This is a genomic window from Dehalobacter sp. CP (genome assembly GCF_047652685.1).
Classification (GTDB): Bacteria; Bacillota; Desulfitobacteriia; order Desulfitobacteriales; family Syntrophobotulaceae; genus Dehalobacter.
The window spans coordinates 2,598,140-2,655,810 of sequence record NZ_CP157399.1 but is presented as its reverse complement, the minus strand read 5'-3'; the positions used below and the strand labels follow the sequence as shown (position 1 = coordinate 2,655,810).

Annotated in this window: 57 protein-coding genes (2 of these 57 running past the window's edge); 46 read left to right on the top strand and 11 right to left on the bottom strand. The window is 46.5% G+C overall.

The window, feature by feature from the left end:
• From AAH944_RS13210 to AAH944_RS13185, 6 genes are all read right to left on the bottom strand, one after another.
• A protein-coding gene (locus tag AAH944_RS13210) for a YhgE/Pip family protein (protein ID WP_415535257.1) crosses the window boundary here: on the bottom strand, window positions 1–2,141 show its 5' portion. It extends 67 nt beyond the left edge of the window; only the first 2,141 of its 2,208 coding nucleotides appear in the window; it begins with the start codon at window positions 2,139–2,141; its stop codon lies beyond the left edge, outside the window.
• A 58-nt stretch (window positions 2,142–2,199) separates the two neighbouring features.
• Entirely contained in the window at window positions 2,200–2,781 is a 582-nt protein-coding gene (locus AAH944_RS13205; RefSeq protein WP_415535256.1) for a TetR/AcrR family transcriptional regulator, read from the bottom strand.
• A 193-nt stretch (window positions 2,782–2,974) separates the two neighbouring features.
• A complete protein-coding gene (locus AAH944_RS13200; protein ID WP_415535255.1) occupies window positions 2,975–3,145 on the bottom strand; it encodes a CDIF630_02480 family spore surface protein in 171 nt (56 codons plus the stop codon).
• 15 nt (window positions 3,146–3,160) lie between these two features.
• Window positions 3,161–3,331, bottom strand: coding sequence for a hypothetical protein (locus tag AAH944_RS13195; protein ID WP_415535254.1), 171 nt, complete (start codon window positions 3,329–3,331; stop codon window positions 3,161–3,163).
• 115 nt (window positions 3,332–3,446) lie between these two features.
• Window positions 3,447–5,840, bottom strand: coding sequence for a vitamin B12-dependent ribonucleotide reductase (locus AAH944_RS13190; RefSeq protein WP_415535253.1), 2,394 nt, complete (start codon window positions 5,838–5,840; stop codon window positions 3,447–3,449).
• A 195-nt stretch (window positions 5,841–6,035) separates the two neighbouring features.
• Entirely contained in the window at window positions 6,036–6,335 is a 300-nt protein-coding gene (locus AAH944_RS13185; protein ID WP_021315824.1) for a zinc-ribbon domain containing protein, read from the bottom strand.
• A gap of 350 nt (window positions 6,336–6,685) precedes the next feature.
• Between AAH944_RS13185 and AAH944_RS13180 the strand changes: the two genes are divergently transcribed.
• The 4 genes from AAH944_RS13180 (at window position 6,686) to AAH944_RS13165 (ending at window position 10,200) form a co-directional block, all read left to right on the top strand.
• Entirely contained in the window at window positions 6,686–6,961 is a 276-nt protein-coding gene (locus tag AAH944_RS13180; RefSeq protein ID WP_415535252.1) for a DUF1294 domain-containing protein, read from the top strand.
• Between the two features lie 143 nt (window positions 6,962–7,104).
• Entirely contained in the window at window positions 7,105–8,163 is a 1,059-nt protein-coding gene (locus AAH944_RS13175) for an HD domain-containing phosphohydrolase (RefSeq protein WP_415535251.1), read from the top strand.
• Between the two features lie 49 nt (window positions 8,164–8,212).
• On the top strand, window positions 8,213–9,832 hold the full coding sequence (locus AAH944_RS13170) for an ATP-binding protein (RefSeq protein ID WP_415535250.1): 1,620 nt from the start codon (window positions 8,213–8,215) through the stop codon (window positions 9,830–9,832).
• Complete coding sequence (locus tag AAH944_RS13165; RefSeq protein WP_415535249.1) at window positions 9,817–10,200, top strand: PaaI family thioesterase; 384 nt, start codon at window positions 9,817–9,819, stop codon at window positions 10,198–10,200. Before AAH944_RS13170 ends, AAH944_RS13165 begins: the two co-directional genes overlap by 16 nt.
• A gap of 80 nt (window positions 10,201–10,280) precedes the next feature.
• Here AAH944_RS13165 and AAH944_RS13160 read toward each other — a convergent pair whose 3' ends face one another.
• A complete protein-coding gene (locus AAH944_RS13160; protein ID WP_415535248.1) occupies window positions 10,281–10,430 on the bottom strand; it encodes a DUF1540 domain-containing protein in 150 nt (49 codons plus the stop codon).
• Window positions 10,431–10,627: 197 nt separating this feature from the next.
• On the opposite strand from AAH944_RS13160, the gene AAH944_RS13155 reads away from it, so the two are divergent.
• A complete protein-coding gene (locus AAH944_RS13155; protein ID WP_415535247.1) occupies window positions 10,628–11,299 on the top strand; it encodes a hypothetical protein in 672 nt (223 codons plus the stop codon).
• A gap of 3 nt (window positions 11,300–11,302) precedes the next feature.
• On the opposite strand, the gene AAH944_RS13150 is transcribed toward AAH944_RS13155, so the two are convergent.
• Entirely contained in the window at window positions 11,303–11,659 is a 357-nt protein-coding gene (locus AAH944_RS13150) for a LysM peptidoglycan-binding domain-containing protein (RefSeq protein ID WP_415535246.1), read from the bottom strand.
• A 189-nt stretch (window positions 11,660–11,848) separates the two neighbouring features.
• Between AAH944_RS13150 and AAH944_RS13145 the strand changes: the two genes are divergently transcribed.
• From AAH944_RS13145 to AAH944_RS13080, 14 genes are all read left to right on the top strand, one after another.
• Window positions 11,849–12,376 (top strand): MarR family winged helix-turn-helix transcriptional regulator, encoded by a 528-nt coding sequence (locus tag AAH944_RS13145; protein WP_015044757.1) that lies wholly within the window; start codon window positions 11,849–11,851, stop codon window positions 12,374–12,376.
• A 100-nt stretch (window positions 12,377–12,476) separates the two neighbouring features.
• The gene (locus AAH944_RS13140) at window positions 12,477–13,460 is read left to right on the top strand and encodes a beta-ketoacyl-ACP synthase III (protein WP_415535245.1); all 984 of its coding nucleotides are present in this window, start codon (window positions 12,477–12,479) and stop codon (window positions 13,458–13,460) included.
• Window positions 13,460–13,690: an acyl carrier protein gene (locus AAH944_RS13135; RefSeq protein ID WP_415535244.1), complete on the top strand. Its 231-nt coding sequence runs from the start codon at window positions 13,460–13,462 to the stop codon at window positions 13,688–13,690. The genes AAH944_RS13140 and AAH944_RS13135 overlap by 1 nt, the downstream gene beginning before the upstream one ends.
• 13 nt (window positions 13,691–13,703) lie before the next feature.
• Window positions 13,704–14,654, top strand: a complete 951-nt coding sequence (gene fabK, locus AAH944_RS13130; protein WP_415535243.1) for an enoyl-[acyl-carrier-protein] reductase FabK — start codon at window positions 13,704–13,706, stop codon at window positions 14,652–14,654.
• 83 nt (window positions 14,655–14,737) lie between these two features.
• Window positions 14,738–15,676: an ACP S-malonyltransferase gene (fabD, locus tag AAH944_RS13125; RefSeq protein ID WP_415535242.1), complete on the top strand. Its 939-nt coding sequence runs from the start codon at window positions 14,738–14,740 to the stop codon at window positions 15,674–15,676.
• Between the two features lie 69 nt (window positions 15,677–15,745).
• Window positions 15,746–16,486, top strand: coding sequence for a 3-oxoacyl-[acyl-carrier-protein] reductase (gene fabG / locus AAH944_RS13120; protein WP_415535241.1), 741 nt, complete (start codon window positions 15,746–15,748; stop codon window positions 16,484–16,486).
• A gap of 15 nt (window positions 16,487–16,501) precedes the next feature.
• Window positions 16,502–17,743, top strand: coding sequence for a beta-ketoacyl-ACP synthase II (fabF, locus tag AAH944_RS13115; RefSeq protein WP_415535240.1), 1,242 nt, complete (start codon window positions 16,502–16,504; stop codon window positions 17,741–17,743).
• A gap of 4 nt (window positions 17,744–17,747) precedes the next feature.
• Window positions 17,748–18,206, top strand: coding sequence for an acetyl-CoA carboxylase biotin carboxyl carrier protein (accB, locus tag AAH944_RS13110; protein WP_415535239.1), 459 nt, complete (start codon window positions 17,748–17,750; stop codon window positions 18,204–18,206).
• A 38-nt stretch (window positions 18,207–18,244) separates the two neighbouring features.
• Window positions 18,245–18,667, top strand: a complete 423-nt coding sequence (gene fabZ / locus AAH944_RS13105) for a 3-hydroxyacyl-ACP dehydratase FabZ (RefSeq protein WP_015044749.1) — start codon at window positions 18,245–18,247, stop codon at window positions 18,665–18,667.
• A 20-nt stretch (window positions 18,668–18,687) separates the two neighbouring features.
• Window positions 18,688–20,037 carry an acetyl-CoA carboxylase biotin carboxylase subunit gene (locus AAH944_RS13100; RefSeq protein WP_415535238.1) on the top strand — a complete coding sequence of 450 codons (1,350 nt, stop codon included), beginning with the start codon at window positions 18,688–18,690 and terminating at the stop codon, window positions 20,035–20,037.
• 35 nt (window positions 20,038–20,072) lie between these two features.
• Window positions 20,073–20,969, top strand: coding sequence for an acetyl-CoA carboxylase, carboxyltransferase subunit beta (accD, locus tag AAH944_RS13095; RefSeq protein WP_415535237.1), 897 nt, complete (start codon window positions 20,073–20,075; stop codon window positions 20,967–20,969).
• A 21-nt stretch (window positions 20,970–20,990) separates the two neighbouring features.
• Window positions 20,991–21,935 carry an acetyl-CoA carboxylase carboxyltransferase subunit alpha gene (locus tag AAH944_RS13090; protein WP_415535236.1) on the top strand — a complete coding sequence of 315 codons (945 nt, stop codon included), beginning with the start codon at window positions 20,991–20,993 and terminating at the stop codon, window positions 21,933–21,935.
• Window positions 21,935–22,753 (top strand): biotin--[acetyl-CoA-carboxylase] ligase, encoded by an 819-nt coding sequence (locus tag AAH944_RS13085; protein ID WP_415535235.1) that lies wholly within the window; start codon window positions 21,935–21,937, stop codon window positions 22,751–22,753. Before AAH944_RS13090 ends, AAH944_RS13085 begins: the two co-directional genes overlap by 1 nt.
• A 134-nt stretch (window positions 22,754–22,887) precedes the next feature.
• On the top strand, window positions 22,888–23,511 hold the full coding sequence (locus AAH944_RS13080; protein ID WP_415535234.1) for a biotin transporter BioY: 624 nt from the start codon (window positions 22,888–22,890) through the stop codon (window positions 23,509–23,511).
• Between the two features lie 265 nt (window positions 23,512–23,776).
• Here the strand turns inward: AAH944_RS13080 and AAH944_RS13075 are convergent, their stop codons facing one another.
• Entirely contained in the window at window positions 23,777–25,033 is a 1,257-nt protein-coding gene (locus tag AAH944_RS13075; protein WP_415535233.1) for a CapA family protein, read from the bottom strand.
• A 233-nt stretch (window positions 25,034–25,266) separates the two neighbouring features.
• On the opposite strand from AAH944_RS13075, the gene AAH944_RS13070 reads away from it, so the two are divergent.
• The gene (locus AAH944_RS13070; protein WP_415535232.1) at window positions 25,267–26,646 is read left to right on the top strand and encodes a citrate/2-methylcitrate synthase; all 1,380 of its coding nucleotides are present in this window, start codon (window positions 25,267–25,269) and stop codon (window positions 26,644–26,646) included.
• 400 nt (window positions 26,647–27,046) lie between these two features.
• On the opposite strand, the gene AAH944_RS13065 is transcribed toward AAH944_RS13070, so the two are convergent.
• The gene (locus tag AAH944_RS13065) at window positions 27,047–28,183 is read right to left on the bottom strand and encodes an MGDG synthase family glycosyltransferase (RefSeq protein ID WP_415535231.1); all 1,137 of its coding nucleotides are present in this window, start codon (window positions 28,181–28,183) and stop codon (window positions 27,047–27,049) included.
• 193 nt (window positions 28,184–28,376) lie between these two features.
• Window positions 28,377–28,826, bottom strand: coding sequence for an Hsp20/alpha crystallin family protein (locus AAH944_RS13060; RefSeq protein WP_415535230.1), 450 nt, complete (start codon window positions 28,824–28,826; stop codon window positions 28,377–28,379).
• A 563-nt stretch (window positions 28,827–29,389) separates the two neighbouring features.
• Between AAH944_RS13060 and clpP the strand changes: the two genes are divergently transcribed.
• From clpP to tnpC, 26 genes are all read left to right on the top strand, one after another.
• Window positions 29,390–30,019 (top strand): ATP-dependent Clp endopeptidase proteolytic subunit ClpP, encoded by a 630-nt coding sequence (gene clpP, locus AAH944_RS13055; RefSeq protein WP_415535229.1) that lies wholly within the window; start codon window positions 29,390–29,392, stop codon window positions 30,017–30,019.
• Between the two features lie 244 nt (window positions 30,020–30,263).
• Window positions 30,264–31,220 carry a UTP--glucose-1-phosphate uridylyltransferase GalU gene (galU, locus tag AAH944_RS13050; protein ID WP_368293264.1) on the top strand — a complete coding sequence of 319 codons (957 nt, stop codon included), beginning with the start codon at window positions 30,264–30,266 and terminating at the stop codon, window positions 31,218–31,220.
• A gap of 153 nt (window positions 31,221–31,373) precedes the next feature.
• On the top strand, window positions 31,374–32,153 hold the full coding sequence (locus AAH944_RS13045) for a hypothetical protein (RefSeq protein WP_368293263.1): 780 nt from the start codon (window positions 31,374–31,376) through the stop codon (window positions 32,151–32,153).
• Between the two features lie 193 nt (window positions 32,154–32,346).
• Window positions 32,347–32,646 (top strand): autorepressor SdpR family transcription factor, encoded by a 300-nt coding sequence (locus tag AAH944_RS13040; protein ID WP_368293262.1) that lies wholly within the window; start codon window positions 32,347–32,349, stop codon window positions 32,644–32,646.
• 47 nt (window positions 32,647–32,693) lie between these two features.
• Window positions 32,694–33,362: an SdpI family protein gene (locus AAH944_RS13035; RefSeq protein WP_368293261.1), complete on the top strand. Its 669-nt coding sequence runs from the start codon at window positions 32,694–32,696 to the stop codon at window positions 33,360–33,362.
• Between the two features lie 118 nt (window positions 33,363–33,480).
• Window positions 33,481–34,155, top strand: a complete 675-nt coding sequence (locus tag AAH944_RS13030; protein ID WP_368293260.1) for a hypothetical protein — start codon at window positions 33,481–33,483, stop codon at window positions 34,153–34,155.
• Between the two features lie 94 nt (window positions 34,156–34,249).
• The gene (locus AAH944_RS13025) at window positions 34,250–35,878 is read left to right on the top strand and encodes a cell wall-binding repeat-containing protein (RefSeq protein ID WP_415535228.1); all 1,629 of its coding nucleotides are present in this window, start codon (window positions 34,250–34,252) and stop codon (window positions 35,876–35,878) included.
• 298 nt (window positions 35,879–36,176) lie between these two features.
• Complete coding sequence (locus AAH944_RS13020; protein WP_415535227.1) at window positions 36,177–36,311, top strand: hypothetical protein; 135 nt, start codon at window positions 36,177–36,179, stop codon at window positions 36,309–36,311.
• Between the two features lie 14 nt (window positions 36,312–36,325).
• Window positions 36,326–37,975, top strand: coding sequence for a cell wall-binding repeat-containing protein (locus tag AAH944_RS13015; RefSeq protein ID WP_415535226.1), 1,650 nt, complete (start codon window positions 36,326–36,328; stop codon window positions 37,973–37,975).
• A 120-nt stretch (window positions 37,976–38,095) separates the two neighbouring features.
• Entirely contained in the window at window positions 38,096–39,934 is a 1,839-nt protein-coding gene (locus tag AAH944_RS13010) for a polysaccharide biosynthesis protein (protein ID WP_415535225.1), read from the top strand.
• Window positions 39,935–39,991: 57 nt separating this feature from the next.
• Window positions 39,992–41,347: a nucleotide sugar dehydrogenase gene (locus tag AAH944_RS13005; protein WP_415535224.1), complete on the top strand. Its 1,356-nt coding sequence runs from the start codon at window positions 39,992–39,994 to the stop codon at window positions 41,345–41,347.
• A gap of 45 nt (window positions 41,348–41,392) precedes the next feature.
• On the top strand, window positions 41,393–42,436 hold the full coding sequence (locus AAH944_RS13000) for a Gfo/Idh/MocA family protein (protein WP_415535223.1): 1,044 nt from the start codon (window positions 41,393–41,395) through the stop codon (window positions 42,434–42,436).
• Between the two features lie 72 nt (window positions 42,437–42,508).
• A complete protein-coding gene (locus AAH944_RS12995; RefSeq protein ID WP_015044725.1) occupies window positions 42,509–42,751 on the top strand; it encodes a hypothetical protein in 243 nt (80 codons plus the stop codon).
• A gap of 197 nt (window positions 42,752–42,948) precedes the next feature.
• Window positions 42,949–43,809: a DapH/DapD/GlmU-related protein gene (locus AAH944_RS12990; RefSeq protein WP_415535222.1), complete on the top strand. Its 861-nt coding sequence runs from the start codon at window positions 42,949–42,951 to the stop codon at window positions 43,807–43,809.
• Between the two features lie 232 nt (window positions 43,810–44,041).
• Complete coding sequence (locus AAH944_RS12985) at window positions 44,042–45,160, top strand: DegT/DnrJ/EryC1/StrS family aminotransferase (RefSeq protein ID WP_415535221.1); 1,119 nt, start codon at window positions 44,042–44,044, stop codon at window positions 45,158–45,160.
• 204 nt (window positions 45,161–45,364) lie between these two features.
• Complete coding sequence (locus AAH944_RS12980) at window positions 45,365–46,741, top strand: O-antigen ligase family protein (RefSeq protein WP_415535220.1); 1,377 nt, start codon at window positions 45,365–45,367, stop codon at window positions 46,739–46,741.
• Between the two features lie 12 nt (window positions 46,742–46,753).
• Window positions 46,754–48,046, top strand: coding sequence for a glycosyltransferase family 4 protein (locus AAH944_RS12975; RefSeq protein WP_415535219.1), 1,293 nt, complete (start codon window positions 46,754–46,756; stop codon window positions 48,044–48,046).
• The gene (locus AAH944_RS12970) at window positions 48,043–49,185 is read left to right on the top strand and encodes a glycosyltransferase family 4 protein (protein WP_415535218.1); all 1,143 of its coding nucleotides are present in this window, start codon (window positions 48,043–48,045) and stop codon (window positions 49,183–49,185) included. Before AAH944_RS12975 ends, AAH944_RS12970 begins: the two co-directional genes overlap by 4 nt.
• 97 nt (window positions 49,186–49,282) lie before the next feature.
• Window positions 49,283–50,698 (top strand): flippase, encoded by a 1,416-nt coding sequence (locus tag AAH944_RS12965; protein WP_415535217.1) that lies wholly within the window; start codon window positions 49,283–49,285, stop codon window positions 50,696–50,698.
• Between the two features lie 19 nt (window positions 50,699–50,717).
• Window positions 50,718–52,052, top strand: coding sequence for an O-antigen ligase family protein (locus AAH944_RS12960; protein ID WP_287897009.1), 1,335 nt, complete (start codon window positions 50,718–50,720; stop codon window positions 52,050–52,052).
• Between the two features lie 715 nt (window positions 52,053–52,767).
• The gene (locus AAH944_RS12955) at window positions 52,768–53,988 is read left to right on the top strand and encodes a glycosyltransferase family 4 protein (protein WP_287897011.1); all 1,221 of its coding nucleotides are present in this window, start codon (window positions 52,768–52,770) and stop codon (window positions 53,986–53,988) included.
• 210 nt (window positions 53,989–54,198) lie between these two features.
• Window positions 54,199–55,368, top strand: a complete 1,170-nt coding sequence (locus AAH944_RS12950; protein ID WP_287897013.1) for a DegT/DnrJ/EryC1/StrS family aminotransferase — start codon at window positions 54,199–54,201, stop codon at window positions 55,366–55,368.
• Window positions 55,369–55,491: 123 nt separating this feature from the next.
• A complete protein-coding gene (locus tag AAH944_RS12945; RefSeq protein WP_287897015.1) occupies window positions 55,492–56,103 on the top strand; it encodes a sugar transferase in 612 nt (203 codons plus the stop codon).
• Between the two features lie 125 nt (window positions 56,104–56,228).
• Complete coding sequence (gene tnpA / locus AAH944_RS12940) at window positions 56,229–56,582, top strand: IS66 family insertion sequence element accessory protein TnpA (RefSeq protein ID WP_415535038.1); 354 nt, start codon at window positions 56,229–56,231, stop codon at window positions 56,580–56,582.
• Entirely contained in the window at window positions 56,582–56,932 is a 351-nt protein-coding gene (tnpB, locus tag AAH944_RS12935; protein WP_415535039.1) for an IS66 family insertion sequence element accessory protein TnpB, read from the top strand. The genes tnpA and tnpB overlap by 1 nt, the downstream gene beginning before the upstream one ends.
• Before the next feature lie 75 nt (window positions 56,933–57,007).
• Window positions 57,008–57,671 carry the 5' end (the start) of an IS66 family transposase gene (tnpC, locus tag AAH944_RS12930; RefSeq protein WP_353852839.1) on the top strand. Its footprint extends 938 nt past the window's final position, so the window shows 664 of its 1,602 coding nt (coding positions 1–664); the start codon lies at window positions 57,008–57,010; its stop codon lies beyond the right edge, outside the window.

The window sequence follows — 57,671 nt, the reverse complement described above, 5'->3', positions numbered from 1 at the left end:
AGTAGATTTACTGCAAAAATTACAACTGTGATGCCTCCCAATATAGACAGATTCTCATACAGGAAGCTGTAGTTGACACCGGATATTACTTCTTTAAGTGCATTGATTGCGTATGTCATTGGTAAATATGGATATGCCTTATCAAAGAATTTCGGTACAAGCTCCAGTGGGAAGGTTCCTCCGCAAGCCGTAAGCTGAAGGATCAGTAAAAAAAGTGCCAAAAATTTGCCGACATCCTTGAGGTTCGCAATCAAAAAATCCACAATGGCGGTGAAGCATAAAGCAATCAGAATGCACACGACATAAAACATGAAAACATTCTTCACCACCAGATGCAATCCGTGCTGTAAAACAAGAGCCAATGCCACCGCTTGAACTGCAGCTACCAGTGAGAATCCAATAAACCTTGGATCCGAAGGCAGATATTTTGAAAGACGGCGTTCAAAATTGATTTCAGGATCAAGGTAAATGACGATTAGCATGAGGATCGCTCCGATCCATAATGACAACGAAATAAAATAGGGTGAAAATGCGGTCCCATAATTCGGTACGGGATCGATGCTCAGCTGATTAAGCTCAACAGGTGTTGCTGCGTAGGTATCCAGTCCATCAAGATTTGCCGTTTTGTCATTTGCTGTTTTCACTGAATCTGCAACAGCAGTCTTTGCCTCGTTGATACCATCATTCAAGGTCTGACTGCCGTTTAGAAGTCGCTGTTCGCCATCCGGAAATTTAGCCGCACTGGCGTTCAGTTCATTGCTTCCTTGGGCAGCTGCCGCTATACCCATGGCAGCCGTCTGGATACCAGAATTTAGTTGTGGATACGCAGCTGCCAATTCTGCGGAACCTTCCGCCAACTGTCCTACACCACCAGATAGCTGATTTAAGCCGGCCCCTAACTGATTTGCCCCGCTTGCCAATTGCGTTGCACCATTCATGAGTTCTTTTGACTTGCTATCGATCAATGCGATGCCGTCATTCAATTGTTTGCTTCCTGCCTGCAGCTGTTGGGCACGGCTGACTAAAGTGGCGGTACTGCTACTCAGTGTGTCAGAAGCAGTGTTCAGTTGATCCAGGGAACCTTGTGATTTTTTGTAGGTTGCCAAGATGCTCTGCATGTTTTTATCTGCCAATGCTTCAGGATGTGCTGTTACGTATGATGTCAGAGAATCAGCGATACTTTTATCGGCAGATGTTAAGCTTTTAACGCTTGCCAGGTACTGGCCCATACCATCGGCATATTTTTGTATATTTGCAGCATAATCTGTTGTTCCTTGGTATATCTGCGCTGAACCAGCTTTGGATTGATCGAAACCGCTTGTAAATTGTTGAAGCCCTTGAGCAAAGCTAAGTGAACCCGTGGCGAAAGTCGAAAGCCCTAATTGTGATTTTGTAAGACTTGCATTCAATGTTGTCAGCCCAATATTAAATTGCGCCCAATTAGCATAAAACAGGTTGGAACCCTCAGCCAATTTATTAAACGCCAGGGTGCCCGCATTTAAACCATCATTTAGTTCAATGATGCCGGTATTCAGTTTTTCTTGATTATTTTTCAGCGTGCTGATTCCATTCGACAGTTGACTGGAACCAGCAGATATTTTCCCGAGCCCATCATTCAGTTCACTTAAATCCTTAGGGATCGTTTTCATTTCGGTCGTCAATTCACTGACGATTTCTTTGGTCACCTTTTGTGAAACCTTATCTTTAAATTCGAGCATAACTCTGTTCAAAACCTGGACAGCAAGGAAATTTCTTTTCTCTTCCGGTTGATAGATGATAATGCCCTCATTCTTATCTAATTTATCTGCCGAAGCTATTTTTTCTGAGAAATCGGCCGGTATCGAAACTTCGGCATAATATTCTCTGTTTTGTATTCCTGTCTTTGCTTCTGCGTCCGTAGTCAAAACCCATCTGATGTTTTCATCGGATTTTAGTTCTTCAGTGATCTCATTTCCTAAATTTCTTGACTTGCCATTGATGACTGCGCCCTGATCCTGATTGACAAAGGCCACAGGAAGATTCTCTAATTTGCTGTATGGATCCCAGAACGCTGAAAGAAAAAATACACTGTATATGAGGGGAAGAATGATTACAGCTGCAATAACTGCTCGTTTTCTCCAACGTTTTTTCTCTAATGCCATGACATTTCCTCCAAACTGCTATTTATAACTAATTAGCTACTGCAGCTTCTATTATTTTTCAAAGATTTTCTGATAATTTAATCCCAGTTAACCAATACCCTTTGATTTCTTCTACGGTGGCTTCGTAAGAGATATTCTGATTGGATAATAGAATGCGAAGACTTGCTGCCGCTGTCATACCAAATATGGAGACGGCCAGAAGTTCCGGGCCCAAAGGTCTGATTTCCTTCTTTTCTATTCCTTCCTGAATAATTTTTTCGATGAATTGCAAATATTCTCTTAAACTTTCACGCAGCAGGAGTTGCCTGTCTTGTCTTCCCCAAACTTCGCTTAAAAGTACTTTTGCAAACTCAGGATGTTCAAAGGAAAGCTTTGTTTGAACCTCAATTAACTTTTCTAACTGTTGGATTGCTCCTTCCACATTTTCGGCTGATTCTTTAACTGTTGCGACAAATTGGTCGATAGTCCAGCGAATCATACTGACAAATAATTCTTCTTTGCTTTTATGCCGGTAAAATAATGTCCCTTTGGCGACTTTTGCCTGAGAGGCAATATTTTCCATTGTCGTTCGCTCAAACCCATTGACAGCAAATAATTGAAGTGCAGCCTGGAATATTGCTTTACCTTTTTGGTTTGTCATTTCTCTCTCCTTTTGCATTTTATACTGACTAGTCAGTGTAAATACTATGTCTTAAGGACTTATTTGTCAAGAGAAAAAGTTTATCATTCACAAGAAGAAAGCATTTTTCACATTAAAGTAATTAACAATAGGAAAGGAGCTGCTGCCTGCGAATGATTATTATTCGTTGCAACAGCCCCTTAACCCAAATTGTTTATTTTTCGTTGGAATCCACATATTCTTTGGCATTGTGAACTTCAAGTTCTCCGGGAATGCCTACATTCGATACAGGCTTCTTTGTTTCAAAGCGGCTGTTCCAGGCGGCGGTAGTATGTTTCTCAACAGGGTTCGCCATAGAATTTTCTTTCTTTTTATTATTGGCCACTTTTCTATTCCTCCGCTACGCTTTATCCGGGGACCGTTTTCTATCTTCAGCCATCCGGCCAATCGCCTGTGGACTGGCAAAAGCAATCGAACCTGCCGGCATCGGATGAGCATTATTCAGGTGGCCCCAGGCAAGTGAGTTATTGGTTGTCAGTATTTCTTTAACTTTGCGTCTGTCTTTCGCCATCGCGTGATCCACCTCACCAAGAATTATTCGCTGCCTGTAGTTTCTGATATTTATTAGAAAAAAATACACAGTCATCAATGGAAAATGATGACTGTGTATTTTCAAAGTTGTTATTTTAACCGCATTTGGAATAGCCGCAGTGGATGCAGACCATGCAGCCGCCTTCGTGATTCACGGGCATTCCGCATTCAGGGCAGGCATTGTCGATCGCGACGGCGGCCTGAGCTTTTTTAATTACGGCTTTTTCAGTTTTCTTCAAATCATCCGAAAGGACAGGTTCTTCTGTTTTATTGCGATTGATAATCGCAGAATTGCCGTTTACACCGATATCCTTATACTTTTTGATTACCCGCGAGATTGCATCCGGGCACGAGGTGACATTGACACCTTCTCTTCGGATGCAGGCGGGACAGCGGATTCCACGGATCTGCTCTATGATAGCATCAACAGAGATGCCCGAACGCATCGCGATTGAGACTAGGCGGGAGGTTGCTTCCGATTGGGAAGAACAGCCGCCGGCTCTTCCCGTATTGGTAAACACTTCACAGATGCTGGTTTCATCGGCGTTTACGCTAACATAGAGATTGCCGCAACCAATTTTTATCTTTTCAGTGACGCCGACAGTCACCGGCGGGCGGGGCCTCGGCTTGATGGTAGGCATTGGCGCAGAAGCGGTTGTTCCAAACTCAGCGGAGGTCTCGGGCTTTGCAGTCGTCTCAGGTTCAGCCGTGGCTTTAAAATCAGCCGCCGGATTGGCAGTTTCTTTCGTTCCGGCAGAAAGCACCTGCTGTTCACGGCTGCCGTCCCGATAGACCGTAATTCCTTTGCAGCCAAGCTCAAAGGCTAGGCGAAACGCTTCGGCCACATCTTCGCAGGTAGCTGTATTTGCAAAATTAATAGTTTTGGAAACCGCATTATCCGTATATTTTTGAAAAGCAGCCTGAATTCGGATATGCCATTCAGGAGAGATCTCCTGCGCGGTAACAAAGACTTTCTGCACCCATTCCGGGACTTCCGGCAAGCCAAAGACGTTACCTCGTTCGGCAATTTTGGCCATAAGCTCCTTTGAGTAAAAGCCATACTTATGCGCATAATCTTCAAAAAGCGGGTTAACTTCAATCAGCGCCGTACCGTCCATGACCGTTTTCGTATAGGCCACGGCAAAGAGCGGCTCCACGCCGCTGGAAGCACCGCAGATCATCGATATCGTCCCTGTCGGGGCAACCGTAGTCAGTGTAGCATTGCGTAATTCGATCTTGCCGTCATAAATGGAATCCTGATAATTAGGAAAGGTACCGCGTTCTTTGGCCAGTCGCTGGGACTCTATACGGGATTCGGTACGGATGAATTCCATAATCTTTTCGGCGAAGGCTGTGCTTTCTTCGGAAATATAGGATGTCTGCAGAAGAATCATCAAATCTGCAAAACCCATAACACCCAGGCCGATTTTCCGGTTTCCTTTGACCATTTCTTCGATTACGGGAAGAGGATATTGGTTGACATCAATCACATCATCGAGAAAACGGGTCGCGAGCCTTGTGACATAGCCCAAACGCTCCCAGTCAATTACGGTCTTTCCGTCCTTTTCCGCCGCCATAAGCTTTAAATTAATGGAGCCAAGATTGCATGCTTCATTGGGGAGTAAGGGTTGCTCGCCACAGGGGTTGGTAGCCTCAATCACACCAATATGCGCTGTCGGATTATCGCGGTTCATCCGGTCAATAAAGATCATGCCCGGTTCGCCGTTCCGCCAAGCGTGGTCAACAATTTTAGCGAAGACTTGTTTGGCGGGGAGCTTGCCTGCCGACTTTCCAGAGTGAGGGTCAATCAGGTCATATTCCGTGTCATTTTCCACAGCTTTCATAAATGATTCCGTTGCAGCAACCGAAATATTGAAATTGTTAATATCTCGGTTATCTTCTTTGCAGCTGATAAATTCCAGAATATCCGGGTGGTCGATCCGAAGAATGCCCATGTTGGCGCCGCGTCTTGTTCCTCCTTGTTTGACAGCCTCCGTAGCGGCATTAAAGACTTTCATAAACGAAACAGGACCGGAAGCAACCCCTCCGGTGGAACGCACCGTGCTGTTCTTCTGACGCAGCCGGGAAAAGTTGAAGCCTGTTCCGCCGCCTGACTTATGTATGATGGCTGCATGTTTCAGTGCATCAAATATATCCTCCATACTGTCCCCAACCGGCAGAACAAAGCAGGCGCTTAACTGTCCAAGGTCACGCCCGGCGTTCATCAGTGTCGGCGAATTCGGCATAAACTCCAAATTAGCCATGACGGTGTAAAATTCTTTGGTCAAATCCTGAATTTCCTGTGGGTTTTTACCATACTTTTCTTCAGCGCCGGCAATGACCGAAGCAACCCGGTAAAACATCGCTTCCGGCGTCTCGCATTTTTGGTCATTTTCCTGCTTCAAATATCTCCGTTCCAGAACAACTCTGGCATTCGGCGAAAGATTGGCTTTGGGCCACTTTTTCCAAACTTCCGTATTGTTACGCAACGTTTATACCTCCAAAATTTATTCGAACTATAAATCCGGTTAGTAAACTACAAGTAGTACTATATAAAGTTTACCGATACTATATCTGGTAGTCAAGGGGGTTAAGTGGAAAAATTAATCATAAAAAAATAAATAGGCTCTCAAAACAAAAACCCCCCCGGGTAAGATACCCGGAAGGGTCTGATAACAATTAAATTACCAGTTGTTTCTGGAGCGGGGTTGGTAGCAATCCCGGCAATAAACAGGTTTGTCACCAGTAGGTTGGAAAGGTACTGTGGTTTCTTTGCCACAAGCAGAACAAACAGCAGGGAACATTTCACGTTGAGGGCGTGAATAGCCACCATTTCTGCTCTGTGCTTTTCTTGCTGAACGGCATTCGGGGCAGCGGCCTGGTTCGTTCGTGAATCCTTTTTCAGCGTAGAATTCCTGCTCGGATGCAGAAAAAGTGAATTCACGGCCACAGTCTTTACAACTTAGTGTTTTGTCATTATACATAAATGACCTCCTAGATTTATTACCCGCCTCATTGGAAGTTGATTCGACATCTTCCCTGAGCCTGAGGCAGTCGAGAAGGTCTTCTAATCCCTCAAATATTAACGAGCAATACTTAGTATAACTAAAAAAATACAAATTGTCAAAACAAAGTATAAAGTATTCTGTCTGATTTTTCAAACTTCTCAGTATTTTTTCTATTAATCTTTATGTTTTGTCCTATAATCTTTATATTTTATCCTATTTAGTCCTAATATCTTTCCAAGCATTTCTCTGCGTATTTTTTTCCTGTCTCATTCATGGTATGATTTTGGTCATAAATGGCTTTTGACTGAGCAAGGGAGGTTGCAGATATGGAATATATCTGGCTTATATGGGGATACATTGTCCTTGTAAATATTTATGGTTTTTCCGTTATGGGGTGGGATAAATATAAGGCCAAACGGGGAGGCCTGCGGGTCCCTGAACGCCGTTTCTTTCTTACAGGACTGATATTCGGGGCTCCGGGGATCTATCTGGCCATGTGTTTCTTCCGGCATAAAACCAAGCATAAGGCCTTTGTATACGGTATCCCTGTTCTGATCATATTGAATATATCTGTTTTTGTCTATTTTCTGCAAAAATTTTAAAAGAAAAAATTGTAGAGATTCCAAGGATATACATTTTTTATCTAGAATTTCCCATAAGAATAAGGTATATTAAGATATAGTGGCCGGCTGACCGGAAATTTCCTCATTAATAAGCAGCTGATTTGTGAAAGATTGGGAGGCGGATGAAGATAAATACTGATAGTATTTCAAGGGCCAGAATACTGATCGTCGACGATAATTCCGTAAATATTTTGTTACTTGAAAAACTGTTAAAAATGTCGGGATACAGCAATATCATGTCCACCACTGATTCCAGGGAAACCCTGTCCCTATATCGGGAGCATAATCCCGATCTGATTTTAATGGATTTAAGGATGCCTTACCTTGATGGATTTGAGGTCATGGAGCAGTTGAATGCAGTCAAAGGGGATGACTTTCTTCCGATCATTGCCATTACAGCCTACAACGATCAGGAGCACAGATTGAAAGCCTTAACGCTCGGCGCCAAAGATTTTATCGGAAAGCCCTTCGATTATGCTGAAGTTCTGATGCGAATCAAAAATATACTGGAAATACGTTTACTGAACAACGAAATCAGAGAGAACAATCGCAGACTGGTCAATAAGGTTCAGGAGAGAACAAAAGAACTGGAAGATCTGCAGGTTGAACTGATCCACAGGCTGGCGAGAGCCGCAGAATTCCGGGACAGCGAGACAGGAAATCACATTGTGCGAATGAGCAAATATACGTATGAACTTGGCAAAGCCTACGGATTGCCGGAAAAAGACTGTGAACTAATGTTTCATGCCAGTACGCTGCATGATATCGGGAAAATTGGCATTCCCGACGAAGTACTGCTGACACCAGGTAAACTCACTTCTGATGACTGGGAAAAAATGAAGACCCATACCGTTAAAGGGGCTCAGATCCTGGCCGGCAGTTCAGCGGAAATGATTAAGCTTGCTGAGCAGATTGCGCTGTATCATCATGAAAAATGGGATGGAAACGGTTATCCGAACGGACTTCAAGGAGAGGAAATCCCGCTGGTGGGACGAATTACCGCCATTTGTGATGTGTTTGATGCTTTGATTTCGGAGCGTCCTTACAAGAGGGCGTGGGAAATTGACGAAGCCTCAGCTGAGATCGAAAAAGGCAGAGGCACACACTTCGATCCTTCCCTTGTCGATCATTTTATGAAAATTATGCCGGTAATCAGGGAAATTACGGAAATCTATAAATAACAAGTTCTACCCATGGTCATCGAATGTAATAAACGGCGGCGGTGTTGGAATGAGGTCAAAAGAGTTAAAGAAAAAGCTACCGCTTTTCCAGTGGACTTGGCGCACCTATGTTTGTGAAGCACTTATTCCATTGATTATCATGGGATTGGTGTTTATTGCTATTTTCATTCTCGCGCACTTCTGGCTGCATAAAGAAGTATCAGGTGTGCTGATTGCTGGTCAGGGAGAAGAGTTCTATGCCGCGCTGAACGGTTTAAGCGATCAATTGTACCGTATCGGCCGTTTTATCATTGTAGGTCTTCTTATTTTCTATAGTATATTTATCATTATGTTTTACCGGAAAGCTCATCGAATAAACAAGGCAATCTCGGAGCCTCTGGCCAGAATTAAGCAGATGGTCCTTGACATCGGCACAGGACAGTACCTTCAGGAACAACCAGATTTCTTCATTGAAGAGCTGCAGGATGCGGCAGTTTCAGTCGTCCAATTGGGCAAACGGCTGCATCATCTCGACGCCAATCTGACAGTTTATCAGTCTGAAATCAGAAAAAAGGAAGAAAATCTGCAGGCCCTGGTAAAATCTATTGATGATGCTATTTTTGAAGTAGATGAATTCGGAATCGTTCGGAATGCTTGGACAAATGATCAAAGTATTTTGATCAGACCGGCTGCTGAAATTATTGGTTCCTCCTTTTATTCCGTGATGGATGAGGAGACCGCAAAGATCAACATGACCTTGATCAGCCGTGCTATCCAAAGCAAGGAACCGGAGGTATTTGAATATTTTCTGAACACTTCAAAAGGGGTCCGTTGGTATCAGGCACGGATAGCCCTTATTGACAATGATAGGCATAGTGTTTCCATCTCCGTAAGAAATATTACCGATAGGAAGGCCCTGGAAAATTCGCTTATTTCAGCCAAGATGGAGGCTGAACGGGCCAGCCTGGCCAAATCGGAATTCCTCTCGAGTATGAGCCATGAATTTAAAACACCCCTGAATGCAATTATGGGCTTTGCCCAACTCCTGGAGATCGATACGGAGGCTCCTTTAAACGAATTTCAGAAGCAGAGTGTCAAAGAAATCTATAAAGCAGGGAACCACTTGCTTGACCTGATTAATAAAGTCCTTGATCTCGCGAAGATTGAAACAGGCAAATTTGATGTCGTGATTAAACCGGTAGAAATCAAACCCGTCGTAGAATCTTCAATTAATTTAGTCAAGCCTCTGGCTGATCTGAAAGAAATTGTGATCACGGCAGCATATTCCGGGTGTGAAAATTATTGTGTGGCGGCAGATCAGATCCGTTTGAAACAAGTGCTGCTGAATATTTTTTCGAATGCAATTAAATATAGTTTTGATAATGGGATCGTTCAATTCAGCTGTCAGGAGTTTGATGGGTGGCTGCGCTTCAGCATCATCGATAGCGGTTTAGGCATTCCGTTGGAAGAACAGGGTAAAATATTTGATCCTTTTTTCAGGGCATCAAATATCAACCATTTAATCGAAGGTACCGGGATTGGGTTGCCGGTTGCCAGAGAATTGATTGAACTGATGGGCGGAAATCTTGGATTTGACAGTCAAGAGGGAAAGGGAAGCCATTTTTGGTTTGAACTTCCGTTGGTTCATGCCAGCTCGGCAGAAAGGATGACAAAATGGATAACATATTAGAGGAAATGGGTAAGGATATTTTTGCAAAATATGTAGGGATAGAAATACTCAAAGCCGAAGCCGGAACGGCTGAGGCCAGGTTAAAGATAGACGAGCACCATTTGAATTCGCTTGGGATCGTTCAGGGAGGAGCCATTTTTACGCTGGCGGATTCGACACTCGCTGCAGCGTCGAATTCCCGGGAGGGTACGGCAATTGCCGTAAATGTCAGTATTACCTACTGTCAAGCTGCCGGTCTGGGAATACTCACCGCCAGGGCCAAAGAAGTGTCCTTAAACCGGAAAATAGCGACCTATCTGGTTGAGGTCACAGATGAGAAAGACAATCTCATCGCCATGTTTCAGGGAACGGTTTACAGAAAACAATAAAATAAAAAGCCCATGTTCGTACCATGCTAACGTGACATGGTGCGAACATGGGCCCTGGGATTTCATACACCTGGCATTCATTACTTCTGAGGTTTGAAGGTATCACACTGTGTTTCTTCCGAGCCTTGGGAATACTCGGCTCCGCTGTGATTCACCTGAATCATCGGCGCATCGCACATGACATCTTTATTGTAATGACACTCGGTGACTGTACATTTAATTGAACCCATTTTTTTCACCTCCTTGGGCGAGTATCTTATTAACGCTAAAGCTTTGGCGTTTATACCTCTTATTATTATGAACAAAAATTAATTTACTATGTGATTTGCAAAATCAATAAGTTTCTTAAAGATGCTTCGGCGTCTTTTTTTATAAGGTTAGCATAAATGGAAAATTATTGCATAAGGCCGCATATATTATTATTGTCATGATCATTTTCTGGAATGGGGTGACTCACACGAACGACTTTAATTACAGATATGCCGTAAACCACAGCAATCCGGTGAATTATTATTATCAACCGCAGCCGGGCAATCCCAGAAAGCTTTGGGGCTGTCCAATGCAGAAAAATAGCTGGAATAACGGTATCTATCCTCTCTTTGAACCTCCGGTTCCCTCCAGGGCCAATCCGATGTTGCTTACGCCGGCAATTTTTGGAGCTGCGGCCGCGCTCACGGTTGGGTTCGGTTTGCACGGACGCAGTTTTAGCAGCGGATATTCCAAATTTATTTTTTTTGTTAATATCTATGCGGTCATTGCTTCTCTGGGTGCCGGGGCTTATATCTTCGAAACGTTAACCCTCGATGAAAGTAAAGATGCCAAACTAAAGGATATTATTTTTCCGCTGATCACAATCATTTTGTTTTTCGCGCTGCTCTTTAATCTGGTCTACACACTTTATCCGTCTTCCTTTTCCGGAACAATCGGAAAAACGCCTGTAACTCAGCTTATTTCGTTTCTTTCTTTAAGCATTGGCAGTATTTCAGTGGGGGAGACTTTTAATGTGACACCGGAAAAAAGCGGGACGCAAATCCTGGCCGCTGTGGAATCCTTCTGGAATCTGTTTGTGTTGTCACTTCTCATATCTTTGATCACATAGTCCTTAGTGGGATCTTTTCCGTCTCCTGACAGGAAGACAGATCATCTGGCCGATCCGCAGGTTGGTGGGATCAACTCCGGGGTTCAGTGAGATAAGGGAAGCTGTTGAAAGGTGGTATTTACCGGCCAATTTAGAAAAGGTGTCACCGGCTTTGATAACATAACGGTTCGCCGGCGGACATGAGACGACGCTCCTCCTGATCGGAATGCAGATCAAGTCCCCCAGTTTCAGGTTATTCGGGTTTACTCCTGTGTTCACCGATGCAATTGCCTCTGCAGTTGTATTGAATTTGCGGGCAAGGCTATAAAAAGTATCACCCGGCTTGATCTGATATGAGATTGTTCCTTTCGGACAGGTCATGAAAGCTCACTCCCAGCAGATATTCTTTCTCTTCTCATTGTATGAAAGGATTACCTGTCCGCCGGACAGAAGGACAAACCCAACCCCAAATTTTTTTCGCCTTAAAGGCTAGAATAAGAAAATCCATAAAGGGATAGTGAAAATCCTTCTAAAAATATTCAGATTAAACCAGGGGATGTACAAGTTGGTTTGAATACTAAAATATTTGACAACCAAATTAAAAATGAGGTAAACTTTGATTATGCGCTGAGAGGAAGTGAAAGGTTGGAAACAAATATTCGTACTGTTTTAAATGAACTTCTGATTGGAACATTTAATCAAATTCTAGATGTAGAGCAGAATGAGATTAAGAAAGGACCATTAAATAATTTGTCTATCTCAGAACTGCATGCGATTGAAGCGATTGGAATGTATCAGGATAGGACAATGTCTCAGGTTGCCGCCGATCTGGGTATCACTGTCGGAGCGCTTACTTCTTTTATCAATAACCTCGTTAAAAAGGAGTACGTTTCCAGACAAAGGGATGAGGCAGACCGGAGAATTGTCAGGATCAGTCTGACCCGAAGGGGAAAGCTTGCCTACAGGATTCATGAAAAATTTCATCTGGATATGGTCAAGCATATGCTTCTCGGATTAGGGGAACAGGAGAATATTTTGATCGAATCATTGCAGAAACTCACCGAATTTTTTGATTCAAAGTATTCCTTTAATCATTAACAAGAGATACACAAAAGGTATATGAAAAAGTAAACGAACAGAAGATTCGTAATGGATGATAATAAACGAAATAATATGAGAGAAAAGGAAATTTGGAAATATGTATGACGTCGAGATAATTGGCACTGGCAGCCATGTTCCTGAAAACAGGGTGACGAATGATGATCTGTCTAAGATTGTTGACACAAGCGATGAGTGGATCCGTACCCGGACAGGGATCAAAGAACGCAGAATTTCATTGACGGAAACCACAGCGGATTTGGCAGTCGCAGCCGCCCGCAGAGCGCTTGATGATGCCGGAGTTGCCGCTGAGGAGCTTGATCTGATTATTGTGGCCACGGTTACACCGGATTATTTTTTCCCATCAACGGCATGTTTTGTCCAGAATAGTCTCGGAGCCAGCCGGGCAGCTTGTTTCGATATCAGTGCAGCCTGTACCGGTTTTATTTTTGGACTCAGCATTGCCTCCCAGTTTATCAGAACAGGGATGTATCAGAAGGCACTGATCATTGGTGCTGAGGCCCTTTCCAAAATAACGGACTGGGAAGACCGCAGCACTTGTGTTCTGTTTGCAGACGGGGCGGGTGCGGCGGTTATCAAAAGGGGAGATCAGGGCATCATTTCCGAAGTAATCGGTTCTGATGGGAGCAAGGGTGAATGTTTGGAATGTCCTGCCCTTCCGCTCAAGAATGTCTTTATTGAGGCCGGGGAAGCAAAGCCCCCCTATGCCAAAATGAACGGACGGGAAGTTTTTAAATTTGCAGTCAATATTTTACCCGAGTGCATTTTAAAGATACTTGAAAAAACACCCTATACGCTGGAAGACATTAACCATATCATACCGCATCAGGCGAACCTGAGGATCATTGATTCAGCGGCCAAAAAGCTGAAGGTGGACCAGGCGAAGTTTTATGTCAACCTTCCCAGTTATGGAAATACTTCGAGTGCGAGTATCCCAATTGCCCTGGATGAAATGGCCAAAGGAAAATTCATCCATAAAGGGGATCTGCTCGTTCTTGTCGGATTCGGAGGAGGACTTACCTACGGCGCAATGCTGATTAAATGGACCATAGGGGGTAAATGATGTCTTTTGACACGATCTGCAGGATTATTGCCTCCCAGATTGAGATTGAACCGGAGAAAATCCAGCTGTCCACCAAGTTCCAGCAAGACCTCGGAATTGACTCTCTAAGCATTTTTGAAATTGTCATGGAGCTGGAAGATGTATACAGGATTGAAATTCCGACTGAAGATATTGAAGAATTAATCAGTGTAGCAGATCTGGTTGACTATATGAATAAGCGAACGAATTGAAGGAGAGAATGGCATGAATAACTTTGGTTTTTTTCATAAACTGGGCGTAAAATACCCGCTGATTCAAGGCGGTATGGCCTGGATTTCGGACAGCTCACTTGCTTCGGCCGTATCGAACGCCGGCGGAATCGGTATCATTGCGGCGGCCAACGCACCTGTCGAATATGTCAAAGAAGAGATTAGGAAGGCCAAAGCTCTAACAGACAAGCCTTTTGGCGTAAATATCATGCTGTTAAGTGAAAATGCCGAAGCCATTGCCCGTCTCGTCTGTGAAGAAGGGGTAAAAGTAGTGACAACAGGCGCCGGAAGTCCCGGGAAATATATTAAAATGTGGAAAGAAAACGGCATTACGGTCATTCCCGTAGTTCCTTCTGTTGCACTGGCCCGCAGGATGGAGAAGGAAGGGGCAGATGCCGTTGTGGCGGAAGGCGGAGAGTCTGGCGGACATGTCGGCGAACTGACGACCATGGCCTTGCTTCCTCAGGTGATTGACGCTGTAAATATCCCGGTGATTGCTGCCGGGGGAATCGGCGACGGCAGAGGGATTGCCGCAGCTTTTATGTTGGGTGCAAGCGGCGTCCAAGTTGGCACTAGGTTCCTAACTGCCGAAGAATGCACCGTGCATCAAAACTATAAGGATAGAATCCTGAAAGCTAAAGATATCGATTCAGTCGTTACAGGCAGGCCAACAGGTCATCCGGTCAGAGTCCTCAGAAATAAACTTACCCGGCAGTTTGAAGAGCTGGAAAGGACGGGGGCACCTCTGGAGCAGTATGAGACGCTTGGCGCCGGTGCGCTGCGCAAGGCTGTCAAAGAGGGAGATACGGATTACGGATCGGTAATGGCCGGGCAAATCGCAGGTCTGATTAAAAAAGAACAGACTTGTAAAGAGATTATTGAAGAAATGTTTGCTCAGGCAGAGGAACGTCTGAAAGCTATTAAGCTTGACAGTATTATCCTCTAGAGGGATACGTGCGGGGGACAAAAGAACCATCCCTTTGTCCCATTTGGATGATTATCGGATGATTATTGGAGGATACGGAAAGAATGGATAGAAAGACAGCGTTTATTTTTGCGGGCCAGGGTTCACAGTATGTTGGCATGGGCAAAGAACTTTATCAGCATAACGATGTTTCGCGGGCAGTTTTTGACCTGGCGGATCAGGAGCTCGGATATTCGCTGAGTGGCCTGTGTTTTAACGGCCCCAAAGAGGAACTGGATAAAACCGAACATACGCAGCCCGCCATTCTTACAGTCAGTGTGGCAGCCGCAAGGGCGTTAATGGATCAGGGGATCAATCCTGATCTGACAGCCGGATTCAGTCTGGGTGAATATTCTGCCTTGGTCTTGAGCGGTGTATTGCCATTTGAGGCGGCTGTGAAACTAGTCCGGAACAGGGGCAGGTATATGCAGGAGGCTGTGTCTCAGGGTGTTGGAGGAATGGCTGCAGTCCTCGGTTTGGAAACATCCGGGGTCGAGAAGGCTTGTCTTGCGGCTGAAAGCCTCGGGATTGTACGGATTGCCAATTATAACTGCCCAGGTCAAGTTGTGATATCCGGGGAAAACAAGGCCTTGGAAGCCGCGTCGGCCAGGGCTATGGAGCTCGGGGCCAAAAGGGTGATCCCGCTTGAAGTCAGCGGACCGTTTCATACGGGCTTGCTCGAACCGGCGGCCCGGAAATTGGCTGACGAGCTGGCAGGCATTGAATTTTCTGATCCCCGGATTCCGGTGATTTCAAATGTCACTGCAGATTATATGGCGGATAAGTCGGCGGTCAAGGAACTATTGCCGCAACAAGTCATGCGTTCCGTCCTTTGGGAGATGTCCTTCAGAAAAATGCTCGCCGACGGCGTAGATACCTTTGTTGAGCTGGGACCTGGAAGTGTCTTAAAAGGCTTTGCGAGAAAGATTGATAAGAACGTGAAGGTTCTGAATGTCGAAGACCCGGCATCTCTCGAAGCTGTGGTGAAATACTTTAATGATTAAGAACGTACTTGAAATCTAGGGTACAGGTCACGGTTTCTATCAATATTGGATTTCAGGAGGAGGCAGGATATGCTAAAGGGGAAAACAGCAGTTGTTACAGGTGCCAGCAGGGGTATTGGCAGAGCCATCGCTTTAAAGCTTGCTGAACAAGGCGCGAATATCGCGGTGAATTATGTAAGCAGCGAGCAGGAAGGGTTAAAGCTTGCTCAGGAAATTGAAAACCTTGGAGGGCGGGCCTTAGTTCTGAAAGCGGACGTCAGTGTATTCAGTGAAGCGGAACAATTGATTGCGATGGCCAAAGCAGAATTTGGAACCATTGATATTCTGGTCAATAACGCAGGGATAACCCGGGACGGTTTACTCATGAGGATGTCGGAAGACGATTTTGACCGAGTCGTAGAAGTAGACCTTAAAGGGGTGTTCAATTGTACCCGGCATGCCGTTCCTATCATGGTCAAACAAAGAAGCGGCAGGATCGTCAATATCACTTCTGTTGTTGGAATTCTCGGAAATGCAGGGCAGGTTAATTATGCAGCGGCCAAAGCCGGTGTTATTGGACTTACTAAATCCCTGGCCAAGGAAATCGGCAGCAGAAACATCACGGTGAATGCTGTAGCCCCTGGCTTTATTGAGACAGATATGACGTCAGGATTATCGGATAAAGTGAAAGAACTGACCAAAGAGAGCATTGCTTTAAAGAGGTTTGGTAAACCGGAGAATATCGCCGATACGGTTTTATTTCTAGCTTCAGACGCCGGTGAATACATTACCGGCCAGGTTATAAGCGTTGACGGCGGAATGGCATTTTAGGAGGAGACCAACAATATGAGAACACGCGTAGTTATTACTGGAATTGGGGCGGTTACTCCGCTTGGCAACGATGCAGCCACATTCTGGCAGGGCATCAAAGAGGGAAAATGCGGAATAGGTCCGATCACAGCCTTTGATACGACGGACCATAAAGTAAAAATTGGTGCCGAGATCAAAAATTTTGATCCTGAAACGCTTTTGGACAAGAAAGAAGCCAAACGGATGGACCGCTACTGCCAGCTGGCAGTGGTGGCGGCAGAACACGCTTATGAAGATGCGGGTCTGAAAGCAGCCGAGATTGACCCGGAAAGATTAGGTGTTTTGGTTGGATCGGGGATAGGCGGTCTGCTAACGATCGAAGAACAGCACAGCAGACTGACCGAGAAAGGGCCCGGCAGGGTTTCCCCTTTCTTTATTCCGATGGCGATCAGTAATATGGCTTCAGGGAATATTGCGATCAAGCTTGGTGCCAAAGGAATTAACTACAGTATAGTCACAGCCTGCGCTTCAGCAACGCATTCCATCGGTGAAGCTTTCTGGAAGATCAGAGACGGTCAGGCGGATATGATTGTTACCGGTGGTGCCGAAGCCCCGATTACGCCTCTGGCGGTAGCCGGATTTACTTCCATGACCGCTTTGAGCAACAGCAATGATGTCAACAGGGCTTCCATCCCGTTTGATAAGGAGCGGGACGGGTTCGTGATTGGTGAAGGTGCGGGTATTTTGGTTCTGGAATCCTTGGAGCATGCTAGAAAGAGGAATGCAAGAATCTATGGCGAAGTAGTTGGTTATGGAGCTACCTGCGATGCCTACCATATGACCGCACCTGCACCGGGAGGGGAAGGCGCGGCCAGAGCGATGAAGCTTGCCTTAGCTGATGCCGGAATTGGTCCGGACGAAATATCCTATATTAATCCGCATGGAACAGGTACACCGTACAACGACAAGTTTGAGACGGAAGCGATCAAAGCCATATTTGGAGAAAAAGCTTATCAAATACCGGTGAGTTCGACAAAATCAATGACTGGTCATCTACTGGGTGCGGCAGGAGCTATAGAGGCGATTATCTGCGCCAAAGCACTGCAGGAGGGCTTTGTACCACCGACGATCGGCTATCAGGTTAAAGATGAGGAATGTGACCTGGATTATGTGCCAAATTGCGGGCGTAACATGGACTTGACCTACGCCCTATCCAATTCGCTTGGGTTTGGCGGCCATAATGCTACCATTATCTTAAAAAAATGGTTAGAGGGATAAAGTGATGGATTTAAAAGAAATTCAAGAACTGATAAAAATGGTGGATGAATCCGGGCTGAGTGAATTTGAGCTTAAGCAAGAGGATTATAAAATTGTTTTGAAGAAAGAAAAGCTTCAGCCTATGTTTCAGCCTGCGTTTCAGCCGGTGCAGAGCTTTATGACCGGAGCTGCAGCCGGAAGAGAGACTGTGGCTCCGGAACATCCAAGTTCTAAAATTGAAGCATCGCAGACGATTAATGCACCGATTGTTGGAACCTTTTACCTGGCACCGTCGCCCGGAGAGAAACCCTTTGTCAGCGCGGGTAGCAAAGTCAAAAAAGGAGATACGCTTTGTATTGTCGAGGCGATGAAGCTGATGAATGAGATTGAAGCTGAAGAAGACCTGCAAATCTTAAGCATTCTGGTTGATGACGGGCAAATGGTCGAATTTGGCCAACCGCTGTTTGAAATTAATACCAAGTAGCGGCAAGGATGCAAGCGGAACTATTGTGGAGGTAAAAGATGCTGAACATCAAAGAGATTCAGGAGATCATTCCGCATCGATACCCATTCCTTCTTCTGGACCGAGTCGAAGAGCTAGAAGAAGGTAAAAGGGTTGTTGCTTATAAAAATGTTACGATCAATGAGTATTTTTTTCAGGGACATTTTCCGCAAGAACCGGTAATGCCCGGTGTACTCATTATTGAAGCGCTGGCTCAGGCCGGTGCGGTAGCTTTATTAAAAATGGAAAAATATCAGGGTAAGCTCGCTTACTTTACCGGAATTGATAATGCCAAGTTCCGAAGGAAGGTATTTCCTGGTGATGTGCTGAGGCTGGAAGTAGAGATTATAAAAATCAAAGGCCCTGCCGGTATTGGCAAAGCTCTTGCCACGGTTGACGGGGAAAAAGCTGCCGAAGCCGAAATTAAGTTTTTTATCAGTTAATAAAGTTGGTGGGTGAAAACTTGTTCAAAAAAATACTCATTGCCAACAGAGGCGAAATAGCGGTCCGAATTATTCGGGCCTGTCGGGAAATCGGAGTTGCAACAGTTGCGGTTTATTCGGAAGCCGACAGGAACTCCCTGCATGTGGATCTTGCTGATGAGACGGTTTGTATCGGGCCGGCCAGAGCAAGGGACAGCTATCTGAATACCAAGAATATTATCAGTGCAACGGTTCTGACGGGCGCGGAAGCCATTCATCCGGGATTTGGCTTTTTGGCGGAAAACAGCAAATTTGCCGAGATGTGCAAAGCGTGCCATATCGCATTTATCGGTCCTGACCCGGAAGTGATTGAAATGATGGGAAATAAAGCTAAGGCTCGGCAGATCATGGGCCAGGCGGGTGTCCCTATCGTTCCTGGCATTGAAGGTGTGTTGGCTAATTTTAAACAGGCAGAGGCTTCTGCGGAGCGTATTGGTTATCCAGTCATGCTGAAGGCATCGGCAGGCGGCGGAGGCAAGGGTATCCGGATTGTCTGGAGCCGGGATGAACTGAAAAAGGCTTATGATATGGCCAAGAAAGAAGCCCAGGCTGCCTTTGATGATGATTCAATGTATTTGGAGAAATATCTAGTGGAGCCGAGACATATCGAATTTCAGATCCTGGCGGACCACTATGGAAATGTCATTCACCTCGGAGAAAGAGACTGTTCAATCCAGCGCAGAAATCAAAAAGTCATTGAAGAGGCTCCTTCAACCGTCCTGAGTGACGAGCTCAGGCGAAAAATGGGGGATACAGCTGTCCGCGCTGCTCAAGCGGTAGGTTATAAGAGCGCCGGGACCATCGAATTTTTAGTTGACAACAACGGTGGCTATTACTTTATGGAAATGAATACCCGTATCCAGGTCGAGCATCCTGTAACCGAACTGGTTACAGGAATTGATATTGTGAAGGAACAACTGAAAATCGCCTCGGGAGAACAGCTAAACATCCGGCAGGACGACGTGCATATTCAAGGCCATGCCATAGAATGCCGAATCAATGCGGAAAATCCCGCACTCGGGTTCAGGCCGTCTCCAGGCAAAGTGAATATCCTTCTCTTGCCCGGAGGAAATGGCGTAAGACTGGACAGCGCACTCTACAGCGGCTATGATATCCCGCCGACCTATGATTCGATGATCGCGAAACTGATTACGCATGGCAAGGACAGGAATGAAGCCATCAGTAAAATGCGCAGGGCCCTTGATGAGTTTATCATTGAAGGCATTGACACAAATATTGAATTCCTGTTTCAGATTTTGAATAACCCTAAATTTAGGAGCGCAGAAATTGACACATCCTTCATTGCCAAAGAATTTGACTATGGAGCGTAATGACAGCCATAAAAAAATGATTACGGTTGGTGCTCATGTTTAAATTAAACAGGGTTTTTAAGAAACCGCGTTATCTGACCATACAACAGAATAATAGTCAGCCGGCACCGGCGGAGATAGAGGGGCAGGGGGAAAAGAGTGTTTTGCCTGCCATTCCGAACGGGCTGTGGACAAAATGCCAGAATTGCGGAGAGACAGTTTACACGAAGGATCTCAGTAATAATAACAAGGTCTGTGTCCGCTGCGGCTACCATTTCAGGATGGGAGCCTGGGAAAGAGTCGACTTGATCATGGACACCGGTACATTTAAAGAAATTAATCAGGATATGAAAAGCGTCAATCCGCTGGACTTTGAAGGCTATGCAGAGAAAATCCGCACTGGCCAGGAGAAGACGGGCCTTTCGGAAGCTGTACTGACAGGGTATGGCAAGATTTATGGCCAGGATGCTGTGATTACGGTGATGGACAGTAACTTTATGATGGGCAGCATGGGTTCGGTCGTTGGAGAGAAAGTGGCCCGGGCCTTTGAATTCGCTGCTGAAAGGAAAATGCCGATCATTGCTTTTACTGCTTCAGGTGGGGCCAGGATGCAGGAAGGAATGTTTTCCTTGATGCAGATGGCGAAAACATCTGCAGCCGTTGGCAGACACAGTCGGCAGGGAGGACTGTATATCGCGGTTCTGACAGACCCGACAACGGGCGGCGTCACGGCCAGCTTCCCGATGCTGGGAGATATCATTTTGGCGGAACCGGACGCGCTGATCGGCTTTGCCGGCAAGAGGGTCATTCAACAGACCATCAGGCAGGAGCTGCCGGAAGGTTTTCAGAAAGCAGAATTTCTTCTGGAACACGGTTTTATTGATAAAATCGTGGCCAGAGAGGACCTCAAACTAACCTTGTCTCGCCTGATTAAGCTTCATTACAGGCGTTAAGCAAAAAGACGGAGTGTGGCTATGCTCGAGCGGGAAAAAGAATTAGCGGAACTGAATAATAAGCTGAGTGATTTAAGGAAGCTTGCTGAAGATAAGCAAGCCGACTTTTCATCAGAGATTGAGGGATTAGAAGAGAAGCTTACCAGGATGAAAGAGGAAGCATTCTCAAATTTGACGGCGATGGATAAGCTGACCCTGTCCCGATTGGTGGAAAGACCCACCACGCTCGATTATATCGAGAGAATTTTTCACTCCTTTATTGAGCTGCATGGCGACCGGATGTACCGGGATGACCCCTGCATTGTCGGCGGCGTCGCCAGACTGGGCGATCTGCCGATAACGGTCATTGGTCAGCAAAAAGGCAGAAATACCAAAGAAAATGTCAAAAGAAATTTCGGGATGACAAATCCCGAAGGTTACCGTAAAGCGTTAAGGCTCATGAAGCAGGCGGAAAAATTTCACCGGCCAGTGGTTTGCTTTATTGATACACCAGGGGCTGACCCCGGCATCGGAGCGGAGGAACGGGGCCAGGGGGAAGCGATTGCACGCAACCTGATGGAAATGGTCAGTCTGCGGACGCCTGTTATTTCCATTGTTCTGGGAGAAGGAGGCAGCGGCGGGGCGTTGGCCTTGTCGATCGCAGACGAGATCTGGATGCTGGAGCATTCGATCTATTCCATACTGTCTCCGGAAGGTTTTGCCAGTATCCTTTGGAAGGATTCCTCCAGAGCAAAAGAGGCAGCCCGGATCATGAAGATTACGGCTCAGGATTTGCAGCAAATGGGCCTGATCGACAAGGTTCTGCCGGAGCCTTTGGGCGGTGCCCATCATGATCCCGAGGCGATGGCTGCCGTGATCAAGGAACATTTGTTAAAGGTCCCGTTCAGAACCATGCTGGAACAACTCGACGATGTTCTTGAAAGGCGTTATCAGAAATACCGTAGGATAGGGGCTTATACCGAGTAATGAACGAATCTCTCAGCCCTGAAAAAATAACACGATATCTCCGGACAACTTTTCTGGGAAGAAAGATCCTCTGTTTTGACGTGCTGGGCTCCACCAACTGTGAAGCAGCCCGCAGAGCTTTGGCTGAAGAAGAAGGAACTGTGATCATTAGTGAACAGCAGACGACCGGTCGGGGACGTTTTGGCCGAAAGTGGCAGTCACCGGGAGGCAAGGGGATCTGGATGTCAATCATTTTGAAACCTCAGCTCCCGCCGGATGTGATACCCCAGCTGACGCTGGCCGGCGCAGCAGCAGTATGCCTGGCAGTGGACGAAGCAGCTATTTCTTTCCCTGGAAGAGGAATCACCATCAAATGGCCAAATGATCTATTCCTGAACGGAAAGAAGGCCGGAGGGATTCTGACGGAAATGTCGGTCAGCAGCAGGCGGACGCCGGTAGTGGTGATCGGCATCGGTCTGAATGTGAACCTCGCTGAAACGGATTTTCCTGATGAACTGAAATCCACAGCGACTTCTTTACGTCTCGAGACGGGCAGGGAACACGACAGGACCAGGCTGACAGCCGGAATCCTAAATGGATTTGAACCACTTTACCTGGAATACCTCAGCACGGTTGATTTAGGCAGGACCTTAACCATCTGCCGGGAGCGTTCCGAAGTCATAGGCAGAAAAGTGGTCCTCGAAAACAGGGAGGGGCCGGTGCAGACCGCTGAGGTAATCGACCTCGGGCCTAAAGGGGAACTAGTCGTAAGGCTGGCGCAGACCGGGGAGATCAAAGCGATCATTTCGGGAGAAATTTCTGTGGTCCTACACGATTAAACGAGAAGTACGGTCGCGGTTCCCAAAATGAATACAGTATTTACATGGAAAATGGCATTGAAAACGAAGCGTCCTAATGATATAGTACTGAGAATATAGTTTATTACATGAAAGAACAGAACGGAGGAATGATGATGATTCAAAATTTGCATACGCTCGAAGTTTACCGTCAAAAACGTTTGTCCTATTTCCAATGGCGCACGCAGTCAACGACGTTTGCCAAAATTGCTCTGGCAGTAAGTCTGGCCTGCCTGACCGGCCTGCTTGCTCAGGTGAAAATCTACCTGCCATTTACTCCCGTGCCTTTGGTGGCTTCCCAGATTGGGGTGATCCTGGCTGCTGTGCTGCTGGGTAGAAAATGGGGCGGGATCAGTATGGCAATCTATGCTGTCGGCGGTTTGGCAGGAATTCCGTGGTTTGCGGGTTTCAAAGGCGGAGCGGCGGCGCTTGCCGGGCCGACAATTGGTTATGTGTTCGGTTTTATCCTTGCAGCGCTGTTTATCGGCGGTATGATTGATTCCAGGACCCAGAACCGTAAAGCTTTGCCGCTGACCGGCATTATCCTTTTTGCCCAGCTTGTCCTTGTCTATGTTCCGGGGTTAATATCCCTGGCCATATGGCTTTGGTCGACCGGACAGACAGTCACCCTGGCCGGAGTCCTCTTTATGGGTTATATACCCTTTATTGTCGGAGATATTCTGAAGTCACTCGTCGGAGCAGCAGCTGCCAAAGCCATTGTTCCGATGGAAAAATACTAGCACAGCGTCGACTTGGGTTAATATTGGACTAAAGCAGCACTTCAAGAATAATAAGTACCAGAATAATGACAACAAAGAATGCTGCACGCTGACCATATTTAAATGTATAGGCGTACATGCCGGATCCCCCCCGCAGGCTGATTTGTAAGATGTTTGATTTGTTTTATTCTATGAAGTCCAGGGAGGCAAAGTGATAAAGGAATAAACCTATGGACATATGAATATATGCGCATAGGTTTATTTTTGCGGTTCTAACCCTTTTATTTCAGTTGGATTGGGATTCAAATTCTTTTCCTGCTTCTGGCATTAGTTTCTGCACAGTGTCCCTGCAGAACCGGATCCGTTCCAGATCTGCATCCTTCAGAAGGGGATACAGTCCCGGATTGTCCAGAGCAGCTTTAGCCGGTATAACCTCATAAATCAATTGATTATTCAGGCGTTTTTTATTCACCCAAGTAGGAACGGCGTCCGCCTGGAGAACATGATGGGTGTGATCTGGATATACCCTGATCGTCACATTGGCGATGATTCCCTGTTCGGTATAAATGTTATCGACGGTTTCCTGACGCTGATCTGAGATGAAATTTCCCTGAGAATAAAAAACCGGAACAGTTCCATTGTTGTCTGTGGCCAAAAATACGAAGGGCTGGAGCACATGCGGATGGCCCCCGAAAATCACATCTGCGCCGCAGTCAGCCAGTACGGAGGCCAAGTCCTGCTGAAAAGTACTAGGCAGTCGCTGATATTCATCTCCCCAGTGCATACATAAAATGACAATTTCCGCTCCGGCCTGTCTTGCTTCAGTAATTCTCGCCTTAATGGTTTGCGCAGAACTGTCAAAATCCTGCGGGTCAAAGGTATCCATCAGTCCGGTCATGTTGACGGGAAGGATAAGACCATTGATGCTCAGGCTGCCGTCATATTGCGGATAGCCGTAGCCAAAATTGACAAACGCCACTTTAACACCTTTGATGTCCTTGATGACATAGGTGGTTTCCTTCTCGGTAGCCTTGACACCGATAATATCCAGTCCCTTGTTTTTGACAACATCGATCGTCCGGTAGAATCCGGTGATATCCTGATCTAAACGGTGGTTGTTGGCTGCGGTAACAATGTCAACGCCCGATTCCTTCAGAGCATTAACGATTGAATCGGGGGTATTGAATTTGGGATAACCGGAATAGCCCTGTTCAGGCCCGGCCAGTGAGGTCTCCAGGTTGGCCACGGTAATATCGGCATTTTCAAGATAGGATTTAACATACTGAAACTGGCTGCTGAAATCATATAAACCTGTTGAAGAATCGTAAGCGGCCATATAGACCGTGTTATGAATCAGGATGTCGCCGACGGAAGCGATAGAGATATCCACATAGGAAGGCGCCGGCTCCGATTCCGGAAGCGGCGAAGGATCCGGAGGATTTTGAGAAGAAATCTGGTTGGTATATTGGTAGGCGATCATACCGCCCGCAATGAATACGGCAGCGACTGTGCAGAGGAGGATAACTAGGAGTCTTCTTTTCATAAGCTTGACCTCAAATAATCATTTTATAATAAGTTTTTGATCATAGAATTTTTGATTTATAGTCTGGATTTGTTAGACTTGTCTGCGAATAGGATGGTTGCTCTTAGTCATTATAATACATTTACTTCAAAGCGAAAACGAATTATAATGACAGGAAGAATAAATGGTGAATGTTGCCGCTAAAAGGCTTGGTGCCAGCCGAGCTTTCTTTATGATCCAGAGGAGGTAGGGAAATGGAACAAACAGAGTTCATACAATTCGAACAATTTGAAACAAAAATGTTTAAAGAACTGACGCAGAAAGCGATAGACAGCAGTAAAATCAATCCTGAGCTATATAGTAAATATCAAGTAATGAGGGGCTTGCGCGATCTTGAAGGCAAGGGTGTACTCGTCGGTCTGACCGAGATTGGTGAAGTGCACTCCTATATCATAGACGAAGGAGAAAAGATTCCCGTTCCGGGAAGATTAACCTATAGAGGTATCGATATTAATGACATTGTCGATGGCTTTATCAAAGACGAAAGATACGGTTTTGAAGAAACGAGCTATTTGCTTCTGTTCGGGCATCTTCCGAACGCCACTGAGCTGAAGGACTTTGAACAGATGCTGTCGGCATATCAAAAACTGCCCGAGGACTTTGTCCGGGGTACTATTCTGAAAAGCCCGGGCAAGGATATCATGAATATGCTGGCCAGGAGCATCCTGAGCCTATATTCCTATGATGACAACCCCGATGACAATTCCATCGAAAATGTCCTGAAACAATGCATGAAACTGATTGCCTGGATGCCTTTGCTGGCCGTGTATGGCTATCACTCCTGTGCGCACTATCATGGAAACAAGAGCCTGTTTCTGCACAGTCCGCTGCCTCATCTCAGCACAGCGGAAAATATTCTTCACATGCTCCGACCGGACAGCAAATACACGAAGCTTGAGGCTGCCCTGCTGGATATTTCCCTGGTCCTGCATGCCGAACACGGCGGCGGGAATAATTCAACCTTTGTTACGCATGTCATTACCTCGACCGGTTCGGACACTTATTCGGTCATGGCTGCTGCTATTGGTGCCTTAAAAGGTCCCAAGCATGGAGGCGCCAATATTAAAACCTACAATATGCTTGAAGACATTAAACAAAATGTCACAGACTGGCAGGATGAGGATGAAATCAAGGCTTATTTGATGAAGATTATGAATAAACAGGCTTTTGACAGGTCGGGTCTTATTTACGGGATCGGCCATGCGGTTTACTCGATTTCTGATCCGAGGGAAGTCCTGCTTAAAGAATATGCCGGGAAGCTCGCTCAGGAGAAAGGTCTGGCCGAAGAGTTTGATTTATTCTGTAGAGTGGAAAGACTTGCTCCGGATATTGTCCTGGGCCATAACAAGTCAGGCAAAGTCATCAGTGCCAATGTGGACTTTTATTCCGGTTTTGTCTATAAAATGCTGGGACTTCCGCTGGAACTGTTTACCCCGATCTTTGCGATCTCCAGAATGTCAGGATGGAGTGCCCACCGGATCGAAGAGATCGTGAATAATGGGAAAATCGTCAGACCGGCCTATAAGAGCGTTGTTCCAAGACGAGAATATACTCCGCTTTCCAGCAGGAATTAGATAGAGATTTTAAATAAATACGCGGATGAAGACAAAAGGCGCTGTTGCAAAACGAGCATATCGTTCGTGGGCAACAGCCTATTTTTATTGCGGAGAATACAGGCTAATCTTTAAAAATAAACGATTACATAAGACCAGAGACTAGGCTATGCAATGTACATCCAGCGACAAGCGGAGCACGGATTGCGCAGCGCGGCAGTTTGACGGCCACGGATGGCCTAATGTCGCGATGCTATGGATGGCAAAGAGCGACTCGCCATGGAGGGCGCAACTGCCGAAAGCGGTTGTACATTGCGTAGCCCTACCTTCTTTGGTTTCTTTGTCTTTTAATATTAAGAAGGCGGTGTCGCCAACTACTTTAGTAGTTTTGCAGCACCGCCTTGCTTTTTGCTTAGAAATATTAACTTTGATGCGCTCTCTGATATTCTTTGACTTGAAGGCTTTCATACAGCAGCTGATCAGCCAACCCTACGATACTGCCCGGAGAAAGCTGTCGGGCCAAGTCCGAAGCATTCTCCCGCATTTCTTCAAGCAAACCGGGATTTAGACAGAAACTGTCGATCAGGGGATTAAGTTCGGAAATCCTTGATGTTCTGACAGCAACACCTGCTTTAACTAGAATCTCGGTATTTTCTTCTTCTTGTCCCGGAATAAAAAATGGAATAATGATGGGGATATTTTTGTTGATCGCTTCCGAGGCAGTCAGACCGCCGGGTTTTGTGATAATCACATCGGACTGGTCCATCAGGTCATAGATGTTCGATGTGAAACCGTAAATAACGACATCTTTGTCGTTAAAGGTACCTGCGTACTTTTTAGCAAGATCAGTCCAAAGCTTGCGATTGCTTCCGCATACGACCAGAATGCGAAGATGATGCGGGTTTTCCATAAGCGTTTTCAGGCATTTTCTGATATAGGGGATGCCCATGCTCCCGCCCATGATCAGCAGTGTAAATACATCATTGTTTCTGACAAGGCGGGGCTGGCGGAATTCTTCACGTACCGGAATGCCGAAAATGTGTATTTTGTTTTCAGGAACACCTTTTTCCGTAAGCGTATCCTTGGTGTAAGGTGAACCAACAATGTAGGCATCAACAAAACTATTCACATAAAACTGATGGGCCATATAATCTGTAACCAGTGAAATAAAAGGCAGATTTAAGCGTCCGGATGCTTTTAAATAGGAAACAACACCGACATGAAGAGGATGGGTGGTAATAAGCAGGTCGGGCTTGTACTCCTGAATCAGCTGTTCGATGACACTATCCATGGCCCTGTTTAAAATTCTTTTGACATTTTTATTTAAGAACTCATTATAGGTAATCTTATATAGTTTACCGTACATTTTCGGTAATCTTGTTGCGAGTATATGATAACCGTCATCGATAAGGGCTTCCATGATCCAGCTTTCTTCTTTTTTTAAGGGTTCTACAATCCGGACGGAATAGCCTGAAGCTTCAAGCTCCTTTTTCAGACAGTCTGCGGCCTGATTATGTCCGTGTCCTGTAGACGCAGAGAAAATCATTACTTTAGGCACGAATATTCTCCCTTCAATTAAAAGCATAAGATGCTGAAAGTTATCCTTATACATTATAACAGTTTATGGTCGATAACCAACAAAAATTTATTTATTATTTTTTGGCAAATAGGAATAACCACACAAGCGACTTTCTGGCAGGAAGACATAAACGACCCTATGATTAGTCTGTGGGCCACAGTTTCGAGATCTTCTAATGCTGAAAGTCAATCTGTACAGACTTTTTCTCCCTGCTGTCTGTCTTGGGCAGGAATACATTCAGAACGCCGTTTTTATAAATTGCCCTGACATTATCAATAGAAACGGCCGCTGGAAGAGAGACGGAGCGGCGGAATTGACCGGTATACCTTTCTTTTTTGTGTAGGCGATCTTCCTGAATCACGTGCTGTTCGCGGTTCAAAGTGCCGCTGATGGTTATCATGTTGTTTTCAATCTGAATGCTTACATCTTCTCTTCTCTGCAGTCCTGGCAGATCGCAGGAAACAATGATCTCTTCGTCGGTTTCATAGACGTCGGTAAATGGAACGGCCAAGCGCGGAGCGAACTCATCTTCGAAAAGATTAAACGGTAAACTATAAAGCCTATTGATTTCACGGCGTAATTGATCTGCATTCCGCATTGGATGGAACGGTAAAAGATTCATACTTTCAAGCCTCCAGTACAATTATGGGATTGATAACAAGTACTTTTTTTCAAGCATACTAGTACAACATTCCCGAAATAAATACTCAAATAGATGATTGCGTTAAACTCCCGGGTTGGCCTGTGCGCCACAATTCCGCTTTCGGCTGTTGCGCCATCCGTGGCTTGTCGCTCCTTGCCCTCCATGGCGCCGCGACATTAGTCCATCCATGGACGTTAAAGCCGCGCTCCGCCTCCATGCTCCGCTTGACGCTGGAATTGTGGCCCCCAGACCTCATTTAGGGTAATCAAGCTTGTATGAATGATTTGAGCAGGGAATTTGAGAACGTCGTACTAGGATTATTTTAACCGGAAAGATGATATGTATTCTGTTCGGATGTTTAGACAAACGCACGATTGGTAATTAATCAAAATAATATGAAAAAATCATCATAAGAAAGAAATCAATGATAGAACATAAGCAAAGAAATGACCAAAATTTGCCCAAATTATTTGACCTTTATTGACCTTTGTAATAAAATAGAGACATATCAAAATTCACAATCAATGATGGAGGGAATAAATATGAGTTATCTTATCCCGATGGTAGTTGAACAAACGAATCGCGGTGAACGTTCTTACGACATCTATTCTAGGCTCCTCAAAGACCGTATTATCTTCCTGGGCGGAGCAATCGATGATAACGTTGCCAATGTTGTCGTTGCGCAATTGCTTTTCCTGGAAGCAGAAGATCCTGAAAAGGACGTTTTCCTCTATATTAACAGCCCCGGAGGGTCAATTACTGCCGGGATGGCCATCTACGACACGATGCAGTATATCAGGCCTGATGTACAGACCATTTGTATTGGAATGGCCGCCAGTATGGGTGCCTTCCTGCTTGCCGCCGGCACGAAAGGAAAGCGTACTGCCCTGCCGAATGCTGAGATTCTGATCCACCAGCCGTTAATTGCCGGGGGAGGTTTATCAGGGCAGGCTACAGAAATTGAAATTCACGCCAAACAGTTGCTGAAAACAAAAAACAAAATGAACAGGATTCTCGCTGAAAGAACCGGCCAGCCTTTGGACAAAGTCCAGCAGGATACGGACCGTGACTACTATATGTCCGCTGAAGAAGCCAAAGAATACGGAATTGTTGACCGGGTACTGGAAAAAGCAGCGTTGCTCGAGCAAAAAAAGAAAAACCCACTAAAATAGAATCTCTTAAAAAAACCTTTATTTTCATAAAAAAATTTGAAGAAAATTCTGGATATCGAAAACGCCTCGTTTGAGTCAATCATTTGAGGCGTTTGACGTCCACGGATGAACGAATGCCGCGGTTCCATGGAGGGAAAGGAGCGCGGCCATTCAGAAAAAAACATAAAAGTTAGATAAATTCGGCATACTAAACTCGGATTGTTCAAAAACAACCAAAGCAACAACAAAAAAAGGAGGAAAAATCTTGCAGAAAATTCGTAAAGCAGTCATACCCGCGGCTGGATTGGGTACAAGATTTCTTCCTGCGACCAAAGCTCAACCCAAAGAAATGCTGCCGATCGTTGACAAACCGACCATTCAGTACATCATTGAAGAAGCGGTTCAATCCGGTATTGAAGATGTCATTATTGTCACAGGAAGAAACAAAAGAGCCATTGAGGATCATTTTGACCGTTCTGTAGAACTTGAACTATTTCTAAAGAACGGAGAAAAGTCCGAACTGCTCGATATGGTCAAACATATTGCTGAGATGGTAGATATCCATTATGTCCGCCAAAAAGAAGCTCTGGGGCTTGGTCATGCCGTCTACAGTGCCAGAAGATTTATTGGCAATGAGCCGTTTGCCGTTCTTTTGGGAGACGACGTGATCTATTCGGATGAGCCTTGTCTGAAACAAATGATCAGGTACTACGAGCTGTATAACAGCAATCTGATTGGCGTACAGGAAGTACTGCCGGCAGAAGTGTCCAAATACGGGATTATTGATGGCAGCAGAATATCCCCGAGACTGTACAAGGCGGAAACTATGTTTGAAAAGCCGGCCCCGGAGGAAGCGCCTGATATTCCGCTTGCGATCATGGGCCGGTATATTCTTAATCCGGAAATTTTTGATATCCTCGCGGAATTGCCTCCGGGAAGAAATGGAGAAATTCAGCTGACGGATGCGATTGCGCAGTTGAGCAAGGTTCAGGACGTGTATGCCTACAATTTTGAGGGAAAAAGATATGATGTGGGGGACAAACTTGGTTTTGTCAGAGCAACCATTGAATTTGCGTTAAGACATGAAGAAATTGGCGAAAGCCTGATGGATTATCTGACTGATATCGTCAGCCGGTATCAAAAAGAGGGTCAGGAGCTCCGCCTGCTTTCAGCAGGCAATAATTTGGACAAACTTTATGATATTAAGAAGAATTACAGTTAACCGGGTAGGTAAATGGATGCTGCCCGAAAAAAACGGCGGAAAATAACGTACTTTCACAGAAAATAGGCTGTTTGATATCCTGAATGTGACAAGCTTTTCTCTTTGCTATTGGTAATATTATACAGAAAATACCTATAGTAAGGAGGAAAAAGGATGAATTTCAGCCGCAAAAGCATCCTAACTCTTGCAGGGGCTGTTGTTCTGGCGGGGGTAATCATTATTGGCGGAATTTATGGGCCCACTGCCTGGAAAGTATTTCGTGGCCAGGTAGTCGGACCAGAGGACCAAGTGGTTATCCAGACGCCGCCGGTCAATTATGCCGGTGGAGAGACGGATGCTGATCAGACCACTGCTCAGGGTGAAGACAGTACGGTTTCATCCAATACCGGGGGAACACCGGCTGCAGAAGGGACTGCAGGAGATACCGTTACAGCACCCAATCAGGCTGACGGCACAGACAATTCTGCCAGCAGCACGAATGAAGTCAAAAAGTACAGGGAACCGGATCTAAGTCTTTTGAATATTGCGCCTTCGCTTGAGGAGTATTTTGGCGAGGGAGCGCTCAGCGATTCATCCAGGACTCTTGCCTTCGGAGCCGCCTGGAACATCCATCAGTATACGGATGGTTATCTGTACGGTGTCACAGCAGGGCCTCAGATGAACGAAAAGGATATTAAGAAATACATTGTTTTCCATAAGACCTTATGGGAAAAGCAAATGGAAAATGAGGTCAATTCTAGTCAGGCGTCAACCTTTGATGTGTATCTCAGAAATCTTCTGAACAGAGGAATTGATGCCTTTGACAGTAAGGACAAAGTAAGAATTGAACAATTCCATCTCGAGATTCATGATTTGGACGCGCATCTGCTGCGGGATGATATGAGTTCCAAGGTTTACGGGGCAACTCCTTTTGCCACGAAACGTTCTGAATAGCAATTGATAGGCGCCTGAAACAACATTTGAAGCGCTTCTAAAAAAGTTATCCTGTCTCAAACCTCCATGAGATTAGGATAACTTTTTTGATTTTTAACCTTTGACAATGCTGACAGATCATGTATAATAATAGATACTTAGATGATTGTCTAAACATCTAAATATCTATTTGAATTAAGGAAGTGGATCACAAATGTCGCCGTATAATGATACGTTTAAAGCTTTGGCTGATCCGACCCGAAGAGAAATGATCCGCTTTTTGAAAGAACGAAATATGACGGCAGGGGAAATAGCAGATCAATTCAAAATCTCCAAACCAAGCATCTCCCATCATTTGAATATTTTGAAGCAGGCCGGGCTGGTTACAGATGAAAGAAAAGGGCAGACCATCGTCTATGCATTGGATACCTCTGTGTTTGAAGAAGTCATGCGGATGATGTTTGATTTGTTTTCCAGAAAAGAAGAATCAAAAGATAAACAAACAAATAAATAACACATAAATAAACAGACAGATGAATCATAAGAAAGGGTGCTGGTGCAATGTCGGAGAATAAAGAATTATGGATGCGCAGAATGCTTATCTTTGGCAGTCTGATGGTTCTCATAAGTTTGGCGGTTAGCTTGGTTGTTTATCCCCGTCTCCCGGATAAAGTTCCGGTGCACTGGAATGCAGCCGGAGAAATCGACGGCTGGGGCAGTGCTTTTCAGGGAGCTTTTCTGTTTCCGCTGATAATGGCAGCTATGCTGATCCTGCTCGTTTTCCTTCCCAAAGTGGATCCTAAGAAAAAGAACTATAGCCGGATGAGCAAACCGTATGCCATCATTGTGCTTGTCATAATGCTGTTTTTTATGTTGATTCATTTTGGCTCGCTGGGCACGGCGCTCGGGTATTTTGAGAGCTTCCCTTCTCTGATTCAATTGGGAGTCGGAGCCTTGTTCGTGGTTATCGGAAACTATATGGGCAAATTAAAGCATAATTACTTTGCCGGAATCAAGACTCCATGGACGCTGGCCAATGAGCAAGTCTGGTACAAAACGCACCGGATGGCAGGACCGCTCTGGGTCATTGGCGGACTGATCTTTATGGCGGCAAGCTTCCTGCCTTCCCAGTTTCTGACCGTCACAGTGATGATTGTCATTGCAGTCCTGCTTATCATTCCAATTGGATATTCTTATTGGATCTTTAAGAGATTGGATAAGGAAGAATAGGTAGAATAGGTCCACAATCCTGTAATAAAAATAGGCTGAAGTATGTTTAAAATCCCCGCAGAACGGATAGAATGGAAATAGTTACCATTCTATCCGTTATTGAGGGGATTGTGATTTTATGCGTAAAAAATTTTGGTTGATTACAGTACTGGTATTTGTTCTGGGGGTGTGCCTCGGCGCAGGGGGACACTTTTTATGGTCAACGACTCTGAACCCGGAAGTAAATTCTCCGGCTGAAAAGGACAACGCGGCCAAGGTAGGTACCGTTCAGAGCGGTGATGCTGTTCAGAATGCTCTTCCGGACCTGTTTGCCGAAGAAAATGGCATTGTTGACGGTATAGCTGATGGTACAAATGACGGCACAAATAACAGTACTGACGAAAGTACAAGCGCCTTGACTGAGGCAGAACAGGAAGCAATTATTGCACAGTATAAGCAGGGTCTGGGAATGCTCTTTGATGCCTGGAAAGCCAAAGATATGACTGCGTTCAGAACTGCGATCGCCAATGCTTACACTGGAGACTTGATGGAAAAGCATATCCAGAAGGCAGAAGAGTTCATTTCCAGAGGAATCGGACTGGATGTCAGCAACATCATTTTTGATGACGTGAAAATCGAATCTGCCGACAAATTTTCGGCGACAGTCAATGCTGTTTACCGTTATACGGCCAGAGATTACGACTTGGACGAGCAGTATCCTTTGGGGGAAGAGCAGGAACATCAGGTTCATGTCAGGGCGAATCTAATTAAAATTGGTCAGAGCTGGCTGATTACGGGCGAAACGGCAATATAGCCGGCAGAATATTGCAGGATTTAACTGAACGATGGCGAATTCTAGGAATTGAGAAGATTAAGTCTTAAAAAGATTAAGACGGGGAGAGGAACGGATGTTCAAGAGAAAGCCGGGAGCGCTTGCGGTTCTGCTGATCGTATTATTGTTTTTGCCGGTCCATAGTTCCGGAGTATTTGGGGCAGAGATTCAGACGTACCAGAATCCTTCCCTGGAGGTCGTTGCTCAGAAGCTTGAGACGATTTCCAAAAGCAAAGGAATCCCGAGCGTGCTGCTAAAAACAATTGCCTATTGTGAATCGGGTTGGAGACAATTCGATCAAAGTGGTGAAGTAGTAACCGGAAGAACAGACGGTACCTCGAATCCTGCCCTCGGAATCATGCAGGTTACCAGTTATGATCCCGGAGATACCGAAGAAGTTAATAAACTTAAATATGATATCGACTATAATATTTCCCGCGGGGCTGATCTGCTGAATCAAAAATGGCAGATGGTGCCGAAGATTGGTGATGGGGACCGCAACAAATTGGAGAACTGGTATTTTGCGCTTTGGGCCTATCATGGCTGGTTGGCGTACAACAACCCGAATAATGCTGCTGCCAGAGGCGAGGTAGCTTATCAGGACGCGATCATTCGCAAAGCCGCGACAGCATATTTTCTGGGTCTTATCGTACCTGTCCAAATTACGCCGGTTCCCGCCGAACTTCTTCCGCTTGGCACGCTTCCAAGCAGCAGTCAGAGCTGGAATACACCTGAACCGTATACCCTGGGAGACTTAACTTCCAGCACAGTTGGTACAACCACCAGAATCTCAGGTCAGGACAGGATAGACACGGTCAATCAAATTGCCTTGAACGGATGGCCGAGTGGTGCTCAGACCGTCATCCTTACCCGTTCAGATGCGTTTCCTGATGCCCTGGCCGGCGTGCCTCTGGCTAAAAAATATAATGCACCGATTTTGCTTACGAGCCCGGATCAACTTGATCAAGGTGTCATTGAGGTGTTGAATACCTTAAAGCCGACAAAAGTGATTATTCTGGGCGGAGAGAAGGCCGTCAGCAAATCAGCCGAGACTAGACTCAAGGCCGTTTTGACCTGGACCTCTGATGTTTTCCGGATTGCCGGGGCGGATCGTTATCAGACTGCGGTACTGATTGCCGCTGATTTCCCCAAAGATGCCAGCGTGGCTATTGCTACGGGTATGGATTTCCCGGATGCGTTAAGCCTGGCCACAGCTGCAGCTGCGAACGAAATGCCTCTGCTGCTCACTTCAACCCGGAGCCTGCCTGAGGTTACCAGACAGGACTTAAGCAAACGTTCACCGGGAAAAATCTATATTGGCGGCGGGGAAAAAGTCATTACTGCTGAAGTAGTGACAGCCCTGACTCAGACAACCGGATTGTCTGCGGGGAACATTGTTCGTTTTGCCGGGAGCAACCGTTATGAGACTTCGGTGATGATTGCGGAAGCGTTCTTTCCCAGTACGCAGGAGATTTATATGGCTACTGGACTCGATTTTGCAGATCCTCTCGCCGCTGGCGCCCTGGCTGCAACGAAGAATGCCTGTCTATTGCTGATTTCTCCGCAGGGCTTCACGACAAACGGGCCAACAGAAAATTATCTAAAAAAGATGGCTTCTTCCACAAATGTTAAAGTGATCGGCCCGGAAGCTTCTATTTCTGAATATACGGTTACCCGTGTAAAATATTTACTCAGACAGATGTGATTGATAACATAAATCAATGATAGATTAGTCAAAAATCTGTTGGTAATTCGTCCATAACCAGCCAATTTGATGAGAAGGGTTTGCAAGCATCATCATTCATTAGATGGAATAATATTGACCTTTTCCGGCAAGCAGCACTTCTTGTCGGAATTTTGTTTATGAGCGTTCATGCGGCTTTCAGCGATTTGGAAAAATTTTGGGGAAGGAAAATCTGTCTCTAAGACGAATTTATTTACTCTAAACTTCTTTCAAGTTTTGTGACGGCTACGAAGATGGCATACGATGTGCCTGGTGTCGAATGCGTCAGGATGACAAAGCATTTGACTGGTCTCATGCCGCGATGTCCATGGGTAGACTCGTGCAGCGTTGCCACGGACGGCAAAGAGCTGCCGGTGCCACGGATAGCAAGGAGCAGCGGTTTCTGTGTTTCTGATTAGGAGGTAATTAATGCGTTCGAAAAAATATATCCGGTTATTACTGACCGTGCTTTTCAGTATTTTGCTGCTGATTCCGGCCAGGCCGCTGCTTGTTCAGGCAGCAAACCAGAATCCTACTCCGGAGGAGATATCCAAGATATTTGACCAGGTGGCCCTGGAGGAAAAAGTCCCTGCGGAGATCCTTAAAGCGATTGCGTTCAAAGAATCAGGCTGGCGTCAATGGAACAGTTCAGGCAATGTTGTGATGGGGGGCTCAGGCAGCAGGCCTTACCTCGGTATTATGCAGATTGGGGTATATGATCCTTCCGATTCGGAGACGATTAACCACCTGAAAACGGATATTGCCTATAATATTGCCTATGGGGCTGAAGTCCTGAAATCCAAGTGGAATATGACGCCGATCATCGGAGACGGTGACCCCGGAAAACTGGAAAACTGGTACTTTGCGATTTGGGCCTATAACAGCTGGTCTACCGTCAATAATCCAAATACTGCGGCTGCTTCAGGCAGAGTGGCCTACCAGGATAAAATCTTGAAACTGATTGCCACCGATTATTATGAGGGCCTGACTGATCCTGTCAGTATCACACCGGTGTCGAAGTCGCTGCTGCCGGCGGGGACACTACCGTCAAAGAATTCTGTCTGGAAGACGCCCGAACCGATCCACTATGCCGGTTACACCCTGGGTCTTCCCATGATCTCCAGAAGTCAAAACAATTTACTACTCTCAACTGTGAAAAGAATTTCCGGCATGGACAGGATTGATACTGCGATAAAAATCGCTTATGAAGGGTGGCCTTACGGCTGTGAGACGGTCATCATCGCGAGGTCCGATGCTTTTGCGGATGCCTTGGCCGGTGTATCCCTGGCGAAACAGAATCATGCGCCCATTCTTCTTACTTCAAGGGACCAGCTTGACCAGAGGGTGGAGAACGCTCTAACAGTTCTGAAACCGCTGAAAGTGATTATTCTTGGCGGTGAAACTGCGTTGTCATCCGGGGTGGAGAACAGACTGAAGGAAGTTGTTTCCTGGACAGAAGATTTTGAGCGGATAGCGGGTCAGGACAGATATGAGACCGCAGCGCTCATTGCGTCCCATTTTCCTGAAGGCAGCGGAGTTGCCGTTGCGACCGGATCAAACTTCCCGGATGCTTTAGGTATTGCTTCAGCTGCCGCGGCCAAAGGATATCCGCTGCTTCTGACGGCAAAAGACAGCCTGCCGCAGGCCACCGCAGAACTTCTGCAGACCCTGAAACCGTCTGAGTTATATATTGCCGGCGGGGAAGGGGCTGTATCGTCCGGGGTCGCCGGCAGCATCGCTGGCATCGCAGGTCTCTCCGCGGATAAAGTCCGGCGTTTTGCCGGTAATAACCGCTACAATACTTCGCTCACAGTCGTGCAGTCCCTGTATCCCGATGCCCAAAAAATCTACCTGGCGACCGGGGAGGGTTTCCCGGATGCTTTAGCGGGAGCAGCGCTTGCTGCCAATATGGATACGCCGCTGCTGCTGATTCCGACGGAAGGGCCTGCAGCCGGTTCCGACACCGAGAAGTATTTTCAAAGTATCTCGCCGGACGTGGAACTGGTGGTTCTCGGAGGCAAATCCGTCATCAGTGACAATGCGATTATCCGGATCAAATACCAGATGGTTAAAATATAGCATGAGGGGGACAAGGAGACGGATCTTTGTCCCCCTTTTGAATTGTAAAATGAGGAAAACTGTAGTAAACTGATAAACGGTGAAAACGAATTACGTCCTGAAAGGTCGGAAAACGATAACGTGGCACATCCCAAACGCACCTTATTTTTAATGCTTACCGATGCTTTATTGATTAATCTTGCCCTTTTTTTAAGCTTCTACCTGCGTCTTTCCGAAGAGGCTGATCTGCAGGCGGAGTTTGTCAAATATTTGGGCACTTATTTGAATGCCGCGATCGTGTCAACCTTCGTGCTCATTGTGACGTTCCACTTTTTTGGATTGTATAAAAATATTTGGCGATATGCCAGTGTCAGAGAACTTCTTTCTATTGTTTACGCTGTAACCGTCGGTGCGGCGCTCACAGTCATGGCGGTCTATTTTATTTCCCCGCTCAGACTTCCGCATTCGGTCAGCGTTTACTTCTGGCTGATGCTGATTGTTTTGATCGGCGGACTCCGGTTCAGCCAGAGGATGCGCCAGGAGAATACTATTTTTGCCGTATCCAACAAATCGCAGCGAAAAGTACTGATTATCGGAGCCGGTGACGCAGGCGTTCTTGCTTTAAGGGAACTCAAGAAAAGAGATTTTCAAGAAGGTGTACCCGTCGGTTTTATTGACGACAGCAAAAGTAAGATCAATCTTCATGTTCAAGGATTTCCGGTGTTGGGTTCCCGTGACGACATCCGGCGCATTGTTGAAAACTATGCTGTTGATGAGATTATCATTGCGATCCCTTCTGCCGATGGAGAGACTGTCAGGGAGATCGTGGAAATATGCAAAGAGACCCGAGCGGCCTTAAAGATTATGCCCGGCGTATACGACATCCTGAGCGGCAAGATTACGGTGAGTTCTTTAAGGGAAGTACAGGTCGAAGACCTTCTCGGGCGCGAACAGGTATCGGTGGATTTGGAAGAGGTGGCAGGCTACCTGAAAAACCAGGTTGTCGTGGTGACCGGTGCCGGAGGCTCCATCGGATCGGAGCTTTGCAGGCAGATTGTCAAATTTTTTCCCTCAAAGCTTATTCTGGCCGGACACGGGGAAAACTGTATTTTTGATATTGAGCAGGAATTGAAGAATTTCCCGATAGTGACGGAAATTTTTGATATTAAGGATGCCGGTAAGGTTAACCTTGTTTTTGAAAAGTACAAGCCTTACGTGGTTTTTCATGCAGCTGCGCACAAGCATGTGCCGCTGATGGAGGTAAATCCTGAGGAAGCGTTAAAAAATAATGTTATGGGCACGAACAACCTTGCTGCAGCGGCAGACAAAAACGGAGTCAGAACATTTGTGCTGATCTCCACCGACAAGGCGGTCAATCCCACCAGCATCATGGGCGCATCTAAAAGGATGGCCGAGATGGTCATCCAGGACTATGATAAGAGATCTGAGACCAAGTTTGTCGCCGTACGCTTTGGCAATGTTCTCGGAAGCCGCGGAAGCGTCATCCCTACGTTTAAAAAGCAGATTATGGCGGGGGGACCGGTAACGGTGACGGATCCTAGGATGACCCGTTACTTTATGACCATCCCCGAAGCAAGCCAACTGGTCATTCAGGCCGGCGCGATGGCCTCAGGCGGAGAAATTTTTATTCTTGATATGGGCAAGCCTGTGAAGATCGTTGATCTGGCCAAGGACCTTATCCGTTTATCAGGTTTTGAACCGGGCAAAGATATGCAGATTGAGTTTACCGGCGTGAGACCGGGGGAGAAACTTTTTGAAGAAATTCTGACTTCGGAAGAAGGTACGACAGCAACCAAACATAAACGCATTTTCGTAGCAAGGCCCAACCATATTGATCATGAGGCGATTGAAGGACTGGTGCAGAAGATACGCGAGCGTGGCAGCTATATGGACAGGGAGGAAATCAACACTTCCATCAGGACACTTCTTCCTGACTTTGGGAAGACCATAAAAACTTAGGCAGCGCAGTCCTGACCATCATGAACGCTTGCACCACAGATATAAGGAGGAACTTCTATGTTGGAAGTTAAAAATGTCATTACGCAGAATCATCCTGTTGCCCTGGAACTCAAAAAGAAAATTGAAAACCATACCGCCCGGATCGGCGTGATCGGTCTTGGTTATGTCGGCCTGCCGCTGGCAGTTGAGAAAGGCAAGGTTGGTTTCCCGGTTCTCGGATTTGATATTAATGCCGAGAAAGTCGCCATGGTATCAGCCGGAGAAAACTATATCGGAGATGTCAAGGATGAGGAACTTAAAGAACTTGTCGATAAAAAGATCCTTCAGGCAACCACTGATTTTACCAAACTTGCCGACTGTGATGTGGTGATCATTTGTGTACCGACACCGCTGACCATTACCAGGGATCCGGATATTTCCTATATGAAGGCTTCCGCTGAGGAAGTCGGAAAAACCATTCGTCAGGGGCAGCTTGTCACACTTGAGAGCACGACATATCCTGGGACCACGCAGGAAGTGATCCTGCCGATTCTGGAACAGTCGGGGCTTAAAGTCGGAAAAGACTTTTTCCTGGCCTTCTCGCCGGAAAGAGTTGACCCCGGTAACAAACGTTTTTCAACGAAGAATACCTCCAAAGTTGTCGGCGGCGTAACGTCTTACTGCCTGGAGATTGCTTATACCTTATATGCACAGACCATTGTGAATGTCGTACCTGTCAGCTCACCGGCTGCAGCCGAACTCACCAAAGTATTTGAAAATACCTACCGCGCAGTCAATATCGCACTCGTGAATGAAATGATGCTGTTATGCGACCGGATGGGGCTTGATGTTTGGGAGATCGTCGAAGCTGCTTCGACGAAACCTTTTGGCATCCATACGTTTTATCCGGGACCGGGTGTTGGCGGCCACTGCATTCCGATTGATCCGTTCTACCTTACCTGGAAAGCCAGAGAGTATGACTTCCATACCCGCTTTATTGAACTGGCCGGCGAGATCAATGTTGAAGTTTCTTCTTATGTCGTCAATAAAGTATACCGGGCTTTAAATTCCCTGAATAAAAGCGTTAAGGATGCCAAAGTCCTGGTCGTAGGTGTCGCTTATAAAAAGGATATTGAGGATGTCCGCGAATCACCGGCCCTGATCATCATGGAACTCTTGCGCAAGGAAGGCGCCGTATTAACCTACCATGACCCTTACGTACCGGTGATCGAGCCGCATGGCGGCAGCACCATGCATCTGGAAAGCATCGCGCTAACCCCGGATGTATTGCAGGAGGCTGACTGCGTCTTGATTATCACCGACCACAGTGCTATAGACTACGAACAAATCGTCCAATATGCGCCGTTGGTCGTCGATACGCGCAATGCGACCAAAGACGTGCGGCAGATGCGTGAAAAAATATTCAAGATCTAAATAAATTAAAAGAGGCCCTGTCCGTATGATTGGAGAGTGAAATTTTTGACTGAAGACAAAATAGTATTTGGCGTAATCGGGTGCGGAAGAATTGCCCCGAAACATACGGAATCGATTATGGCTATTCCCGGCGCAGAGCTGGCTGCTGTCTGTGACATTGTGCCGGAAAGGGCTGAAGATTTTGCCAGCAAGTACAAGGCGCAGCCGTATCTGGATTATCACGATCTTTTGAAGAGAGAAGATATCGATATTGTCACGATCGCAACCCCGAGCGGAAGCCATGCGGAAATCGGGATTGCAGCGGCCAGGGCCGGCAAACATGTGATGGTCGAGAAGCCCATGTCTATGACGCTCCGCGAAGCAGATCTGCTGATCAGGACCTGCAGGGAGAACGGTGTCAAACTGGCGGTTATTCACCAGAACCGCTTTAATAAATCAATTAAATTACTGAAAAACGCTTTGGAGGCAGGCCGTTTTGGGAAACTGACCCACGGGCAGGCGACAGTCCGCTGGAACCGGGGCATGGACTATTATCTGCAGGCACCTTGGAGAGGCACCAAACTGCAGGACGGCGGCGTCCTGATGAATCAGTCCATTCATAATATTGATTTATTACAATGGATGTTTGGCCCCGTAGAATCCGTTTTTGGCTATACCCATACCGCCTTAAGAAATATTGAAATGGAAGATGTCGCCGGAGCGGTATTGAAGTTTAAGAACGGCGCAATCGGGCTGATTGAGGCTGCTTCCACGATCTATCCGAAGAACATTGAGGAAACGCTGAATGTTTTTGGAGAGACAGGCTCAGCCGTGATCGGCGGGATCGCAGTGAACCGCGTCGAAGTATGGGAATTCCCAGGCAGCGAAGCTGAAAAACAGCAGATCTTTGCTGCCCAGGAGACCGATCCGCCTGACGTGTACGGATTCGGCCACCGGGAAATCATTGAGGATATGATCCAAGCAGTCAGGACCGGCGGGATTCCGGCAGTTTCTGGTGAAGAGGGACGGAAAGCACTTGAAATCATTTTATCCATCTATAAATGCCAGGAAACCGGGGTGCCGGTTAAACTTCCGTTAATTGAAGATTAAAAGAAGCCATGCACTTCCTTTCGGTTGGTACATATTTGTATAGTACACTAAAACCGGAAAGGAGACAGAAAAATGAGACCTCCTTATGATGGACCGGGGCCGGGAACATATTCGATGATGCCGGATTATCACCAGACAATGATGCAGGTCGAGCTTGCCGTCAGGCATGGAATGAGAGAAGCGGGGACTGTGAATGTTAGACACGGTGTTATGGAAACAGCCCTTATTGCTTACCTATTAGGCAAAGGCTTTGACTATTATCAGGCAGTCCGGATCGTAGAATCCTGGGAACGGAATGAAACTTTCCCTATGTAAATGTTATTTATCAAGGTGAAAGTCACTACATGTGAGGATGTTTATAGCAAAGCATCCTCGTTTATTTGTTTCAGAAAGTATAAGCACTTCCTAATACATCTAAAGGAAACTAAGGCTTGGTGCAAGCTAAGTATTCTTAGTGATAGCTTGTTTTTAGAATATTGATAAATTAAACTGTATAGAAAGAAGGGTTTGATTTGGCAGCTGAAATTCATTCCGGAGCGGTTATCGCGGCTAGCGCTATGATTGGGAAACAGGTAAGTATCGCTCCTTTTTGCGTAATAGGGGAGAATGTCGTAATTGAAGACGGGGCAATACTGGAGCCGGGGTGTGTACTGGCGGATGGAGTGAAGGTTGGTAAAGATGTTAAACTTGGATGCCATGTCACCTTGGGAAATCAGGTAGTTTTGGAAGCCGGGGTTACCGCAGGGGATCATACCGTGGTGTATCCGGGGACAGTCATTGGAGAAGACACGTTTGTCGGCAGCAATTCGTCAATAGGACGCCCGCCGCGCGCAGCGGCAACCAGTACGGTCAAAAACACGGAAGATCTGCCGCCGCTTACAGTTGGTAAAAAGTGTACCATTGGCTGCTCCTCGGTGATTTATTCCGGTACGGAGCTCGGCGACGGGGTTTTTATCGGAGACAGGGCCTTGGTCCGGGAGCGTTGCATGCTTGGTGATAAAGTTGTTGTCGGCAGCGGCAGTGCTGTCGAGAATAATACCAGGATCGGATCTTTTACGAAGATCCAGACCGGCTCCTACATTACCGCATATATGGAGATTGAAGAAAATGTCTTCATTGCGCCGATGGTGACAACGACGAATGACAATTATATGGGGCGGACCGAAAAACGTTTTAAACATATCAAGGGAGCCGTAATCCGCAGGGCAGCACGGATCGGAGGAGGAGCGATCCTGCTTCCGGGCATTGAAGTCGCGGAAGAGACATTTGTCGCGGCAGGTTCGCTCATCACAAAAGATACAGTTGCCGGGAAGGTCTACAAAGGATTTCCTGCCAAAGCCGTCCGGGATGTCCCGGAAGATGAGCTGATCTAGCTAATGTATTACCGAGACCTACCAGGATAAACAATTATATTAATTCTTGAAATTAACCTGTTCAGGGTGTACCCTAAATATATTGTCTGCAGTTGCTCCATGCCATCCATGGAATAAGCGAAGCGCCAATTCTATCCACACGGTATGATGAACTCTAAACAAGACAATTTGTATTCATAGGATATTTGTTCGACATTAGGCCATCCGTGGCCGTCAGAAAGGGAGGATGCATGTGTCAATTCCACTTTTGGATTTAAAGGCGCAGTACTTATCGATAAAAGAAGAGATTGATCAGGCGGTACTCGGGGTTCTGGACTCTTGTCAGTTCATCCTCGGACCGAATGTGAAAGCAATGGAGGAAAAAACAGCAGCGTACTGCGGGACAAAGCACGCTGTTGCTGTTGCCAATGGCACGGATGCGCTCGTACTGGCTCTCAAAGCCTGCGGCATTGAACAGGGTGATGAAGTCATCACGACACCGTTTACTTTTTTTGCTTCCGCAGAGGCAGTTGCGAGTCTCGGGGCAACACCTGTATTCGTAGATATTGATCCGATCACACTGAATATGGATATTGACCAATTGGAAAGCAAAATTACCTCCAGGACAAAGGCGATCATTCCTGTTCATATTTTTGGCCAGATGGTCAATATGGATAAGGTCATGGACCTGGCCCAAAAATATGAGCTTAAGATTATAGAGGATGCAGCCCAGGCGATCGGGGCCGAATACAAGGGCAAAAGAGCCGGAGCCTGCGGAACGGCCGGAACATTCAGCTTTTTCCCAACCAAGAATCTCGGCGGCTATGGCGATGGCGGCATGGTGGTGACCAACTGTGATGAAATTGCGGAAAAGGTCAGACTGTTCCGTTTCCATGGTTCCAAGACAAAATATTTCCATGAAGAGATTGGCTATAACAGCAGACTGGACGAGGTCCAGGCTGCTATTCTCCGCGTCAAGTTTCAGTATCTGGATGAATGGAACAAAGCCCGCAGGCAAAAAGCCGAACTGTACGACAGCCTGCTTAAACCGCTGGCAGATCAGGGGAAACTGATCCTTCCCGGCAGAGACCCGGAGGCCTATCAGGTGTTCCATCTGTATGTCATGCGAGTCGAACAGAGAGAAAAAGTCATGCAGAAATTGAAGGAAGCAGGCATCGCTTCAGCGATCTATTATCCGCTTCCACTCCATCTGCAGAAAGCTTTTGCGTATTTGGGCTATAAGGCCGGTGATTTCCCTGAGGCCGAAAAGGCCAGCGAGCATGCACTGGCGATCCCGTGTTATCCCGAACTGACCCTGCAGCAGCAGGAAGAAATTGTACATGTGATTAACGATTGTTTAATACCTAGCTAAAACTGGCATGCAGACTTAGCGTAATAAACTTATAATCAGTCTGTAAGCCACAGTGCCGCTGTGAGCGGAGCATGGAGTGCGCAGCGCGGCTGTTTGTGCCATGGATGGCACAACAGTCGAAAAGCGGTATTGTGGCTTACAGACCAGCCCTAGGAAATAATTTAGCATTCATTACTAATTTCCGTATGTAAAACAGGAGGCACAATGTTTTGGAATAACGGCATTACGAGAAGGAATGATACCAGACTTTTTATTTTGGCGATGGTCATGCTTTCAGCAATGATCCTGCCTTCATTTCCTATTCATCCTTCTCTTCCTAATATTCGATTGGACGAGCTGCTGCTTTTCGGTACCTTTGGCCTGAACATCCTGCTGTTTGCAGCGAAAGGATTCCGCTTCATACCTGAAGAAAAACAGCAGTTGCTGAAACGCAAACAAGAACATAAGTGGATTCTGCTGATTTTTGTTTTACTCGTATTCTCTTACGCCATTTCCAACATCTACGGCGTAATCATCAAAGGAGCAGGTTATTACGGTCTCCGGGATGTCATGGAACTGGTGACATTCTGCAAATATTATCTGGCTGTAACGCTTGCTTTGTCCATCGATCTGCGAAGAGAGGAATTTGACTTCCTGGGCAAAGCTTTTCTTGGCGGCCTTGCTTTTTTGATTATTTTCGGCTGGGGACAGCATTTTAACGTACTGAATATGAATACCTGGCTGTCGCCCTATTTTGACCAGCAGCACTGGCAGCTCCTTTTGGTCGGCAATCCGGCCAGGGTGCAGGGCACCTTTGACAACCCGAATTTCTTCGGGATATTTACTGTGATGACGCTTTCCTTTCTGACAGTGCGCTATTATTTCGGTGAAGATCACGGGAAATTTCCGGTCCTGCTGTTTATTTTGATCGGCTTTGTGATCAAACTGGAATTCCTGACGATATCCCGGACGGCTCTGGCCGGTATTGGGCTGCTTTTTCTGATTTTAACCATTTGGGCTTTTGTCTATCACCGGCATAACAAAAAGGTTCTGATTAAAATAGCGGCGCTGTTTGTGCTGACGGCAGTTCTTTTCCTAACGGCTTCAGGCGATTTCTTCTACAGGCTGCAGGAAGGACTCGACTTTTCCAACAGTACTTCTTTCCAGGGCCACCTGGACCGCTGGGGAAAGGCAATCGGCAGCATTTGGGATTCTCCGATCTTTGGCTGGGGTACGCAGAAATATGTGATGACAACACTTGTAGACAATGAGTATGCATTGTATGCCAGAAGGTACGGTTTATTCGGGCTGGCGATCTATCTGAGCTTCTTTTTGCTTCCGTTTATTCTTGGCATCAGAAACCTTCGCTCTAAGATTGTTGCCTCTGGACGGGGGCTCACATTCAGCCAGCCGATGCAGTTTATGGCTGCGTATGCCGCAGTGCTGCCATCCATCTTTGTGTTTAACATTATGGCAGGTATATTCTATAATCTTCAGTTGATGACTTTCTTTGCAATTTGTATGGGTCTGGCTTATAATTCGTTTGCGGAGCAAAGGGGGATAAACGATACATCCCTAAGACCCCTCAGTTCCTTTGAGTAAGGTGGTTTAACGGTGAAGATATTAGTGCTCTCTCATATGTATCCTTCATCTCAGAATCCGGCTTACGGCATTTTCATTCATAAGCAGGTTAAAGCGCTGCAGAATCAAGGCTGTGAGATTAAAGTCGTATCGCCTGTGCCTTATGCACCCTGGCCTCTGCCGGCACTCCAGCCGAAATGGCGGACCTATGCGTCCATACCCGATAAGGCAGTGGTGGACGGAGTTGAAGTATACTATCCGCGTTATCTCGAGTTTCCGCGCTCATACTTCCTGGATCAGTCGGGCTATTTCATGTACCGGGGAATCCGCAGACAGGTCGCGCAGATCCGCCGGGAGTTTCCATTTGATCTGATTCATGCCCATGTGGCCCTTCCCGACGGCTACGCGGCATTTTTACTGAAGAAAGACGATGATATTCCGCTTGTGGTTACCATCCACGGGCAGGACTTTCAGTCAACCCTGACCAAAAATGAAAAATGCCGCCAGAGACTTTTTGAGGTACTGGAAGGTACGGACAGAATCATTACAGTCAGCTCCAAACTGAAGAATATCATCAGGGACCAGGCTTTTTTCTCGAAGACAGAGGTTATCAATAACGGCATCGACTTGAATGACTGTGTACCGCCGCCAGATATTTTTCCCGGCGATCATTCAGATAGGCATGGTATTTCCGCTGACATTCTCAGTACAAATCAGAACGAAAGTATTTTAAGTACTGATAGCAGCGGCATTTCCAGTAATACCCGAAAAGAAATAAAAATCCTGAGTGTTTCGAATCTAAAGAAAACCAAGGGCATCGATCTGAATCTCCGGGCGGTTTCATCTCTGGCCGGAAAATATCCTTCACTCAAATATTTTATCGCAGGTGACGGGGAAGAAAGACAGGCCTTGGAGGATTTGACGAAAGGCCTGAACCTCAAAGATAAGGTTGTTTTCCTTGGAAAGCTTACCCACCCTGAAGTGATAAAAGAGATGGCTGGGGCCGATATTTTCTGTCTGCCAAGCTGGCAGGAAGGCTTCGGCGTCGTCTATATTGAAGCGATGGCTCAGGGGTTGCCGGTTATCGGTATCCGCGGCGAAGGGATCGAAGATGCGTTGATCCACGGCCAAAATGGTCTGCTTGTCGCCCCCCGGAATGTCGAAGATCTTACCGGAGCACTCGATGCGCTGCTCAGAGACCCTGTTTACTGCCGGAGGCTCGGTGAGGCAGGCAGGCAAACGGTGCTAGATCAGTTTACCTGGTCAAATAATGCGGCCCAAACGGCCCGAGTCTATCAAACTTTAACAGGAGGCAGGACAGTTTGAAAATATGCATTCTCACAACGGGTCATCCGGCCCTCGATAACCGAATATTTTACAAGCAGGCTTTGTCTCTTAAGAAAAAATATGACGACATTACCCTGATTGTTCCTGATGAGAGAACTGAATATATAGAACAGGGGATCCGGATCATTGGCGTGCCAAGAGCGGGGTCTCTTTACGGTCGTTTTAAGCTCGGGGATACCGTCGTTGCCAAAGCGATCGAACTTCAGCCGGATATCTGCCATTTTCACGACTTTGAACTAATCTACAAAGTGTTAAAGATTAAAAAAGCGTTGCCTGCATGCAAGCTGATTTACGATGTCCACGAGCATTACCCGGATATGATGCGCATGTCCAGGAAGATCCCGCGGATCTTGAGGCCCTTGGCTACTTTTTTGGTCGATAAAAGTGAACTGTATTATGCTGAAAAATTTGACCAGATCATCACGGCAGATGATGCAGTCAAAGACCGGTTTACCGGCAAAAATCCAAGAGTTGATGTGGTCTATAATTTTACGGAATTTATACCGACGGAAGCTGACGCTTCGCCAAAAGAAACGGAACTCCCGGAAAAGGAATACGATGCCATTTACCAGGGGGATATTACACTGGAGCGCGGCGTATATATGACTGTCCAAGCCATCAAGCTGCTGAAGGAGAAGTATCCGGACATCCGGATGATTTTTGTGGGGCCTTTTAACGACGTAGAAGGCAAAGAAATCGTCACCCAATACATCGAAGAAAATGATCTGAGTAATCATATCCTTTTCACAGGACGGGTACCCCATCTCGAGGTCCAGGATTATATCCGAAAGTCCAGGGTTGGCGTAGTTACGCTGCTGCCGCTGCCCAAATATTTTAAGAACATACCGATTAAACAGTTTGAATATATGAGCTGCGGTATCCCTATTGTCGGCAGCAATCTTCCTCCGATCCAGCGTTTTCTGACCAGCTACAACAGTGGGATCATTGTTGATCCGACCAAGCCTGAGGATATTGCCAAAGGTCTGGGCATCCTGCTGGCCGATCCGCGGCTCTGCAAAGAGATGGGCGATAACGGCATCAAGGCTGTCAGAGAAGAGTACAACTGGGGCAAAATGGAGGAAAAGCTGCTGAAGATTTACAGCAGATTTGAGAACTAAGACTTAAGAACATGACTGAAAAGATGGAAATAGATAGAAGCGTCCAAGAGAGACCGTAATGTCGAATAAAGAAAAGCTAAAGAAGAAGTGATAGCGTTTGGATACCCGCCTGATCGCTAAAAATGCTGCGGCCCTGGGAATATCGGGAGTACTTGCCAAGGCCATTGCCGCCGTGGTGGGTATATTTGTTACCCGCTATCTCGGCCCGGGACCATTTGGAGATTACTCCACAGCGTACGCGTTCGCCGGAACGTTTATCCTGTTTGCGGAGCTTGGAATCAGCCAGCTCATGGTGCAGGATTGTTCGCGGAACCTGACCGAACTGCCGCGGTATTTCGGCAACACGTTGTTTGTCAAGACCATAATCTCCATTGTGTGTTTTCTATTAATGGTTATCTTTATGTTCCCGGCCGGATACAATACGTTGACCAAAGAAATGGTTGTCGTTTTGGGCGTGGCTGTATCTTTCAATGCGCTGAATCAGTCGGTCTATAACTATTATCAAGCCGTTCAGAAGCTCTACCTGGCTGCAGCCTTCCAGTTTTTGACCACATTTCTGATCGGAGGACTGACCATTGCGGTGATCTTTGCCGGGATGGGAGTCGTCGCAATTACGTTTACCCATTTGTTTACGTATATATTGATTAGTGTGCTCCTGTTTTTCGCCCTCAGAAGGGAAATCAGGCCGCGCGTTGAACGGAGCAGCCTGGTGCTGATGGTCAGGAACGGATTGCCGTTCGGGATTCACCGGATATTTTATAACATTTTTTTTCAGCTCAGCATCCTGGTTTTGTCACTGACGGCAAGCAATGTCGAGGTAGGGATTTATGCCGCGGCATACAAGCTTGTCCTGATGCTGATCTTCCTGCCGAGTCTAATGACCAGTGCGCTTTATCCTGTGCTGTATCAGCTCGGGGAAACGGATAAGGACGGTCATCGTAATACGACTGAAAAGGTCTTCAAGCTGCTTTCTGGGATTGGGATCCCAGGCAGCATCCTGATTTTTGTTTTAGCAGGGCCGCTGACAACATGGCTTTATGCCGGAAAATTTGATGAATCGATTCCGATCCTGATGATCGTGTCCTGGTTCTTTGCACTGGAATGCATGAGTTTTTCCCTGGGCGATGTCCTGACAACAACCAACCACCAGTGGCAGAGAACCATCGTGCAGGGTTCTGCGCTTGTACTGATGTTTATCCTGATTATGGTCTTGAATCCGCTGTTCGGGATCAGCGGTACTGCGTATGCGCTGATCATTGTCGAGATCTTTATCTTTTGCGGATACTACCTGTTGGTCCAAAAAGGGGTTTATAAGATACGGATCTGGCGCCAGCTGCCGTCAATTGTGTTTGCTTCCTTGCTGATGGCAGGGACCGCCTGGTTGACAAACAGCTTTCATCCGCTGATATCTGCTGTAACGGCTGGAATCATTTATTGCCTGGCGCTCGTGATATTGGACAGGGATTTCCGGAAGATCGGTGGATTTGTTATTCAGAAGGGTCTTCGAAAATAAAAACTGGGAGGAATCGAACATGCTTCAGTGGCCGGTATTCGTGTTAACCATCATACTTCTTGGTTACCTGGCTGTCAAAAAGCCGCTATGGCTCGTGCCGTTGCTGGCAGTGGCAGTCGCGCTGGAAATATCGATTAGCTGGTATCCGAACCTTGGCTTTTTGGAAAAAATTTTGGGAGAAGTCTCACTGACCAGGCTTGCCAGTATTGTTCTGATCCTGGCGGCATTTTCCCGCGTGTTTTTTTCGGAGAAGATGCGCAAAAAGCTTAGGGCGGTTCTAAAAGATCCACTGACGCTTGTTTTATTGGCTTTTATTATTCTTGGTGGGATAAGTGTTGTATACTCCGCCAACTTTGGCAACACTGTTACTGAAACCATCCGGCTGCTGATTTTATTTGCTGTGTTTATCTCTACCGCACTTTTGATGGATAAAGAACGCGCCCTGCTGCCTTTCAAAGCCGTACATATCATGGCACTCCTGCTTGCGCTGGTCAGTTTCTATGAAGGAATTACGGGGAACCTGATCTGGCAGGGAGACAAACTGCTGGTTGAGCAGACGCTGCGGGTCAATGCTACCTTTGTCGACCCCAATATTTTTGCACGTTACATCATCCTCGGGATTGCGTCGAATTTTGTTCTGCAGATTTATACCCGGGAAAGAAGCCATAAACTGATTTATATGGCATGTCTGGCCGTCCTGCTGGCAGAACTGGTGCTGACAGGTTCCCGCGGTGGATTCCTGACGCTGCTGACGATTCTGATTGCTACTTTGATCTTTTTGCCGAACAAAAAGGCTGTTCTCTGGGTTCTCGGTTTAGGTGCCCTTTGCGGGGCAATTGTGATCTTCCTGCGTCCGGAAATCTGGGAGAGGATGCTGACGATAACGAAGGGTTTCGCATACTCGAGTGAGCAGCGTTTATACCTTTGGAAGGCCGCAATTGCAATATTCAAGGACCATCCGCTGATTGGCACAGGCCTTGGCACTTTCGAGACTGTGTTTAAACAGAGTTATTTTGATTTCATGAATATTCCCGGCGGAGCGATACGCTCCCACACCACCATTCTGACGATCGCTTCGGAACTGGGGGTCGTGGGGTTGGCTGTACTCACGGTGATCTGGGCAGCGATCCTGTACAGGCTGGCCAAATTGTTCAGCCTCGGACATGACTACCTCGGTATGTTTCAGGAGCAAAACCAATACTTTGCCGGCACGGGCTATGTGCTGTGGGCTGCAACCGTATTTATCAGCTCTCAAGCTGAGGGACGCTTCTTCGAGGATCCGATATTCTGGCTCAGCTGCGCGATGCTTGTTGTGTTGAAGCTTTCGCGGAAGTACCGGCTGGAGCTTGACTAATTTGTTAGAGCTTCTCTGCGGGGCAGCGGACTAATCTAATTCTAGGGCTTGTCTGTGGGCCACAGATTGATTGCATTTTTAGGGCCTGTCTGCGTGCCACAATTCCGCTTTCGGCCGTTGTGTCCTCCTTGACACGTCGCTCCTTGCCTTCCATGGCATCGCGACATTAGGCCATCCGTGGCCGTCAAAAGGCCGCGCTCCGCACTCCTTGCTCCGCTTTTCGCGGAACCGTGGCACGCAGACCGATCATAAGCTTTTATAATTGTTCTGTGGCCCACAGACTAATTATAAGGTCGTTTATGTAAGTCTGCGTGTATTAGACCATCTATGGGTTGCGTTCATGGTATCACGGCATTAAGCTATCCATGGCCGTCGCCGCGTTCCGCATCAGCGGTCCGGTTGGACGCGCTTAGCACGTCTTTTATTACTAGTACAACGTTCTCAAATTCCCTGCTCGAATAATTCATACAAGCTTGATTACCCTAAATTAGGTCTGGGGGTCACAATTCCAGCGTTAAGTGGAGCATGGAGGCGGAGCGCGGCTGTTTGCGCCACGGATGGCGCAACAGCCGAAAGCGGAGTTGTGGCGCACAGGCCAACTCGGGAGTTTAACGCAATCATATATTTGAGTATTTATTTCAGGAACGTTGTACTATGAAGAAGTAGCCAAAATAAGTTTAGTAAAGTAAGTATGAACCTAGGAGTAAAGATAAGAATGCGTATTTTACTTTTGACGCAGTATTTTCCGCCGGAGAAGGGGGCAGCTCAGGTAAGGCTCTGGGAGCTGGCCAAAGGCCTGCGGAACCAGGGGAATACAGTTACGGTCGTAACTGCCTTTCCGAACCATCCCACCGGGATCATCCCAGATGAATACCGGGGGAAAGTGTTTGTGCGTGAGGATATGGAAGGGATCGTTGTTCTGAGAACCTGCATCTATCCAGTGAAGCGGGGCAGGTTCTGGCTGCGTTTGCTGAACTATTTTTCTTTTGTCTTTTCTGCTTTTTTGGGAATTTGCCGCAGCGGTCCCCAGGACTTGATTGTCGTGGAATCTCCGCCGCTTTTTATCGGTTTTACAGCTGTCATTACTTCTTTCTTCAAAAGAGCACCCTATATCTTCAATGTCTCCGATCTGTGGCCGGAATCCGCGGTGCAGCTCGGACTTGTCACCAATAAGCAGCTTATCGGCATGTGCGAGTGGCTGGAACGTTGTTTTTACCGCAAGGCGTTTAAACTTTCGGCGCAGACCCAGGGGATTGTGGAAGGACTGAAAAAGAAAGGGGTCCAAGCTGAAGATATCTTGTTCCTGCCTAACGGTGTCGATACCGAACTTTTTACACCAAGGCCCAAAGACGTGGTATTGGAACAGCAGCTTGGGCTGCAGGGGAAATATGTGGTCCTGTACGCCGGGACGATGGGGTACGCTCATGGGATTGAGACAGCGCTTGAAGCCGCCGATCTGCTGCGTGCTGAGCCGGAAATATTTTTTCTGTTTGTCGGCGACGGGTCCGAAAGACCCCGGCTCGAACAGATCGCCCGGGAAAAGGAACTGCCCAATGTCCGTTTTATCGATTTCCAGCCACTCGAAGAGATTCCACGTTACTATTCGTTAAGTAGTATCAGCCTCTCAACGCTTAGACGCTATAAGCTCTCGGAAGGGGTGAGGCCTTCGAAGGTATTCCCGGCAATGGCCAGCGGTCAGCCGCTGATCTATGTCGGAGAGGGTGAAGGCGCCGAGATTGTCAAAGAAAGCGGCGGCGGAGTGGTGCTCGAACCCGAAAGCCCCAAACTCCTTGCCGAGATGGTCATGCGTCTAAAGGCAGATCCGGAAACCTGCAGGGTACTCTCCGAAAAGGGAAGGGAATATGTCATCCGGCACTATTCCTGGGACAGTATCGTCAGAAACTGGCTTGAGCAGCTTCATTTGAAGAAAGCCTAAAGTTGTTTTTTGGCCAAAGCGTAGTAAAATAAAGGAGTCAATGAAAAATTAGCCAATGAACAAGGAGTTAAAAGTATTGAAGAATAAGCGAAGTATAAAAACAATTAATGGATAAATTAAAAAGACAAAAATCAAATAAAAACAATAGAACAAAATAATAACATAATAACATGATAGCAGATACTGAAACGAAGAAAGAGGCGTAAGTTTATGAGTCCACGACGCGAACAGTTCCTTCCCTATGCGCTGCCGCTGATTGAAGATGATGATATTGCGGCTGTTGTCGACAGCCTGAGATCGAATTGGATTTCCAAGGGTCCAAAGACCGGAGAATTTGAAAAGCGTTTTGCTGAATATATAGGCGTTAAACACGCCATTGCGCTGAATTCCTGCACTGCAGGACTGCACATCGCCCTGCTGGCTGCCGGAGTAGGAGCGGGCGATGAGGTAATCACTACGGCGATGACGTTTGCAGCCTCATCGAATGTGATCATTCACTGCGGGGCAACTCCGGTTCTGGTAGATATTGACCCGCAAACCATGAATATTGATCCGGAAAAAATCGAAGAGAAGATAACATCTAAGACCGAGGCAATTATCCCGGTTCATCTTGCCGGGCTTCCGTGCGAGATGGATAAAATTATGCAGATTGCGAAAAAATACAACCTTTTTGTATTGGAAGATGCGGCCCATGGCACGTATACGAAGTACAAAGACAGAATGGTCGGCACGATCGGTGATGCGGCAGCCTTTTCGTTCTATGCGACGAAGAATCTGGCAACCGGAGAGGGCGGCATGGTGACGACCAACGATGATGAGCTTGCCAACAAGATGAGGGTTTTGAGCCTCCACGGCATGAGCCGGAATGCCTGGAATAGATTTTCTGAAAAAGGCTCCTGGTATTATGAGATTGAATACCCGGGATATAAATACAATATGACGGATATTCAGGCTGCGATGGGGATGACCCAGCTGGCTAAACTGGAATCCATGCAGGCCAGAAGAGAAGTCATCTGGCAGCGTTATAACGCTGCTTTCAACAAGCTTCCTGAGATTGAAGTTCCGACCGATTTTACATATGCCCGTCATGCCCGCCATTTGTATATGATCAGGCTGAATCTCGATAAACTTGCAGTGGACCGGGCTGCGTTTATTGAATTGCTTAAGGAAGAAAATATCGGCACCAGCGTTCACTATATTCCGCTTCCGTATCATCCGTATTACCGGGATACCTTTGGCTACAAACCCGGAGATTTTCCAAAGACGGAAGCACTTTATGAAAGAATTATTTCCCTGCCGCTTTATCCTAGAATGAGTGATACCGATGTTCAGGATGTTATCGAAGCCGTACAGCGTGTTATCGAAAAGGTCAGGTCATAAGAAGGAAGAACAGACTTTCTCCTTCGTTTCTTATAGAGTTTAGGAAATTGTTCGAAATCCCCTACGAAAGATAGTAAGAATTTTTGTAAGATGTGAAGGAGTAAAATCCCAAGGAGTGGTAATTTGTTTGCGAAAAGGGTTCTAGACCTGTTGATTTCCATCCCGCTGCTCATTATTTTATCCCCGTTGTGGCTGATGATTGTCTTTTGGATCAAAGCCGATTCCAAGGGTCCCGCAGTCTTCAGGCAGGAAAGAGTGGGACGGAACGGAGCGCTCTTCACAATCTATAAATTCCGGACCATGGTTCCAAATGCCGATACTGTGATGAAGGAAAAAATCGAGCAGCTGAAAAAAGAAGGCAAGTTTGATCCGGACAACTTCTTCTTTCAGGACAAGGATGATCCGAGGATTACGAAGAGCGGCAGATTTTTAAGAAAAAGCAGCCTGGACGAGCTGCCCCAGCTTTTGAATATTATCAACGGTACGATGAGTATCGTTGGTCCGAGGCCGGAAGTCCCGGAAATCGTGGACCAGTATACGCCTGAACAACGTCATCGTCTGGATATGCCGCCGGGTGTGACCGGTCTAGCCCAGGTCAACGGCCGCAGTGAGCTGACGCTCACGGAAACCCTGAAATATGACGTGGAATACGTCCAAAACTGGCGTTTCGGCCTTGATCTGAAGATACTTTGGAAGACCCTTTTTATTGTTTTAAAGGGCAAGGGCGCGTACTAATATTGGTAAGCGTCAAAGACACCATCACATAGAATTGTAGCCTTGAAGATAGTACAATCACAATAAATATGGTTGAAAAAGTTGAAAAAGTTTGCACACTTTTTCAACCAAAGCGGAGTGGTTGTATGAATATACAAAAAGTCACAACAGAGTACCGACTATCACAGTGGATGCAGGTGATACAGGACCGGCAATGCAGCGGACAGAGCATTAAGGATTTCTGCCAGGAGAAAGGAATAAGTAAGCATGCATACTTTTATTGGCAGCGACAGTTACGAAAGGTTGCATGTATGGAACTTTCAAAACGGAAAGAAGAAACCATCGTAAGCTGTGTCCCGGAAGGGTGGATGCAACTTTCCCAAGGTCAAGAAATAAAATCAACGCTGGATATTGAAGTCGGTGGCTGTCACGTCACCGTGGATGCGGAGACGGATCCTGAACTTCTGAAAAAAGTCTGCCGCATATTGAGGGTGCTGTAATGAGATGGAGTGACAAACCCGTGTACCTATGCTGCGGGCATACCGATATGAGGAAATCAATCAACGGACTCATGGCGCTGGTTAAAGACAACTTTTCCATCGATCCGTTTTCAGAAGCATTGTTTGTATTCTGCAACCGGCATCGGAACAGAATAAAAATCCTGGAATGGGACGGCGACGGATTCTGGTTGTATTTCAAACGTCTGGAGCGCGGACATTTTCGCTGGCCGGCAAAGGGAGACACTGCCACCATGGTTCTTGAAACCAAAGAATTATCTTATCTTATTGAAGGTGCGAAACTGGAGAAAAAGCTGAAACGAGAAGAAGTTTTCGAGCGGCAAATCTCTTGAAATATTTATCTCGAAACAGCGTTTAGAACCGCATGAAATCTAGCTTTTTTGCGGTTTTTATGGTATAATTTTCTTATGAAAACGCAAGAAACTTCAGCAGAACAACTGCTTGGAATAATTGAAGAAAAGGACCGCAAAATTGCTGAATTAGAGCAACAAGTACAGTGGTTTATGTCACAGATCCGCCTTGCTAAGCATAAACAATTTGGCGCATCAAGTGAAAAGACAGACGGTATTCAGATGCTCATATTCAACGAGGCCGAATCAAGCGCCGATATAAGCAAGCCGGAACCGAAGCTTGCCGAGGTAAAAGCGCATTATCGTAAACGGACACGCCTTACAACTGACAAATTGCCGAAGGATTTACCTGTTGAGGTAATTGAACACGAGCTTCCGGCAGAAGAGTGTATTTGTCCGAATTGCAGCAGTCAGTTACATACAATGGGCAGGGAAACTCGCGAAGAACTCAAAGTCATTCCTGCCAAAGCAATCATTGTACGGCACGTACGGCATATTTACGCCTGCCGTAATTGTGAAGGAACTGCCGAGCATGTTCCTATCATAAAAGCAGATATGCCGGAACCTGTCATCAAAGGCGGATTTGCTTCCCCCGAGACAATTGCCCATATAGCGGTACAGAAATTCATGATGGCATCCCCACTATACCGACAGGAGCAGGAGTGGAAACAAAACGGCATCCTGCTTTCCCGGCAGACGATGTCAAACTGGATGATCAAAG

Coding starts and splice junctions, on each gene's coding strand:
- AAH944_RS13205 (WP_415535256.1), bottom strand. CDS start 2,781: ATGACAAACCAAAAAGGTAAAGCAATATTCCAGGCTGCACTTCAATTA.
- AAH944_RS13195 (WP_415535254.1), bottom strand. CDS start 3,331: ATGGCGAAAGACAGACGCAAAGTTAAAGAAATACTGACAACCAATAAC.
- AAH944_RS13185 (WP_021315824.1), bottom strand. CDS start 6,335: ATGTATAATGACAAAACACTAAGTTGTAAAGACTGTGGCCGTGAATTC.
- AAH944_RS13180 (WP_415535252.1), top strand. CDS start 6,686: ATGGAATATATCTGGCTTATATGGGGATACATTGTCCTTGTAAATATT.
- AAH944_RS13175 (WP_415535251.1), top strand. CDS start 7,105: ATGAAGATAAATACTGATAGTATTTCAAGGGCCAGAATACTGATCGTC.
- AAH944_RS13170 (WP_415535250.1), top strand. CDS start 8,213: ATGAGGTCAAAAGAGTTAAAGAAAAAGCTACCGCTTTTCCAGTGGACT.
- AAH944_RS13165 (WP_415535249.1), top strand. CDS start 9,817: ATGGATAACATATTAGAGGAAATGGGTAAGGATATTTTTGCAAAATAT.
- AAH944_RS13160 (WP_415535248.1), bottom strand. CDS start 10,430: ATGGGTTCAATTAAATGTACAGTCACCGAGTGTCATTACAATAAAGAT.
- AAH944_RS13155 (WP_415535247.1), top strand. CDS start 10,628: ATGATCATTTTCTGGAATGGGGTGACTCACACGAACGACTTTAATTAC.
- AAH944_RS13150 (WP_415535246.1), bottom strand. CDS start 11,659: ATGACCTGTCCGAAAGGAACAATCTCATATCAGATCAAGCCGGGTGAT.
- AAH944_RS13140 (WP_415535245.1), top strand. CDS start 12,477: ATGTATGACGTCGAGATAATTGGCACTGGCAGCCATGTTCCTGAAAAC.
- AAH944_RS13135 (WP_415535244.1), top strand. CDS start 13,460: ATGTCTTTTGACACGATCTGCAGGATTATTGCCTCCCAGATTGAGATT.
- fabK (WP_415535243.1), top strand. CDS start 13,704: ATGAATAACTTTGGTTTTTTTCATAAACTGGGCGTAAAATACCCGCTG.
- fabD (WP_415535242.1), top strand. CDS start 14,738: ATGGATAGAAAGACAGCGTTTATTTTTGCGGGCCAGGGTTCACAGTAT.
- fabG (WP_415535241.1), top strand. CDS start 15,746: ATGCTAAAGGGGAAAACAGCAGTTGTTACAGGTGCCAGCAGGGGTATT.
- fabF (WP_415535240.1), top strand. CDS start 16,502: ATGAGAACACGCGTAGTTATTACTGGAATTGGGGCGGTTACTCCGCTT.
- accB (WP_415535239.1), top strand. CDS start 17,748: ATGGATTTAAAAGAAATTCAAGAACTGATAAAAATGGTGGATGAATCC.
- fabZ (WP_015044749.1), top strand. CDS start 18,245: ATGCTGAACATCAAAGAGATTCAGGAGATCATTCCGCATCGATACCCA.
- accD (WP_415535237.1), top strand. CDS start 20,073: ATGTTTAAATTAAACAGGGTTTTTAAGAAACCGCGTTATCTGACCATA.
- AAH944_RS13090 (WP_415535236.1), top strand. CDS start 20,991: ATGCTCGAGCGGGAAAAAGAATTAGCGGAACTGAATAATAAGCTGAGT.
- AAH944_RS13085 (WP_415535235.1), top strand. CDS start 21,935: ATGAACGAATCTCTCAGCCCTGAAAAAATAACACGATATCTCCGGACA.
- AAH944_RS13080 (WP_415535234.1), top strand. CDS start 22,888: ATGATTCAAAATTTGCATACGCTCGAAGTTTACCGTCAAAAACGTTTG.
- AAH944_RS13075 (WP_415535233.1), bottom strand. CDS start 25,033: ATGAAAAGAAGACTCCTAGTTATCCTCCTCTGCACAGTCGCTGCCGTA.
- AAH944_RS13070 (WP_415535232.1), top strand. CDS start 25,267: ATGGAACAAACAGAGTTCATACAATTCGAACAATTTGAAACAAAAATG.
- AAH944_RS13060 (WP_415535230.1), bottom strand. CDS start 28,826: ATGAATCTTTTACCGTTCCATCCAATGCGGAATGCAGATCAATTACGC.
- clpP (WP_415535229.1), top strand. CDS start 29,390: ATGAGTTATCTTATCCCGATGGTAGTTGAACAAACGAATCGCGGTGAA.
- AAH944_RS13045 (WP_368293263.1), top strand. CDS start 31,374: ATGAATTTCAGCCGCAAAAGCATCCTAACTCTTGCAGGGGCTGTTGTT.
- AAH944_RS13040 (WP_368293262.1), top strand. CDS start 32,347: ATGTCGCCGTATAATGATACGTTTAAAGCTTTGGCTGATCCGACCCGA.
- AAH944_RS13035 (WP_368293261.1), top strand. CDS start 32,694: ATGTCGGAGAATAAAGAATTATGGATGCGCAGAATGCTTATCTTTGGC.
- AAH944_RS13030 (WP_368293260.1), top strand. CDS start 33,481: ATGCGTAAAAAATTTTGGTTGATTACAGTACTGGTATTTGTTCTGGGG.
- AAH944_RS13025 (WP_415535228.1), top strand. CDS start 34,250: ATGTTCAAGAGAAAGCCGGGAGCGCTTGCGGTTCTGCTGATCGTATTA.
- AAH944_RS13020 (WP_415535227.1), top strand. CDS start 36,177: ATGCGTCAGGATGACAAAGCATTTGACTGGTCTCATGCCGCGATGTCC.
- AAH944_RS13015 (WP_415535226.1), top strand. CDS start 36,326: ATGCGTTCGAAAAAATATATCCGGTTATTACTGACCGTGCTTTTCAGT.
- AAH944_RS13005 (WP_415535224.1), top strand. CDS start 39,992: ATGTTGGAAGTTAAAAATGTCATTACGCAGAATCATCCTGTTGCCCTG.
- AAH944_RS12995 (WP_015044725.1), top strand. CDS start 42,509: ATGAGACCTCCTTATGATGGACCGGGGCCGGGAACATATTCGATGATG.
- AAH944_RS12980 (WP_415535220.1), top strand. CDS start 45,365: ATGTTTTGGAATAACGGCATTACGAGAAGGAATGATACCAGACTTTTT.
- AAH944_RS12960 (WP_287897009.1), top strand. CDS start 50,718: ATGCTTCAGTGGCCGGTATTCGTGTTAACCATCATACTTCTTGGTTAC.
- AAH944_RS12955 (WP_287897011.1), top strand. CDS start 52,768: ATGCGTATTTTACTTTTGACGCAGTATTTTCCGCCGGAGAAGGGGGCA.
- AAH944_RS12950 (WP_287897013.1), top strand. CDS start 54,199: ATGAGTCCACGACGCGAACAGTTCCTTCCCTATGCGCTGCCGCTGATT.
- tnpA (WP_415535038.1), top strand. CDS start 56,229: ATGAATATACAAAAAGTCACAACAGAGTACCGACTATCACAGTGGATG.
- tnpB (WP_415535039.1), top strand. CDS start 56,582: ATGAGATGGAGTGACAAACCCGTGTACCTATGCTGCGGGCATACCGAT.